The organism is Streptomyces sp. NPDC110618 (genome assembly GCF_055657065.1).
Map to the genome: position 1 here is coordinate 347,337 of NZ_JBVKBN010000002.1, position 56,740 is coordinate 404,076.

General features: G+C 71.7%; 46 protein-coding genes (1 of these 46 running past the window's edge). 18 read left to right on the forward strand and 28 right to left on the reverse strand.

The window, feature by feature from the left end; genetic code table 11:
* The 3 genes from ACZ7L7_RS04630 to ACZ7L7_RS04640 all read right to left on the reverse strand — a co-directional run.
* Nucleotides 1–439, reverse strand: a 439-nt coding sequence (locus ACZ7L7_RS04630) for a chaplin (RefSeq protein ID WP_471429129.1), incomplete at its 3' end; no start/stop codon positions are given.
* A gap of 230 nt (nucleotides 440–669) precedes the next feature.
* On the reverse strand, nucleotides 670–897 hold the full coding sequence (locus ACZ7L7_RS04635; RefSeq protein WP_285510995.1) for a chaplin: 228 nt from the start codon (nucleotides 895–897) through the stop codon (nucleotides 670–672).
* A gap of 288 nt (nucleotides 898–1,185) precedes the next feature.
* Nucleotides 1,186–1,602 (reverse strand): rodlin, encoded by a 417-nt coding sequence (locus tag ACZ7L7_RS04640; protein WP_285510994.1) that lies wholly within the window; start codon nucleotides 1,600–1,602, stop codon nucleotides 1,186–1,188.
* Between the two features lie 299 nt (nucleotides 1,603–1,901).
* On the opposite strand from ACZ7L7_RS04640, the gene ACZ7L7_RS04645 reads away from it, so the two are divergent.
* Together ACZ7L7_RS04645 and ACZ7L7_RS04650 are read left to right on the forward strand one after the other, a co-directional pair.
* Entirely contained in the window at nucleotides 1,902–2,303 is a 402-nt protein-coding gene (locus tag ACZ7L7_RS04645) for a rodlin (protein WP_285510993.1), read from the forward strand.
* A 220-nt stretch (nucleotides 2,304–2,523) separates the two neighbouring features.
* A complete protein-coding gene (locus ACZ7L7_RS04650) occupies nucleotides 2,524–2,934 on the forward strand; it encodes a rodlin (protein WP_093724400.1) in 411 nt (136 codons plus the stop codon).
* A gap of 66 nt (nucleotides 2,935–3,000) precedes the next feature.
* On the opposite strand, the gene ACZ7L7_RS04655 is transcribed toward ACZ7L7_RS04650, so the two are convergent.
* The 4 genes from ACZ7L7_RS04655 to ACZ7L7_RS04670 form a co-directional block, all read right to left on the reverse strand.
* Nucleotides 3,001–4,920, reverse strand: coding sequence for an AMP-dependent synthetase/ligase (locus ACZ7L7_RS04655; RefSeq protein ID WP_453606012.1), 1,920 nt, complete (start codon nucleotides 4,918–4,920; stop codon nucleotides 3,001–3,003).
* Nucleotides 4,921–5,064: 144 nt separating this feature from the next.
* The gene (locus ACZ7L7_RS04660) at nucleotides 5,065–6,591 is read right to left on the reverse strand and encodes a vWA domain-containing protein (protein WP_472074751.1); all 1,527 of its coding nucleotides are present in this window, start codon (nucleotides 6,589–6,591) and stop codon (nucleotides 5,065–5,067) included.
* 147 nt (nucleotides 6,592–6,738) lie between these two features.
* On the reverse strand, nucleotides 6,739–7,593 hold the full coding sequence (locus tag ACZ7L7_RS04665) for an ABC transporter permease (protein WP_453606016.1): 855 nt from the start codon (nucleotides 7,591–7,593) through the stop codon (nucleotides 6,739–6,741).
* Nucleotides 7,590–10,223 carry an alpha/beta fold hydrolase gene (locus ACZ7L7_RS04670; RefSeq protein ID WP_472074753.1) on the reverse strand — a complete coding sequence of 878 codons (2,634 nt, stop codon included), beginning with the start codon at nucleotides 10,221–10,223 and terminating at the stop codon, nucleotides 7,590–7,592. Before ACZ7L7_RS04670 ends, ACZ7L7_RS04665 begins: the two co-directional genes overlap by 4 nt.
* A gap of 222 nt (nucleotides 10,224–10,445) precedes the next feature.
* Between ACZ7L7_RS04670 and ACZ7L7_RS04675 the strand changes: the two genes are divergently transcribed.
* On the forward strand, nucleotides 10,446–11,834 hold the full coding sequence (locus tag ACZ7L7_RS04675) for a condensation domain-containing protein (protein WP_285510988.1): 1,389 nt from the start codon (nucleotides 10,446–10,448) through the stop codon (nucleotides 11,832–11,834).
* Here the strand turns inward: ACZ7L7_RS04675 and ACZ7L7_RS04680 are convergent.
* Complete coding sequence (locus ACZ7L7_RS04680; protein ID WP_285510987.1) at nucleotides 11,825–13,219, reverse strand: APC family permease; 1,395 nt, start codon at nucleotides 13,217–13,219, stop codon at nucleotides 11,825–11,827. The genes ACZ7L7_RS04675 and ACZ7L7_RS04680 overlap by 10 nt on opposite strands.
* Before the next feature lie 296 nt (nucleotides 13,220–13,515).
* Here ACZ7L7_RS04680 and ACZ7L7_RS04685 point away from each other — a divergent pair, with 296 nt between their 5' ends.
* On the forward strand, nucleotides 13,516–14,364 hold the full coding sequence (locus ACZ7L7_RS04685) for an SCO4651 family lipoprotein (RefSeq protein WP_472074755.1): 849 nt from the start codon (nucleotides 13,516–13,518) through the stop codon (nucleotides 14,362–14,364).
* A gap of 54 nt (nucleotides 14,365–14,418) precedes the next feature.
* Here the strand turns inward: ACZ7L7_RS04685 and mmsA are convergent, their stop codons facing one another.
* The 5 genes from mmsA to iolC are packed head-to-tail and all read right to left on the reverse strand — an operon-like array spanning nucleotide 14,419 to nucleotide 20,515.
* A complete protein-coding gene (mmsA, locus tag ACZ7L7_RS04690; protein WP_472074757.1) occupies nucleotides 14,419–15,921 on the reverse strand; it encodes a CoA-acylating methylmalonate-semialdehyde dehydrogenase in 1,503 nt (500 codons plus the stop codon).
* A 14-nt stretch (nucleotides 15,922–15,935) separates the two neighbouring features.
* Entirely contained in the window at nucleotides 15,936–17,813 is a 1,878-nt protein-coding gene (iolD, locus tag ACZ7L7_RS04695; RefSeq protein WP_472074759.1) for a 3D-(3,5/4)-trihydroxycyclohexane-1,2-dione acylhydrolase (decyclizing), read from the reverse strand.
* Nucleotides 17,810–18,622, reverse strand: a complete 813-nt coding sequence (iolB, locus tag ACZ7L7_RS04700; protein WP_285510966.1) for a 5-deoxy-glucuronate isomerase — start codon at nucleotides 18,620–18,622, stop codon at nucleotides 17,810–17,812. Before iolB ends, iolD begins: the two co-directional genes overlap by 4 nt.
* A gap of 7 nt (nucleotides 18,623–18,629) precedes the next feature.
* Nucleotides 18,630–19,511, reverse strand: coding sequence for a Cgl0159 family (beta/alpha)8-fold protein (locus tag ACZ7L7_RS04705; protein WP_453606024.1), 882 nt, complete (start codon nucleotides 19,509–19,511; stop codon nucleotides 18,630–18,632).
* A complete protein-coding gene (gene iolC, locus ACZ7L7_RS04710) occupies nucleotides 19,508–20,515 on the reverse strand; it encodes a 5-dehydro-2-deoxygluconokinase (RefSeq protein WP_472074761.1) in 1,008 nt (335 codons plus the stop codon). Before iolC ends, ACZ7L7_RS04705 begins: the two co-directional genes overlap by 4 nt.
* A 293-nt stretch (nucleotides 20,516–20,808) precedes the next feature.
* On the opposite strand from iolC, the gene ACZ7L7_RS04715 reads away from it, so the two are divergent.
* Entirely contained in the window at nucleotides 20,809–21,009 is a 201-nt protein-coding gene (locus ACZ7L7_RS04715) for a helix-turn-helix transcriptional regulator (protein ID WP_285431600.1), read from the forward strand.
* Between the two features lie 19 nt (nucleotides 21,010–21,028).
* Here ACZ7L7_RS04715 and ACZ7L7_RS04720 read toward each other — a convergent pair whose 3' ends face one another.
* The gene (locus ACZ7L7_RS04720) at nucleotides 21,029–22,072 is read right to left on the reverse strand and encodes a zinc-dependent alcohol dehydrogenase family protein (RefSeq protein WP_472074763.1); all 1,044 of its coding nucleotides are present in this window, start codon (nucleotides 22,070–22,072) and stop codon (nucleotides 21,029–21,031) included.
* Between the two features lie 42 nt (nucleotides 22,073–22,114).
* Complete coding sequence (locus ACZ7L7_RS04725) at nucleotides 22,115–23,314, reverse strand: cation:proton antiporter (protein ID WP_472074765.1); 1,200 nt, start codon at nucleotides 23,312–23,314, stop codon at nucleotides 22,115–22,117.
* A 98-nt stretch (nucleotides 23,315–23,412) separates the two neighbouring features.
* Between ACZ7L7_RS04725 and ACZ7L7_RS04730 the strand changes: the two genes are divergently transcribed.
* Nucleotides 23,413–23,628: a heavy-metal-associated domain-containing protein gene (locus ACZ7L7_RS04730; RefSeq protein WP_093725196.1), complete on the forward strand. Its 216-nt coding sequence runs from the start codon at nucleotides 23,413–23,415 to the stop codon at nucleotides 23,626–23,628.
* Between the two features lie 35 nt (nucleotides 23,629–23,663).
* Nucleotides 23,664–25,904 (forward strand): heavy metal translocating P-type ATPase, encoded by a 2,241-nt coding sequence (locus ACZ7L7_RS04735; protein ID WP_471591470.1) that lies wholly within the window; start codon nucleotides 23,664–23,666, stop codon nucleotides 25,902–25,904.
* A 711-nt stretch (nucleotides 25,905–26,615) separates the two neighbouring features.
* Here ACZ7L7_RS04735 and ACZ7L7_RS04740 read toward each other — a convergent pair.
* From ACZ7L7_RS04740 to ACZ7L7_RS04750, 3 genes are all read right to left on the reverse strand, one after another.
* Nucleotides 26,616–27,905: a citrate synthase gene (locus tag ACZ7L7_RS04740; protein WP_285510960.1), complete on the reverse strand. Its 1,290-nt coding sequence runs from the start codon at nucleotides 27,903–27,905 to the stop codon at nucleotides 26,616–26,618.
* A 286-nt stretch (nucleotides 27,906–28,191) separates the two neighbouring features.
* Complete coding sequence (recD2, locus tag ACZ7L7_RS04745) at nucleotides 28,192–30,423, reverse strand: SF1B family DNA helicase RecD2 (protein ID WP_285510959.1); 2,232 nt, start codon at nucleotides 30,421–30,423, stop codon at nucleotides 28,192–28,194.
* Between the two features lie 42 nt (nucleotides 30,424–30,465).
* Nucleotides 30,466–30,831, reverse strand: a complete 366-nt coding sequence (locus ACZ7L7_RS04750; RefSeq protein WP_285510958.1) for a cupin domain-containing protein — start codon at nucleotides 30,829–30,831, stop codon at nucleotides 30,466–30,468.
* 160 nt (nucleotides 30,832–30,991) lie between these two features.
* Here ACZ7L7_RS04750 and ACZ7L7_RS04755 point away from each other — a divergent pair, with 160 nt between their 5' ends.
* Nucleotides 30,992–31,894, forward strand: a complete 903-nt coding sequence (locus ACZ7L7_RS04755) for a ribokinase (protein ID WP_285510957.1) — start codon at nucleotides 30,992–30,994, stop codon at nucleotides 31,892–31,894.
* Between the two features lie 273 nt (nucleotides 31,895–32,167).
* Nucleotides 32,168–33,211, forward strand: a complete 1,044-nt coding sequence (locus ACZ7L7_RS04760; RefSeq protein ID WP_285511294.1) for an ArsR/SmtB family transcription factor — start codon at nucleotides 32,168–32,170, stop codon at nucleotides 33,209–33,211.
* Between the two features lie 207 nt (nucleotides 33,212–33,418).
* Here the strand turns inward: ACZ7L7_RS04760 and ACZ7L7_RS04765 are convergent, their stop codons facing one another.
* The 3 genes from ACZ7L7_RS04765 to ACZ7L7_RS04775 are packed head-to-tail and all read right to left on the reverse strand — an operon-like array spanning nucleotide 33,419 to nucleotide 36,548.
* Nucleotides 33,419–34,216 (reverse strand): sugar phosphate isomerase/epimerase family protein, encoded by a 798-nt coding sequence (locus ACZ7L7_RS04765; RefSeq protein WP_285511293.1) that lies wholly within the window; start codon nucleotides 34,214–34,216, stop codon nucleotides 33,419–33,421.
* 32 nt (nucleotides 34,217–34,248) lie between these two features.
* Nucleotides 34,249–35,400 carry a dihydrodipicolinate synthase family protein gene (locus ACZ7L7_RS04770; RefSeq protein WP_472074768.1) on the reverse strand — a complete coding sequence of 384 codons (1,152 nt, stop codon included), beginning with the start codon at nucleotides 35,398–35,400 and terminating at the stop codon, nucleotides 34,249–34,251.
* Complete coding sequence (locus ACZ7L7_RS04775) at nucleotides 35,397–36,548, reverse strand: Gfo/Idh/MocA family protein (protein ID WP_472074770.1); 1,152 nt, start codon at nucleotides 36,546–36,548, stop codon at nucleotides 35,397–35,399. The genes ACZ7L7_RS04770 and ACZ7L7_RS04775 overlap by 4 nt, the downstream gene beginning before the upstream one ends.
* 253 nt (nucleotides 36,549–36,801) lie before the next feature.
* Here ACZ7L7_RS04775 and ACZ7L7_RS04780 point away from each other — a divergent pair, with 253 nt between their 5' ends.
* From ACZ7L7_RS04780 to ACZ7L7_RS04800, 5 genes are all read left to right on the forward strand, one after another.
* Nucleotides 36,802–37,848, forward strand: a complete 1,047-nt coding sequence (locus ACZ7L7_RS04780) for a LacI family DNA-binding transcriptional regulator (protein ID WP_285510954.1) — start codon at nucleotides 36,802–36,804, stop codon at nucleotides 37,846–37,848.
* A 108-nt stretch (nucleotides 37,849–37,956) separates the two neighbouring features.
* Entirely contained in the window at nucleotides 37,957–38,565 is a 609-nt protein-coding gene (locus tag ACZ7L7_RS04785; RefSeq protein WP_471429106.1) for a dihydrofolate reductase family protein, read from the forward strand.
* Nucleotides 38,566–38,847: 282 nt separating this feature from the next.
* Complete coding sequence (locus ACZ7L7_RS04790) at nucleotides 38,848–39,780, forward strand: bifunctional helix-turn-helix transcriptional regulator/GNAT family N-acetyltransferase (RefSeq protein WP_471591474.1); 933 nt, start codon at nucleotides 38,848–38,850, stop codon at nucleotides 39,778–39,780.
* Nucleotides 39,781–39,810: 30 nt separating this feature from the next.
* Nucleotides 39,811–40,611, forward strand: coding sequence for a sugar phosphate isomerase/epimerase family protein (locus ACZ7L7_RS04795; RefSeq protein ID WP_285510951.1), 801 nt, complete (start codon nucleotides 39,811–39,813; stop codon nucleotides 40,609–40,611).
* A gap of 92 nt (nucleotides 40,612–40,703) precedes the next feature.
* A complete protein-coding gene (locus tag ACZ7L7_RS04800) occupies nucleotides 40,704–41,936 on the forward strand; it encodes an MFS transporter (RefSeq protein ID WP_285510950.1) in 1,233 nt (410 codons plus the stop codon).
* A 7-nt stretch (nucleotides 41,937–41,943) separates the two neighbouring features.
* Here ACZ7L7_RS04800 and aroA read toward each other — a convergent pair whose 3' ends face one another.
* Complete coding sequence (gene aroA, locus ACZ7L7_RS04805; RefSeq protein ID WP_472074773.1) at nucleotides 41,944–43,176, reverse strand: 3-phosphoshikimate 1-carboxyvinyltransferase; 1,233 nt, start codon at nucleotides 43,174–43,176, stop codon at nucleotides 41,944–41,946.
* A 644-nt stretch (nucleotides 43,177–43,820) separates the two neighbouring features.
* Nucleotides 43,821–45,158 (reverse strand): aminotransferase-like domain-containing protein, encoded by a 1,338-nt coding sequence (locus ACZ7L7_RS04810; protein WP_453606756.1) that lies wholly within the window; start codon nucleotides 45,156–45,158, stop codon nucleotides 43,821–43,823.
* Nucleotides 45,159–45,350: 192 nt separating this feature from the next.
* Between ACZ7L7_RS04810 and ACZ7L7_RS04815 the strand changes: the two genes are divergently transcribed.
* From ACZ7L7_RS04815 to ACZ7L7_RS04825, 3 genes are all read left to right on the forward strand, one after another.
* Nucleotides 45,351–45,998 carry a LysE family translocator gene (locus ACZ7L7_RS04815; RefSeq protein ID WP_453606753.1) on the forward strand — a complete coding sequence of 216 codons (648 nt, stop codon included), beginning with the start codon at nucleotides 45,351–45,353 and terminating at the stop codon, nucleotides 45,996–45,998.
* Nucleotides 45,999–46,379: 381 nt separating this feature from the next.
* The gene (locus tag ACZ7L7_RS04820) at nucleotides 46,380–48,170 is read left to right on the forward strand and encodes a glycoside hydrolase family 3 protein (RefSeq protein WP_471429098.1); all 1,791 of its coding nucleotides are present in this window, start codon (nucleotides 46,380–46,382) and stop codon (nucleotides 48,168–48,170) included.
* Between the two features lie 117 nt (nucleotides 48,171–48,287).
* Nucleotides 48,288–48,896, forward strand: a complete 609-nt coding sequence (locus tag ACZ7L7_RS04825; RefSeq protein ID WP_471429096.1) for a hypothetical protein — start codon at nucleotides 48,288–48,290, stop codon at nucleotides 48,894–48,896.
* A gap of 30 nt (nucleotides 48,897–48,926) precedes the next feature.
* On the opposite strand, the gene ACZ7L7_RS04830 is transcribed toward ACZ7L7_RS04825, so the two are convergent.
* The 3 genes from ACZ7L7_RS04830 to ACZ7L7_RS04840 form a co-directional block, all read right to left on the reverse strand.
* Nucleotides 48,927–50,348, reverse strand: a complete 1,422-nt coding sequence (locus tag ACZ7L7_RS04830) for a S28 family serine protease (RefSeq protein WP_285510944.1) — start codon at nucleotides 50,346–50,348, stop codon at nucleotides 48,927–48,929.
* 152 nt (nucleotides 50,349–50,500) lie between these two features.
* Nucleotides 50,501–50,875, reverse strand: coding sequence for a hypothetical protein (locus ACZ7L7_RS04835; protein ID WP_472074776.1), 375 nt, complete (start codon nucleotides 50,873–50,875; stop codon nucleotides 50,501–50,503).
* A gap of 96 nt (nucleotides 50,876–50,971) precedes the next feature.
* Entirely contained in the window at nucleotides 50,972–54,682 is a 3,711-nt protein-coding gene (locus ACZ7L7_RS04840; RefSeq protein ID WP_472074778.1) for an ABC transporter ATP-binding protein, read from the reverse strand.
* Nucleotides 54,683–54,837: 155 nt separating this feature from the next.
* Here ACZ7L7_RS04840 and ACZ7L7_RS04845 point away from each other — a divergent pair, with 155 nt between their 5' ends.
* Entirely contained in the window at nucleotides 54,838–55,410 is a 573-nt protein-coding gene (locus ACZ7L7_RS04845; protein WP_472074780.1) for a hypothetical protein, read from the forward strand.
* Nucleotides 55,411–55,445: 35 nt separating this feature from the next.
* Here the strand turns inward: ACZ7L7_RS04845 and ACZ7L7_RS04850 are convergent, their stop codons facing one another.
* Complete coding sequence (locus ACZ7L7_RS04850; RefSeq protein ID WP_472074782.1) at nucleotides 55,446–56,450, reverse strand: esterase-like activity of phytase family protein; 1,005 nt, start codon at nucleotides 56,448–56,450, stop codon at nucleotides 55,446–55,448.
* A 48-nt stretch (nucleotides 56,451–56,498) separates the two neighbouring features.
* Nucleotides 56,499–56,740: the 3' portion of a serine hydrolase gene (locus tag ACZ7L7_RS04855; protein ID WP_285510939.1), read on the reverse strand. 598 nt of this gene lie beyond the right edge of the window; only the last 242 of its 840 coding nucleotides appear in the window; the start codon falls outside the window, past its right edge; its stop codon occupies nucleotides 56,499–56,501.

The window sequence follows — 56,740 nt, forward strand, 5'->3', positions numbered from 1 at the left end:
GCTTCGTCGTCGGCGGCTTCGTCGTCGGCGGCTTCGTCGTCGGCGGCTTCGTCGTCGGCGGCTTCGTCGTCGGCGGCTTCGTCGTCGGCGGCTTCGTCGTCGGCGGCTTCGTGGTGGGCGGCCTGGTCGTCGGAGGCGTGTCTCCGTAACCGCCCTCGTCGTCATCGCCGTAGCCGGGACCGTCGTGGCCGTACCCGCCGTGGCCGTACCCGGAGTCGCCATATCCGCCGTGGCCGTACCCGGAGTCGCCGTACCCGCCGTGGCCGTAGCCCGAGTCGCCGTCGCCGTCGCCGTACCCGCCGTGGTGGCGGTACGCCTTCGCGCCCTTGGCGCAGTCGTTGCCGAAGGAGGGGTTGAGCGCGGAGGCCGCGTCGACGGTGTTGCCGCAGACGTTGACCGGGACCTCGACCGGCGCCGAGATCTTGTTGCCGGCCAGCACACCGGGCGATTCCTTGGCGTTCCCCTCCGCGCTCGTGTCGGCCAGCGCGGAACTGCCACACAGGGACAGAATGCTTGTCGCGGCAGCGGCCGCGACCATTCCCTTACCCAGGGTCTGTCGCAATCTCGTTGTCTTCCTGCTCGAAGAATTGGGAAAGCCGGCCTCGGAACGCGGAGAAGGTGTCCAAGGCCGGCCCTGACACAAGCCGAGCGGCTGGTGCGTGTGCGTCGTCAGTCGTTGACGCAGATGTTGCCGAACGAGGGGTTCAGCAGGGCGATGACGTTCACGGTGTTGCCGCAGACGTTCACCGGGATGTGGATCGGGACCTGGACGACGTTGCCCGACAGAACACCCGGGGAGTGCTCGGCGACAGCGCCCGCGCCCGAGTCGGCGATCGCCGGCGTGGCCATGCCCATGGCCAGGATGGCGCCCGCGACGACAGCAGCGCTCTTCTTCATGAACTATCCCTTCTCTGCGGTCATGCCCTGTTGACGGCCGAGGGCCGAGCGAGCGCAACGGGAACGGCTCGCACCATGACCGGCAGGCTGTAGAACGAGTGATAGACAGACGAAGAAACTACGGAACGCGAGTCGCCGGTCAATTCACTCTTTCGCCTTCACGGAATTGACACGGAAGAACCACACGCGCCCCTCACGCACGTTTTTGTAATCGGGCACGGCGAAACCGTCCGACGATCCCTGGGGAAAGGGGATCGGCGGACGGTTCTGCCTGACCGGCGAAATACGTCAGCCGTTCTGCACGCCGTTTCCGGACAGCGCGGAGATGTCGCTGAGGATGTGCGACAGCGGCTCGTCACCCTTGGCCTGCGTCGAGTTGTCGGCGCACTGCTGGTTCTGGGCGGCGGACAGGACCGGCACGTCCTGGGCGACACCGACGGCGGCGATGAGGCCGACGATGCCCTGGAGGTTCGCCTTCACCGGGACACCGGCACAGAGCTTGTTGGCTGTGCCCTGGACCAGGGTGGCCTGCGGGCTCATGTCGCCCTTGGTCACCTGGTTGCCGAACTCGGAGGTGGCGCCGTTGCCGCTGGCGGAGGTGGTGCCGTGGTCATCACCGATGGCAAGCGCCTGGGGGGCGGCCGCGGCCGACGCTCCGACGACGGACGCGGTGACCGCGGCAGCGGCCATTGCCTTCTTCAGCATGTCGCAATTTTCCTTTCTGAGGCAGGAAGCGCCGTGGGTCCGGACACACCCTGAGGCAAGACGCGTTGTTCCTGCCCTCGCATCAACCCGGCCCGCGGGGATTGGTTTCGGCCCTTCACCCGATCGGGCCGTTCGGGCTTGCGGAATTAACGGAACGGTGGATCGGCGGCAGAGTTCCGTACCCGCCGCGCATTTCCCCGCGTGTGGGCCATCGGAGTGAATGTCAGCAACCAAGCGGTCCGCCAGCAGTTGACCAGAGCGCTCCGGTGGACGGGGTTTCTTCAGAAGGGAACTAGCAAGTGATCAAGAAGGTTCTGGCTTCCGCCGCGGTCGCCGCCTCCGTCGTCGGGGCCGCCTCGCCGGCCATGGCCATCGGCAACGACAACGGCACCACCTCCGCCAGCGGCAACGGCGCGATGCAGTCGTACGGCAACTCCGCCACCTACGGCAACATGAGCCCGCAGATGGCGCTCATCCAGGGCTCGCTCAACAAGCCCTGCATCGGTCTGCCCGCGAAGGCCAACCTCCAGGGCATCCTCGGCGTCGCCGCCGTCGGCGTTCTGCAGGACGTGCCGATCCTGTCGGCCCCGCAGAACCAGCAGTGCGTCGAGAACTCCACCCAGGCCAAGGGCGACGAGCCGCTGTCGCACATCCTGGACGACATCTCCGTCCTGGCCGGCAACGGCGCCGGCAACGACTGATCCGACCGGCACGACGGCGGGCCACCGGGTTTCCCGGTGGCCCGCCGGGCTGTTTCCGGGGCGGGTGGCGACAAGGGGCGCGCACTCGGTCGCCCAGGGCGCGCGCCGTGCGGAATGCGCGCTGGGCCAATCGGGGCAAAGCCCGCAACCCCGGCGGGGGTCGAGGCGTTGACGATCATGCAGCTCCTCCCCCGGAGTCCGCTTTTCGAAGGGAACGAACATGAAGAAGCTGTGGGCAACCGCGGCTGTCGCCGCCTCCGCCGCCGGTCTCGCCGCGGCCACCGCGGCCCCGGCGCTCGCCATCGGCAACGACAACGGCACCACGTCCGCCAGCGGCAACGGCGCCAAGCAGGAGTTCGGCAACTCGGCCACGTTCGGCGACATGAGCCCGCAGCTCTCGCTGGTCCAGGGTTCGCTGAACAAGCCCTGCATCGGCCTGCCTGCGAAGCTCAACGCGCAGGGCCTGGTCGGTCTCGCGGCCGTCGGCGTTCTCCAGGACGTGCCGATCCTGTCGGCCCCGCAGAACCAGCAGTGCGTCGAGAACTCCACCCAGGCCAAGGGCGACGAGCCGCTGTCGCACATCCTGGACGACATCTCGGCCCTGTCGGGCAACGGCGCGGGCAACAGCTGATCCTCCCCGCACCACGGCGGGCCACCGGGTTTCCCGGTGGCCCGCTTCTTCGTGTCCCGGCCCGCCTCAGCGGCGGTAGAGGGCCTCGATCTCCTCCTCGTAGGCCCGGATCACCGTGTGCCGTTTGACCTTCAGGGACGGGGTCAGCATGCCGTTCTCCTCGGTGAACTCGCCCGCGACCAGGGCGAAGGCGCGGATCGACTCGGCGCGGGAGACGGCCTGGTTGGCGTAGTCGACGGCCTTCTGGACGGCGGCGCGGATGTCCGCGTCGCGCACCAGCTCCGCCATGGGGGTGTCGGCGGGCAGCTTGCGGACCGCAAGCCAGTGGGCGATCGCCTCGGGGTCCAGGGTGATCAGCGCGGCGACGAAGGGGCGGTTGTCGCCGACGACCACGCACTGCCCGATCGGTGCCCGGCTGCGCAGCCGGTCCTCCAGGACGGCCGGGGAGACGTTCTTGCCGCCGGAGGTGACGATGAGGTCCTTCTTGCGGCCGGTGATGGTGAGGTACCCCTCCTCGTCGAGGGAGCCCCGGTCGCCGGTGGCGAACCACTCGTCGCGCAGGACGGCGTGGGAGGCGGCCGGGTTGTTCCAGTACGCGGAGAAGACGATGCCGCCCTTGACCAGGACCTCGCCGTCGTCGGCGATGCGGACGGCGGTGCCGGGGACCGGGGGGCCGACCGTGCCGGGGCGGGGCCTGAGCGGGGGCGCGATGGTGGCGGCGGCGGTGGTCTCGGTGAGGCCGTAGCCCTCGTAGACGACGATTCCGGCGGCGTAGAAGAACAGGTTGAGGTCGCGGTCCAGGGGGGAGCCGCCGCTGATGGCGTAGCGCAGGCGGCCGCCGAGTTCCTTGCGGACGCGGCGGTAGACCAGCAGGTCGTACAGGGCCCAGGCGGCGTACAGGCCGAGGCCGGGGCCCTTGCCGGTGCCGAGGAAGCGGCTGAGGTGGGCCTCGCCGAAGCGGACGGCGATGCGGTCGGCGCGGTCGAAGGAGGCGGCGCGGCCGATCCTCTCGGCGGTGGCGCGGCCGGTGTCGTGGATCTTCTCGAAGAGGTACGGCACGCCGACCAGGAAGGTCGGGCGGAACTCCTTGAGCGCCGGGCGGAGTTCGTCGGGTTTCACGCTCGGACAGTGGCCGATCTCGATGCGGGCCATCAGACAGGAGATCTGCAGGCTGCGGCCGAGGATGTGGGCGAGCGGGAGGAAGAGGAGGGTGGACGGGGTCTGGCGGGTGACCTCGCGGAAGACCGGCAGCAGGAGTTCGACCGTGTTGGCGGACTCGGCGTGCAGGTTGGCGTGGGTGAGCACACAGCCCTTGGGGCGGCCGGTGGTGCCGGAGGTGTAGCAGACGGTGGCGATGCTGTCGCCGGTCAGGGCGGTGCGGCGCTTGGTGACCTCCTCGTCCGGGATGTCCCGGCCGAGGGCGGTGAGGTGGGTGACGGCGCCCGCGTCCAGTTCCCAGACGCGCGGCGGGGTGGGGTGGGCGGCGGTGCCGGTGGTGACCGTGGTGGTGTTGTCGGCGGTCTCGGTGACCACCTGGGTGGCGCCGGAGTCGCGGACGATCCACTCCACCTGGTCCGGTGAGGAGGTGGGGTAGATCGGCACGGACTGGCCGCCCGCGGCCCAGATCGCGAAGTCCAGCAGGGTCCACTCGGGGCGGGTGCGGGACATCACCGCGACCCGGCCGCCGGGTTCCAGGCCGGCCGCGATCAGGCCCTTGGCGAGGGCGGTGACCTCGCGGGCGAACGCGGCGGCGGTGACGGCCCGCCAGGTGCCGTGCTCCCTGCGGCGCAGCACCACCGCCTCCGGGGCCTCCACGGCGTTGGTGAAGGGGATGTCGGCGGTGGTACCGGCGGGGTGGCGCGGGGCGAGCGGCGGGACACGGGCCTCGCGGACCGTGCCGCCGTCGTCCCTGGTGATCTCGACCCGGGTGCGGGTCAGCAGATCGGTGCGGTGCTTCGCGCGCTTCAGATCCTTGCGTACGCCCATGACGGCTCCCGGTCGCGGCGGTGCGGCTCGGACTTGCGTGAGCTGTGCCTACTCCAACTGTGGTCGTCCCCACTGTTCTTACTTCGGAGTAAACTTACTCACGCGTAGCCCGAGGTCAATGGGCGCGACGTGAAGGGCCCGTGGTCACATGATCTCGTCGGCCCGCCGGATCGCCGTCTCCAGTTCCGCCACCTTCCGGTCACCCGTGCGCTCCGCCAAGTCGTCCGCGCGCCCGGCGAGTTCGCCCAGGCCGGGGGCGCCCGGCAGGGACTCCCACTCGTCGGCGCCCCGGCGCAGCCGGTCCGCGAAGTAGGCGGCCACCGCGGTCACCTGGAAGCGCGGCGAGGCGCTCCAGACGCCGTCGGCCAGGGTGCCCGACTCCAGGTCGGCCGACTCCTCGTGCGGGGTGCGGGAGCGGGGGTCGAGCCAGCGGACGGTGGCGGTGGCGAGGTGGCCGCGGGCATCCGGGGCGGTACGGACGGCGTACAGGGCGGTCACCGTGTGGCCGGGGCCGGTCTCGCCGCCGTCGACCGAGTCGTCGCGGAAGTCCTCGTCGGCCACCCGCCGGTTGTCGTAGCCGATCAGCCGGAACTCCTCGACGTTCTCCGGGTCGAAGGACACCTGGGCCTTGGCGTCGCGGGCCGTCAGGTCGATGTTGCGCGGGAGTTGCTCGCTGAAGACCTCGTGGGCCTCCTCCTTCTCCGAGACATAGACGGTGTGGCCGTCACCCCGGTCGGCGAGGCGTTCCATCAGGGCGTCGCCGTAGTCGCTGCCGACGCCCACGCCGAACAGGGTGATGCCCCACTTCTTCCGGGCGCGCTCGACGGACTCAAGGATCGATTCGGCGTCCGTGTCACCGGTGTTGGCGAGGGCGTCGGAGATGAGGACCACTCGGTTGGTGGCGCGCTTCTTCAGGCCGTCGACCGCCACGGCGTAGCCCTCCCGCACGCCCGCGCCGAGGTTGGTGGAGTAGGTCGGCTCCATGCTGTCGATCGCCTCGTGGATGCGGTCGCGGTTGCCGCCCACCTCGGTCATCGGCAGCACGGTCTCGGCCTCGTCGCTGAAGGTGACGAGGGCGACCGAGTCGTTGTCGCGCAGCCGGTCCGTCATGACGCCGAGGGATTCCTGGGCCAGGTCCAGGCGGCCCTGCTCGCTCATCGAGCCGGAGATGTCGATGACGAACGTCAGTGCCGCGGGCGGGCGTTCCTCCTTGCTCGCCTCCCGGGTGGCGAGGCCCACCCGCAGCAGCGACCAGTCCTCGCGGTCGGTGCGGGCGCCGTCCACGGTCACCGAGAAGCCGTCGCCGTCGGGGCGTTCGTAGTCCTGGCGGAAGCTGTTGACGAACTCCTCGGGACGGATCGACCAGGGGTCCGGGAGGTCGCCGTCGGCGAGGGTGCGGCGGGCGTAGCCGTAGGAGGCGGTGTCGACGTCGAGGGCGAAGGTGGACAGGTGGTCGGGTTCCGGGGCGATCTCGCGGGAGGAGTCCTCGGCGCCCTCGGAGTTCCCGGAGTCCTCACCGCCGTACTGGCCGCTGTCGGGAGCGGGTTGGCCGTCGTAATGCCGGTCCGAGGACTTCTCCCCGGACTGGTCGGCCGTTCCGCTGCAGCCGGTGAGCAGCAGGCCCGCCAGCGTGAGTGCGAGGGTCGCGCCCCGCCACCGTCGTCGCTCCATCGTCCGTTCCCCCTTGGTCCGTTGACGTCGACTTCTGTGACTGTGACGGGCCAAGGGTGCGGAACGTGCGCTACGAAGCGTTGCGGGTGGGTCTCGAAGTGGGCACGACGGGGGTCCGTCGAGACCGGTGGGTGATCCTCCGTTGACCTACGACACCACGTCCTTGCGCGCGAAACCGCGGAAGGCCAGCGCGAACAGGACGACGGCGTACGTTACCGAGAGGGCGGCGCCCTGGATCATGCCGGACCACTCGGGGGTGGGCTGTACGGCGTCCGCCCAGGCGAACTGCCAGTGCGCGGGCAGGAAGTCACGCCAGTCGCCGAGGGCGGTCACGGCGTCCAGGACGTTGCCGACGATGGTCAGGCCCACCGCGCCGCCGACCGCGCCGAGCGGAGCGTCGGTCTTCGTCGACAGCCAGAACGCGAGCCCGGCGGTGACCAGTTGGGAGACGAAGACGTACGCCACCACGACCACCAACCGCTGGGCGGCCGTGCCCGGGGCCAGCGAACCGCCCGTGGGAATCTCCAGCGGACCCCAGCCGTAGGCCGCCGTGCCGACGGCGAGGGCGACCACCGGCAGCAGGATCATCGCGGCGAGGCTCATGCCGAGCCCGACCACCAGCTTCGACCACAGCAGCCGGGCCCTCGGCACGGGAGCGGCGAGCAGATAGCGCAGCGAGGACCAGCCGGCCTCCGCCGCCACCGTGTCCCCGCAGAACAGGGCGACCGGGATGACCAGCAGGAAGCCCGCGGAGACGAACAGGCTGACGGCGGCGAAGTTGGCGCCGGAGGCGGTGGCCGTGTCCATCAGAGTGATGCGGTTGTCGCCGCCCTCCGGCTCGCCGCCGATCGCGAAGGCGATCAGCAGCACGAAGGGCAGGGCGGCCAGGATCGCGCCCATCACCAGCGTGCGGCGGCGCTTGAGCTGGCGGACCAGCTCGACGCGCACCGGCAGGGTGCGGCCCGCCCGGTAACCGGAGGCGACCTCGGTGAGCGTGCTCATGCGGAACCTCCGATCAGGGTGAGGAAGGCGTCCTCCAGGCGGCGGTGCGGGCCGACGGACCGCACCGGCACGTCCAGCCGGACGAGTTCGGCGACCAGCTTCTCCGCGCTGCCGTCGGCGCCGAGGCGGACGAGGAGCCCGTCGTCGGTGCGGACCGCCGAGGCGACGCCGGGCAGGGCGGCCACCTTCTCGGCGGCCGGCTCCTCCACGGGCGTGGCGGTGCCGACCAGGAGGGTGTCGCCGGAGCCGACGATCTCGTCGACCGGACCCGCCTGGACCAATTGCCCGCGGTCCATGACCACGAGGTGGGTGCAGGTCTGCTCGACCTCCGCCAGCAGATGGCTGGAGACGATGACCGTGCGTCCGGCGGCGGCGTACCGGATCATCACCTCGCGCATCTCGCGGATCTGCGGCGGGTCCAGGCCGTTGGTCGGCTCGTCGAGGATCAGCAGGTCCGGCAGGCCGAGCATGGCCTGGGCGATGGCCAGGCGCTGGCGCATGCCCTGGGAGTAGGTGCGCACCGCGCGGGCCAGCGCGTCGCCGAGCCCGGCGATCTCCAGCGCCTCGTCCAGGTGGGCGTCCTCGGCGGGGCGGCCGGTGGCGGCCCAGTACAGCTCCAGGTTCTCCCGGCCGGACAGGTGCGGCAGGAATCCGGCGCCCTCGACGAAGGCGCCGACGCGGGAGAGGACCGGGGCGCCGAGGCGGATGGCGTGGCCGAAGACGCGGATCTCGCCGTCGTCCGGGCGGATCAGGCCCATCAGCATGCGCAGGGTGGTGGTCTTGCCCGCGCCGTTCGGGCCGAGCAGTCCGAGGACCTGGCCCTGTTCCACACGGAAGGTCAGCTCGCGCACGCTGTAGCGGTCGCCGCCCGCGTACTTCTTGCTCAAGCCGGTGATCTGCAGCGGGACTTCGGCCAGCTCCGGGGCGGGGGCGGGGGCGGTGGTGCGGCGCCGGGCGGTCAGCAGCAGGGCCGCGGCGATCAGGACGCCTGCCACCGGAAGCCACCACACCCATGCCGGGAGCGGGGCGGCGGCGGTGCTCACGCCGGGGGCGGTGGGCACGGACAGGCCGCTCTGCAGGGAGACGGTGTACGTGGCGGGGGCGGCCGGGGAGGCGTAGCCGAGGTCCGTGGAGGACAGGACCAGGCGCAGCCGGTGGCCCTTGTCGATCTCGTGGTCGACGGCGGGGAGCGTGATCGTCACGTCCTTGCCGGACTCGGCGTCCGTCACCCGCAGCGGGGTGACCAGCTGGGCGGGCAGCACCTGCTGGGTGCCGTCCGCGCTGACGTCGTACACCTTGGCGAAGAGGACGGCGTCCTTGCTGGTGGACTCCACGTGGACGGTGACCGTCGGGGAGCCGGTGACGCGCAGGTCGTCCTTGACGGGGGCGGAGTCGAAGCGGGCGTACTGGCCGGGGAAGTCGAGGGAGACGCCCACGCCGAGGGAGGAGAGCTGGGCGAGGCCCCCGCCGCCCAGGCCGGGCAGGGCGGAGACGGCGGGCGGGTTGGCGCCGGGCGGGTTGGCCAGGCGCTGCTCGCGGCCGGTCAGGGCGACGGTGCGCCGTCCGCTCTCCAGGCCCGGGTACGTGTCGGCGCTCGCGCCGCGCAACTGGGCCTGCCCGTCGGTGGAGTCGACACCGCCGGTGCGCGAGACGCGGAAGGCGGGGCCGGTGTCGACGGAGGTGTCCTTCTTCAGGTACCGGTCGAACCAGGACCCCACGCGGGCCCGGACCCGGTCGGTCTCCGCGTCGCCGCCGTCGTGGCCGCCCGCGATCCAGTCGACGGCGACGGGGGCGCCGTTGGCCGCGATCGCCTTCGCCGCCCGGTCCGCCTGGCCGAGCGGGAAGAGGGAGTCGGAGCGGCCCTGCACCAGCAGCGTGGGGACCTTGATGTTCCCGGCGACGGCGGACGGCGAGCGCTCCTCCAGCAGTGCGCGGGCGGCGGCGTCCGGGGTGCCGGACTCGGCGACCCGCTCGTACATCCGGCACAGGCTCGCCTCGAACCGCTCGCAGCCGCCCGCGGAGTTGACGAAGATGCCCGCCCACAGCTTCTTGAAGACGCCGTTCGGGAACAGGGCGTCCGCCAAGTTCCAGTACGTGATCGCGGGGGCGATGGCGTCGACGCGGTCGTCGTACCCGGCGCCGAGCAGGCTGATCGCGCCGCCGTAGGAGGCGCCCGCCATGCCGATACGCGGGTCTCCGGGCTTGTCGAGCAGCACCTCGGGGCGGCGCGCGAGCCAGTCGATCAGCTTGCTTACGTCGGCGACCTCGGTCTTCGGGCCGTTCAGGCCGACCTTGCCGGTGGATTGGCCGTGGCCGCGGGCCGACCAGGTGAGCACCGCGTATCCGTCGGCGACCAGCTCCTCGGCCTGCTCGCGGACGTCGTCCTTGCTGCCGCCGAAGCCGTGGCCGAGCAGGACGGCCGGGCGGGGCCCGTCGGCGTCGGTGGTGAAGTACGAGGTGTCCAGGCGTACGCCGTTCACCGCCATCACCCGGTCCGCGCGGCGCACCGCGGGCCCGTCGTCGGAGGCGACGGCCGTCCACGTACCGGCGCCGGCGAGCACGAGAACGGCGGCCCCGGCGGCCAGCAGACGCCGGGGCCGCCGCAGCGGCCCGCGCAGTCGAAGATCCATGCTTCAACCGTACGGGGTGAACCTGTCGGCAAGTTGTCGACCGAAGGCCGAACCCGCCCACCTCCCAGGGGTGTACGCGGACCCCCGCGCATACCGCACCCGTCGTACGAGGACCGCTGTTCGAGGCGCCACCCGATCCACTGAAACCGGGCGGAACCACACACCCCGCTTCCGGTGGCGGCGGAGGATGCAAGATCCCCCCACTGTGAACGGAGACGCCCTGTGCGCATCACCGACATCCAGCGCTGCGAGGTCCGGCCGGGCCGGCTCGTCGAGTGGACGCTCAGTCCGGCGACCGTCGCCAGAGCCGCGCTGCTGCCGGAGGACACCCGGCCGCCGGCGTACATCCAGGAGTCCCACATCAGGACCGCCCGGACCGTGCGCGAGGGTGGACTCTTCGTACCGACCTGGCTGGGCGCCGCGTTCGACGTGCCGGGCCCGGTCGACCTGGACGCGCTGCAGTCGGCGCTGCGCGAGTGGACGGTGCGGCACGAAACGCTGCGCAGCGGCTTCCGGACGGACGGCGAAGCGCTGCGCCGGTTCACCCTCGACCCCGGGGAGGTGGCGCTGCACCAGGAGGTGGTCGGCGACTTCACGGACCCGGCGGAGCTGGTGCGCCACCTCCAGAACCGTTTCGACGTGGCGGCGGACGCCCTGTCCTGGCCGAATCTGATCTATACGGCGGTCGTCCGGGCGGACGGGGCGAGCGTGTACATGGCCTTCGACCACACCAATGTCGACGCCTACTCCATCCACCGCATCCCGGCCGAGATCCACGAGCTGTACGCGGCGGCCGTGGCGGGCCGGGCGCTTCAGCGGCCCCCGGTGAGCAGTTACATCGACTTCTGCGAGATCGAGCGGGCGGACGCGGACCGGATCGACGAGGGTCACGAGATCGTGGCGCGCTGGCGGGAGTTCATCCGCCGCTGCGACGGCACCCTGCCCGCCTTCCCGGTCGACCTCGGGCTCGACGCGGGCGGTCCGCTGCCCGAGCAGAAGCTGATGGGCGAGCCGCTGGTGGACGCGGAGTCGGCCGCCGCGTTCGAGGCGTACTGCAGGCCGTACGGCGGCAGTCTGGTCGGGCTGCTCGCGGCCACGGCGCTGATCGTGCGGGAGATCGGCGGGCAGTCCGTCTACCGCACGGTGGTGCCGTTCCACACCCGGGTCCGCTCGCGCTGGTCGGAGTCGGTGGGCTGGTACGTCGGGGGCGCGCCGATCGAGGTGCCGCTGGACCCGGCGCCGGATCTGCCGACGGCACTGCGGCTGGTGCGGGCGCAGTTGCAGGCGGCGCGGCCGCTCGCCCGGATGCCGCTGGCGCGGGTGCTGAAGCTGCTGGGCGCCGACTTCCGGCCCACCTCGCCCGACCTGTACTCGATCGTGTCGTACGTCGACGCCCGGCCGCTCCCGGGTTCCGGGGACTGGACCGGGCAGTCGGCGTACGCGCTGATCCGGGTGTCGTACGGGGATCAGGTCTGTGTGTGGGTGAACCGGCTGCCGGAGGGGCTGTGGTTCGCCTGCCGGTACCCGGACACGGATGTCGCGCACAAGAACCTGCGGCTGTACGCCGAGCGGCTGCGGGACATCGTGGTCGGGGTCGGGGCCTATGCCTGAGCGTCCTCGGGGAGGGTGACCAGCCAGCGGGTGGTGCGGCGGGGGCGCAGGTACAGGGCCCAGTACAGGGTGGCGACCAGGGTGATGCCGCCGGTCCACAGCAGGTACTCGGTCTCCTGCTGGGTCAGGATGTAGGCCAGTACGACGATCAGCAGCACGGGCGTCGCGGGCCACAGGGGCATGCGCCACGCGGGCGTGTTGCGGTGGCCGCCGCGCCGGGACAGCAGGGCGGCGACCGCGACCAGCAGGTACATGCCGGTCACCGAGACCCCGGTGACGCCGTACAGGGTGTCCAGGTTGACGAAGCAGAGGGCGGCGCCGGGGACGCCGACCGCCAGCGTGGCGACCCACGGGGAGCCGAAGCGGCCGAGCCTGGCGAGGGCGGTGTTGACCGGCCGGGGCCAGGCCTGGTCGCGGGCGGAGGCGAACAGGACGCGTGAGTTCTGGATGACCATGACGATGCCCGCGTTGATGATCGCGAGGGCCACGCACAGGCTGACGAAGGTGCCGACCGCGGAGTTGGACCAGGCGGTGACCATGGAGCCGATGTCGCCGCCGGTCAGCTCCGCGAGGTCGGAGGCGCCGAGGGTGATGCCGACGACCGGGACCAGGATGATCACCGCGGAGATGCCGAGGGTGGCCAGCACGGTACGGGCGACGTTCCTGCGCGGGTTCTCCAGTTCCTCGGAGAGGTAGACCGCGGTGGAGAAGCCCTGGGTGATGAACAGGGCGATGGCGAGCCCGGAGACGATCAGCATGGCGGTCACGGTGTCCGGGCCGCCGTCGGCGCCCGCGACCTGGAGGGAGACGAGGCTGTCCGGGCCGCGCTCGGCGTGGGCGAAGCCGAGGACGGCGACCACGGCGGCCGCGATCACCTCAAGGACCAGGAAGATGCCGGTGATCCAGGCGTTGGCGCGCAGGTCGAGCAGGCCGGCGAGGGTGGCGAGCAGCATGACGCCGGCGCCGGTCATCGCGGGGTCGAGGTGGACGATCGGGGCGAGGTAGCCGGCCGTGCCCATCGCGATGACGGGCGGAACGATCATCACGACCAGGAGGGAGAGGACGAATACCAGCCACCCCGCGAGCCGGCCCGCCAGCGTGGTCACCATCGCGTACTCGCCGCCCGCGCTGGGGACGAGCGTGCCCAGTTCCGAGTAGCAGAAAGCCACCGCGACACAGAGCAGGGAACCGATCGCGATGGTCAGGGCGGTGGCGGTGCCGAGCGAGCCGAACAGGTCCGGGACCACAACAAAGAGGGTGGAGGCCGGGGTCACGCACGAGAGCGTGAGCAGGGTGCCGCCGACGACACCGATGGAGCGCTTCAGCTCCGGCGCATGGGCCGGGACGTCTTCGACGACGGGGGACTTCTGAAGCGTGTCGGTCATGCGGCGGTTCCGATCGGCTCGGGCGGAGGTGGCACTGTGACAGCAGTGGTTCGGAATGGAAACACCGACGAAAACAACACGTCAATGGTTGTTTGACTACGAAATCCGTAGCAAAGCAGGCCTCTTGGTGGCGTAAACAGCAGAACAGGTCGGCCGTTTCGGCGCTCGGCGGTGTGCGGGAACCGCAATCCGGCGGTCGAAAAAATTGCCGGGGTCCGGCATACGGACGTGTCAGTGGGGGCCGCTAGAGTCCGTTCATCACACAGACAAGACACAGTGAACGGGTGGGGACAGACATGAAGCTGAGGCACACCACGGCCTGGGTGGGGCTCGCGGCGGCGGCACTGGTGGCCACGACCGCGTGCGGCTCGGACGCGGCCAAGAAGACCACGGAGAAGGCGGCCGAGGTCAGCGGCGCGGACAAGATCATGGCCGCCCTGGCGCGCGCCACCGACCGCACCGAGAAGCTGGGTTCGGCCGAGGTGACCATGTCGACCGACCTGGGCACCGGCACCCCGATAGCCATGGAGGGCACCTACTCCTGGGGCGACGGCATGGCCTACGACATCCAGATGGACACCAAGGCCGCCCAGATGGAGGCCCTCCAGGACGACCCCACCATCCACTGTCTGCTGGTGGACGGCGTCTACTACTACGACGTCGACCCGCAGGCGTCCGGCCCGATCGCGGGCAAGGAGTGGATCAAGATCGACTCCTCGGCCGTGTTCGGCGAGAGCGGCAGCCAGGCGTACAAGAACAGCGGCAGCGGCGCCGGCAACCCGACGGCCTCGCTGAAGGGCCTGAAGTACGCCAGCGACGTCGAGGACCTCGGCAGCGAGAGCGTGAACGGCCAGCAGGCCACCCACTACCGCGCCGTCCTGGACCAGAACGACATGGGCCAGTTCAAGGACGCCTACAGCGGCGAGGACAGTCTGCTGGGCGACATGACCGGTGGCGCCACCACGATGACCATGGACATCTGGGTCAACGACAAGGACCTGCCGGTGAGGCTGAAGCAGGTCATGGGCACCATGAAGGTCACCATGGACTTCGACAAGTTCGGGGCCACCAAGGACATCACCACCCCGCCGGCCGCGCAGACCGCGGACCTGACCGAGGCGGTCAAGGAGCAGAACGGCCAGTGACACGGCCGGGGCCCGGACACCTCCGCGGTGTCCGGGCCCTTTCGCGTGCTGCGCTCAGTGGTTGCGCGGGAAGCCCAGGTCCACGCCCGCGGGGGCGTCGGCCGGGTCGGGCCAGCGGGTGGTCACGACCTTGCCGCGGGTGTAGAAGTGTGTCCCGTCGTTGCCGTAGATGTGGTGGTCGCCGAAGAGGGAGTCCTTCCAGCCGCCGAAGGAGTGGTAGCCGACGGGGACCGGGATCGGCACGTTGACGCCGACCATGCCGGCCTCGACCTCCAGCTGGAAGCGGCGGGCGGCGCCGCCGTCCCGCGTGAAGATCGCGGTGCCGTTGCCGAACGGCGAGTTGTTGATGAGGGCCAGGCCCTCCTCGTAGGTGTCCACGCGCAGCACGCACAGCACCGGGCCGAAGATCTCGTCCTGGTAGGCCTTGGCGCTGGTGGGCACCTTGTCCAGCAGCGAGATACCGATCCAGTGGCCGTCCTCGAAGCCGTCCACGGTGTAGCCGGTGCCGTCCAGGACGACCTCGCAGCCCTCGGCCGCCGCGTTCTCCACGTACGAGGCGACCTTGTCGCGGTGGACCTTGGTGATCAGCGGGCCCATCTCGGAGGTCGGGTCGTTGCCGGGACCGATCTTGATCTTCTCGGCGCGCTCGCGGATCTTCTCCACCAGCTCGTCGCCGATCGCGCCCACCGCCACGACCGCGGAGATCGCCATGCAGCGCTCGCCCGCCGAGCCGTAGGCGGCGGACACGGCCGCGTCGGCGGCGGCGTCCAGGTCGGCGTCCGGGAGGACCAGCATGTGGTTCTTGGCGCCGCCGAGCGCCTGGACGCGCTTGCCGTTCGCGGAGGCGGTGGTGTGGATGTAGCGGGCGATCGGGGTCGAGCCGACGAAGGAGACGGCCTTGACGTCCGGGTGCTCCAGCAGCCGGTCCACGGCCACCTTGTCGCCGTGCACGACGTTGAAGACACCGTCGGGCAGGCCCGCCTCGGCGAGCAGCTCGGCGATCTTGATCGAGGCCGAGGGGTCCTTCTCGGACGGCTTCAGCACGAAGGTGTTGCCGCACGCGATGGCGATCGGGAACATCCACATCGGGACCATCGCCGGGAAGTTGAACGGCGTGATGCCGGCGACGACGCCGAGCGGCTGCCGGATCGAGGAGACATCGACGCGGCTGGCGACCTGGGTGGACAGCTCGCCCTTGAGCTGCACGTTGATCCCGCAGGCCAGGTCGACGATCTCCAGGCCGCGGGCGACCTCGCCGAGGGCGTCGGAGTGCACCTTGCCGTGCTCTGCGGTGATCAGCTCCGCGATGGCGTCCCGGTTGGCGTCCAGCAGGGCCCGGAACTTGAACAGGATCGTGGTGCGCTGGGCCAGCGAGGACTGGCCCCAGGTCACGAACGCTTCCTTGGCGGCGGCCACGGCGGCGTCGACCTCGTCGACGGAGGCGAACGCGACCTTGGTGGTGACGGCGCCGGTGGCCGGGTCGGTGACCGGGCCGTAGTTACCCGACGCGCCTTCGACGGTCTTGCCGCCGATCCAGTGGTTGACGATCTTCGTCATGCCCAGTTACTCCTTCACAGATGGCGGCGTCGAGCAGACACGTGCCGTTCGTACAGCTCACGGGCCTTGACCGCGGAAGGCCTGGTCGCGGTCTCGGCCACAGGAACATCCCACCAGGCTTGCGCCTCGGGCGCGCCCGACACTGTGTCTGCCGTTTCGGTCTCCACGTAGACACATGTGGGAGTGTCCGCGGCCCGCGCCTCGGCGAGTGCCTCGCGCAGGTCGTGGACGGTCTTGGCGCGCAGGACGCGCATGCCGAGGCTGGCCGCGTTGGCGGCGAGATCGACGGGGAGCGGGGCCCCGGTGTAGGTGCCGTCACCGGCCGGGAAGCGGTAGGCGGTGCCGAACCGCTCCCCGCCCACGGACTCCGACAGACCGCCGATGGACGCGTACCCGTGGTTCTGCACGAGCAGCATCTTGATGGCGATCCCCTCCTGCACGGCGGTGACGATCTCGGTCGGCATCATCAGATAGGTGCCGTCGCCGACCAGCGCCCAGACGTTGCGCTCGGGCGCGGCCAGCTTCACGCCGATCGCGGCCGGGATCTCGTAGCCCATGCAGGAGTAGCCGTACTCCAGGTGGTACTGGTCGGCCGAGCGGGCGCGCCAGAGCTTGTGCAGGTCGCCGGGGAGCGAACCGGCGGCGTTGATGATCACGTCCGTCTCGTCGACGATCGCGTCCAGTGCGCCGATGACCTGCGGCTGCGTCGGCCGTACATCGGGCTCGGGGGCCTCGAAGCAGGCGTCGACGCGGTGCTCCCACAGCTCCTTGTCGGCGGCGTACTCGGCGGCATAGGCGTCGGGGACGCGGTGACCGTGCATCTGGAGCGCCTCGGTCAGCTCCTGCAGTCCGCTGCGGGCGTCCGCGATCAGCGGCAGTCCGGCGAGCTTGTGCCCGTCGAAGGGGGCGATGTTGAGGTTCAGGAAGCGGACCCCGGGCTCCTGGAAGAGGGTGCCGGAGGCGGTGGTGAAGTCGGTGTACCGGGTGCCGACGCCGATCACCAGGTCCGCGGTGCGGGCCAGCTCGTCGGCGGTGGCGGTGCCGGTGTGGCCGACGCCGCCCACGTCCTGCGGGTGGTCGTACCGGAGCGAGCCCTTGCCTGCCTGAGTGGAGGCGACCGGGATGCCGGTGACGGCGGCGAACTCGGCGAGGGCCTCCTCGGCGCGGCTGTGGTGGACGCCGCCGCCCGCGATGAGGAGGGGGCGCTGTGCCGCGCGGATGGCGTTGACGGCCTCGGCGAGCTCCGTCGGGTCGGCGCCGGGGCGGCGGACCGTCCAGACGCGCTCGGCGAAGAACTCCTCCGGCCAGTCGTACGCCTCCGCCTGCACGTCCTGTGGCAGGGCGAGGGTGACGGCGCCGGTCTCCACGGGGTCGGTGAGCACCCGTACGGCCTGGAGGGCGGCCGGGATCAGGGCCTCGGGGCGGGTGATCCGGTCGAAGTACTTCGACACCGGGCGCAGACAGTCGTTGACGCTGATGTCGCCGGCGTGCGGCACTTCGAGCTGCTGGAGCACCGGGTCGGCGGGGCGGGTGGCGAAGATGTCGCCGGGCAGCAGCAGGACCGGCAGATGGTTGATGGTGGCCAGGGCGGCGCCGGTGACCAGGTTGGTGGCGCCGGGGCCGATGGAGGTGGTCACGGCGTGCGTGGACAGCCGGTTGGACTGGCGGGCGTAGCCGACGGCCGCGTGCACCATGGACTGCTCGTTGCGGCCCTGGTGGTACGGCATGACGTCGGCGTGCTCGACCAGCGCCTGGCCGAGTCCGGCGACGTTGCCGTGGCCGAAGATGCCCCAGGTCGCGCCGATCAGCCGGTGCCGTACGCCGTCGCGTTCGGTGTACTGCGCGGCGAGGAAGCGGACGAGCGCCTGCGCCACGGTCAGCCTGATCGTCATCGGTAGCCCTCCGTGTGGTCCGGGTGGAAGCAGATCCGCCATTCCCGGGTCTCCCCCGGGCCCGCCATCACGTTCAGGTAGTACATGTCGTGGCCGGGCTGGGCGATCGACGGGCCGTGCCAGCCGTCGGGTACGAGGACGGCGTCACCCGAGCGGACCTCGGCGAGCACGTCGGCGCCGCCCTCGCGGGACGGGGAGACGCGCTGGTAGCCGAAGCCGTGCGGGCCGTCGATCTCGAAGTAGTAGATCTCCTCCAGCTCCGCCTCCTCGCCCGGCCGGTGCTCGTCGTGCTTGTGCGGCGGGTACGAGGACCAGTTGCCGCCGGGGGTGATGACCTCGACGGCGATGAGCCGGTCGCACTCGAAGGCGTCGGCGGAGGCGAAGTTGCGCACGTGCCGCAGCCGGTTGCCGCTGCCTCGCTCCTCCGTGGGAACCTCCGGCGCGGGGCCGTAGCGGGCGGGGAGTCGTCGCTCGCACCTTGCTCCTGCCAAAGCAAAGCGGCCACCCGCGCCGGAGGCGATCTGTGCCTGGGTGTCCCGGGGGACGTACGCGAAGTCGGTGACCGACGCGAAGACGCTCTCCCGGCCCAGGAGTTGGAACTCCTGTTGTGCTGCACGCACGGTACAACCGCCGTTCAACGGCAGCACGATCCATTCGCTGTCCCCGGTGGCGAAGCTGTGGCTGCCGCCCGGTTCCAGTTCGACGATCCGCAGACTTGAGTACGTCCACCCGGCACGCTTCGGTTCGATGGCGAGGACGTGTTCGGCGTCGGCGGTGCTGCCCCTCGGCACGTACAACTCGTTGTTCATGCGGCCCTCACAGCAGTCCTACGGCGGTGTCCACGGCGGCGGCCACATCGCCGTCCGCCGGGTACAGCAGCGAACGGCCGACCACCAGGCCGCAGACGGTGGGCAGTTGGAGGGCGCCGCGCCACTTCTCGTAGGCGGCGTCCTGGTCGTCCCCGACGTCGCCGCCGAGGAGCACGGCGGGCAGGGTCGAGGTCTCCATCACCTGGGCCATGTCGTCCGGGTTGTCGGTGACCGGGACCTTGAGCCAGGTGTAGGCCGAACTGCCGCCCAGGCCGGAGGCGATGGCGATGGAGCGGGTGACGGCCTCGGCGGAGAGGTCGTTGCGCAGCTTGCCGTCGGGCGCGCGGCGGCTGATGAACGGCTCGACGAAGACGGGCAGTTGGCGGGCGGCCATGTCGTCGACGGCGTGCGCGGTGGACTCCAGGGTGTTCAGGGAGCCCGGGTCGTCGTAGTCGATGCGCAGCAGCAGTTTTCCGGCGTCGAAGCCGAGGCGCTGGATGTCCTCGGGGCGGTGGCCGGTGAAGCGGTCGTCGAGTTCGAAGCTGGCGCCCTGCAGGCCGCCACGGTTCATCGAGCCCATGACGACCCGGTCGTCGAGGGCGCCGAGCAGCAGCAGGTCGTCGAGGATGTCGGCGGTGGCGAGGACGCCGTCCACGCCGGGGCGGGACAGGGCCAGGCACAGCCGTTCGAGGAGGTCGGCGCGGTTGGCCATGGCGAACTTGCGGTCGCCGACGCCGAGCGCGCCGCGGGCGGGGTGGTCGGCGGCGACGATCATCAGCCGGCCGGTGTCCCCGAGCAGGGGGCGGCGCTTGCGGCGGGCGGCCGCCTCGGCGACGGCCTCGGGGTGGCGGGTGCGGGTGCGGATCAGCTCCGCGATGTCCACGGTCACTTTGCGGCCTCGCCATCGGCCTGCCGGGCGGCCTGGGAGTTGAGGGGCGTATCGGTCAGTACGGCGCCCGCCGTCAGTGCCGCCGTCACCTCCTCCTGCGTCGGCATGGCCGAGGAGCATTCCAGGCGGGAGGCGACGATGGCGCCGGCGGCGTTGGACTGGCGCATGACCGTCTCCAGGTCCCAGCCGTGCAGCAGGCCGTGGCACAGGGAGCCGCCGAAGGCGTCACCGGCGCCGAGGCCGTTGAGGACGGTCACCGGCAGCGGTGGGACCTCGGCCTGCTCGCCCTCGCGGTTGACCGCCAGGACGCCCTTGGGGCCCTGCTTGACCACGGCCAGCTCGACCCCGGCGTCCAGCAGGGCGCGGGCCGCGGCGTGCGGTTCGCGGACTCCGGTGGCGACCTCCACCTCGTCGAGGTTGCCGACGGCGACGGTGGTGTGCCTGAGGGCCTCGCGGTAGAAGGGGCGGGCCTGGTCGGGGTCGGACCAGAACATCGGGCGCCAGTCCAGGTCGAAGACCGTGATGCCGGACTTGGCGCGGTGGGCGAGGGCGGCGAGGGTGGCCGTGCGGCTCGGTTCCTCGCTCAGGCCGGTGCCGGTCATCCAGAAGATACGGGCCTCGCGGACGGCGTCGAGGTCGAGCTCGTGGGCGTCGATCTCCAGGTCCGGCGCCTTGGGGCGGCGGTAGAAGTACAGCGGGAAGTCGTCCGGCGGGAACACCTCGCAGAAGGTGACCGGCGTGGGCAGCCCGGGCACCGGGGTGACCCAGCGGTCGTCGACGCCGAAGTCCCGCAGCGCCTCGTGCAGGTAGGTACCGAACGGGTCGTCCCCGGTGCGGGTGATGACGGCGGTGTTCCGGCCCAGACGGGCGGCGGCGACCGCGACATTGGCCGCCGATCCGCCGAGGAACTTGCCGAAGGAGGTGACCTGCGGCAGGGGGACGCCGGTCTGCAACGGATAGAGGTCCACTCCGATCCGCCCCATGGTGATCAGGTCGTACGCCATCGCGTTCCCTTCGTATCGGCTCTCCCCGGCTTTGTAGTCCCGCGCCGGGAGCCCTGTCAATATTTTGTCCAGACATTCGGACGAGAACGGCCGATCCGCGCCCCTCACGCTTCCCTCGTGCTCCCCGTGCGCCTCCATGCGTCACCTCTGTCACAAAAGCCCCCCTTGTGTCACACATGTCGCGCATACGCGGGTAGGGCGTCACACGTCGTGCACAACCCCTTCCTCTCGGTCACCGGGTCTCGTTGCACGGGGCACAGGGTGGGTGATCGTCCGCCCCCGTGGAGGTGCACATGACCGACCGACGGCTCTGGTCCTACAAGGAGATCGCGGCACACATCCGGGTGCAGCCCGACACCGTCCGCTCCTACCGCAAGCACGGGCTGCTGCCCCCGCCGGACCACGTCGAGAGCGGTAAGCCGTTCTGGTACGCCGAGACCGTTCGCGCGTGGGTCGCGTCCCGGCCGGGGAACCGGGGGCGGACCAGGGACTGAGACCGCGGCGCCCCGGACCTCAGCTCCAGGGCGCGATGACCGTCACTCCGGAACCCCGTGCCGCGCCCATCGCGGCCAGCGCGGCCGGGGCCCGGTCGAGGGGGATGGTGGCGGTGACCAGGAGATCGGGGCGCAGCACCCCGGAGCGGACCAGTTCCAGCATCGGCGGGTAGCTGTGCGCGGCCATGCCGTGGCTGCCGATGATCTCCAGCTCCCAGCCGATGGCGCGGGCCATCGGGACCGCGGTGGTGCCGTCGGCGGAGGGCAGCAGGCCCACCTGGACATGCCGGCCCCGGCGCCGCAGGCCGTTGACGGAGGCGGCGCAGGTGGCGGGGGCGCCGAGGGCGTCCAGCGACAGGTGCGCGCCGCCGCCGGTCAGCTCCCGTACCGCCTCGGCGGTGTCCTGCGCGCCGGAAGCGTCCAGGCAGTGCGCGGCGCCGAACTTCCGTGCCAGGTCCAGCGCCTCGGGCGACACGTCGACGGCGACGACCCGGGCACCGCAGGCCGCCGCGATCATCACGGCGGACAGGCCGACCCCACCGCAGCCGTGCACGGCCACCCACTCCCCCGCGGCGACCCGGCCCTGCCGCACCACCGCGCGAAAGGCGGTGGCGAACCGGCAGCCGAGCGAGGCGGCGGTGGCGAAATCCATGTCGTCCGGTACGCCGACCAGGTTCACGTCGGCGTGGTCCAGGGCCACGTACTGGGCGAAGGAGCCCCAGTGGGTGAAGCCGGGCTGGGTCTGCCGCTCGCACACCTGCTGGTCCCCCGCCGCGCAGGACGGGCAGCTACCGCAGGCGCACACGAACGGCACGGTGACCCGGTCGCCGGGCCGCCACCCGGTCACCCCGGCCCCCACCGCCTCGACCACCCCGGCCAGCTCGTGTCCGGGCACGTGCGGGAGCGTGATGTCCGGATCGTGCCCCTGCCACCCGTGCCAGTCGCTCCGGCACAGCCCGGTGGCCTCCACCCGCACCACGACTCCGTGCCCGGCGGGCCGGGGATCGGCCACGTCACGCACCTCGGGTGTTTCGCCGTACCGCTCGAAGACCACGGCTCGCATGGGGGCTCCTTTCCTCCGGGGTGCAGGCTAGGCGCTCCGCGCTCACCAGGTCTCCGGTTCCTTCGACGTCCGCCACTGCGGCGGGCGGGCGCCGCGCAGGCGGAGGGCGCTGAGGGGGAACAGCAGGACCGAGAGCATGGCCGCGCCCACCAGGGCCGCCGCCTCGGAGGTGGGCAGGGTGCCCGCGTCGGTGCCGATGGTGGTGATGGCGACGACCAGGGGGAGGGCGGTGGAGGCGAACAGGGTCAGGGCGTTGCGGTCGCCGCGGTCGAGGTCGCGCGGTGCGAGGGCGTACACGGGCGCCCCTCGGACCACCAGGAACAGGCCCAGGAACACCGGCAGGAGCAGCAGCGCGCGGCCGCCGGAGAGGAGGGCGGCCAGGTCGAACTCGATGCCGGTGACGACGTAGAAGACCGGGACCAGGAAGCCGAAGCCCATGGCTTCGACCTTCCGCATCACCCATTCCGCGCTGCGCGGCGCCGAGCCGTGCAGGACCAGGCGGGTGATCACCCCGGCGGCGAAGGCGCCGAGGAGGGTGTCCAGGCCCAGTTCCTCGGCGAGTCCGAGCATCAGGGCGAGGAGCAGCACCACGAGGCGTACGGCGAACTGGCCGCTGGTGTGCAGGGTGGTCTCGACGACCCGGGTGAACCACGCCGAGCGCGGGCGCGTCGCCCACCACACCACCAGCGCCGTCAGCAGTGCGAACGCACCGAGCACGAGGGTCGAGCGGCCCGGCGAACGACCGCTCAGCAGCAGGGTGATCGCGATGATCGGCCCGAACTCGCCGAGCGCGCCGAAGGACATCATCACCGCGCCGAACCGGGTGCGCAGTTGGCCCGCGTCGCGCAGGACGGGCAGGACGGTGCCCAGGGCGGTGCTGGTCAGCGCCGTACCGAGGTAGACGCCCCGGTCGAAGCCGGAGATCAGGGTCGCGAGGCCCAGGCCCACGGCCAGTGCGATCAGCCAGGCCACCGACGAGCGGCGCAGGGTGTCGCCGCATACCTTGTCGAACTCGATCTCGTACCCGGCCAGGAAGATCAGCATGGCCAGGCCCAGGTGGGCGAGGGTGTCGACGGTCTCGCCCTTGCCCGCCCAGCCGAGCACGTCGGGGCCCACCAGGATGCCCAGCGTGATCTCGAAGATGACCAGCGGGACCGGGAGCCACCGGCCCACCGCGTGCGCGAGCAGCGGTGCCACCGCCGCGATGGACATGATCAGGACCAGCGTCCCGGTCTGCGACATGAACCCTCCTTGGAGTAGTACCCCATAGGGGTATACCGTGGAGAGCGGGGTCCCCCGTGGACCCCGTGAGCCCCACATGCCACGACGAGGAGTGCAACATGAGCGTGAGCGCCGTCTACAAGGTCAGCGGGATGAGCTGCGGACACTGCGAGGGCGCCGTCTCCGGCGAGATCTCCGAGCTGCCCGGGGTCAGTTCCGTGAAGGCCGTCGCCTCCACCGGCGAGGTGACCGTGATCTCGGCCGAGGCGCTGCGCGAGGAGGACGTACGGGCCGCCGTGGACGAGGCCGGCTTCGAACTCGTCGGCGTCGCCTGAGACCGTCGCCCGAGACCTACGGAAAGCCCCCGGTCATGGCCACCACCTCCACCCCCACCGCCCCGATAGCTCCCGTCTCCGAGGTCGAGCTGATCATCGGCGGGATGACCTGCGCCTCCTGCGCGGCCCGCGTCGAGAAGAAGCTCAACCGGATGGAGGGGGTCACCGCCAGCGTCAACTACGCCACCGAGAAGGCGCGGATCAGTTATCCGGCGGGGGTCGAGGTGGCGGACCTGATCGCCACGGTCGTGAAGACGGGGTACACGGCCGAGGAACCCCCGCCGCCCGAGCCCGAACCGGCCGACGAGGCGGCGCACGAGCGGGACCCCGAGACCGACGCCTACCGGCAGCGCTTCACGGTCTCCGCGCTGCTCGCCGCGCCCGTCGTGCTGCTCTCCATGGTTCCCGCGCTCCAGTTCGACAACTGGCAGTGGCTGGCGCTCACCCTCGCCGCGCCGGTCGTCGTCTGGGGCGGACTGCCCTTCCACCGCGCCGCCTGGACCAACGCCCGGCACGGCGCGGCGACCATGGACACCCTGGTCTCGGTCGGCACGCTGGCCGCGTTCGGCTGGTCGCTGTGGGCGCTGTTCTTCGGCGACGCGGGCATGCCGGGGATGCGGGAGAGCTTCCGGCTGACCGTCGGCGGCATGGACGGCGCCTCGTCGATCTACCTCGAAGTGGCCTCCGGCGTCGTCGCCTTCATCCTGCTCGGCCGCTATCTGGAGGCGCGGGCCAAGCGGCGCGCGGGAGCGGCCCTCAGGGCGCTGATGGAGCTGGGCGCGAAGGACGTGGCCGTCCTGCGGAACGGGCGCGAGGAGCGCATTCCGGTGGCGCGGCTCGCCGTCGGGGACCGGTTCGTGGTGCGGCCCGGCGAGAAGATCGCCACCGACGGCACGGTCGTCGAGGGCGTCTCGGCCGTGGACGCCTCCATGCTGACCGGCGAGTCGGTGCCGGTGGACGTGGCGGCCGGGGACACCGTCACCGGGGCCACCGTGAACGCCGGCGGACGCCTGGTCGTCGAGGCCACCCGGGTCGGCGCCGACACCCAGCTCGCCCGGATGGCGCGGCTGGTGGAACAGGCTCAGAGCGGCAAGGCCGAGGTGCAGCGGCTCGCCGACCGGATCTCCGCGGTGTTCGTACCGGTCGTGCTGGTGCTCGCGGTCGCCACCTTCGGCGGCTGGCTGGGCGCGACCGGCGACACCGTGGACGCGTTCACCGCGGCCGTCGCCGTCCTGATCATCGCCTGCCCCTGCGCCCTGGGCCTGGCCACCCCGACCGCGCTCATGGTCGGCACCGGGCGCGGCGCCCAGCTCGGCATCCTGATCAAGGGCCCCGAGGTGCTGGAGTCCACGCGTCGCGTCGACACGATCGTCCTCGACAAGACCGGCACCGTCACCACGGGCCGGATGACCCTGCACGAGGTGTACACCGCCGAGGGCACCGACGAGCGGCAGGCGCTGCGCCTCGCGGGGGCCCTGGAGCACGCCTCCGAGCACCCCGTGGCCCGCGCGGTCGCCCTGGGCGCCGAGGAGCGCGTCGGGGAGCTGCCGAAGGCCGAGCACTTCGAGAACGTGCCGGGGCGGGGCGTACGCGGCCTTGTGGAGGGCCACGAGGTGGCCGTGGGGCGCCTGTTCCCCGAAATGCCCCAGGAGCTGGCCAGGGCCCGCGAGAAGGCCGAGAGCGACGGACGTACGGCCGTCGTCGTCGGCTGGGACGGCACGGCACGGGCCGTGCTGGCGGTCGCCGACACCGTCAAGGAGACCAGCGCCGAGGCCGTACGCGAGCTGCGCGCGCTGGGGCTGACGCCCGTGCTGCTCACCGGGGACAACCGGGCGGTCGCCGAGGCGGTGGCCCGCGAGGTCGGGATCGAGCAGGTGATCGCCGAGGTGCTGCCCGAGGAGAAGGTCGAGGCGGTACGGCGGCTGCGCGCCGAGGGCCGCACGGTCGCCATGGTCGGCGACGGCGTCAACGACGCGGCGGCGCTCGCCACGGCCGATCTGGGACTGGCGATGGGCACGGGCACGGACGCGGCGATCGAGGCCGGGGATCTGACGCTTGTCCGCGGGGATCTGCGGGTGGCGGCCGACGCGATCCGGCTGTCCCGGCGCACCCTTGCCACGATCAAGGGAAACCTTGTATGGGCGTTCGGATACAACGTGGCCGCGCTGCCGCTGGCCGCGGCGGGGCTGCTGAACCCGATGATCGCCGGTGCCGCGATGGCGTTCTCCTCGGTGTTCGTGGTCTCGAACAGCCTGCGCCTGCGAACGTTCCGCTGAAGACCGCGCAAGTTACCGGCAGTTAACCGGTACGGAGGGCGGGGGTCCTCTGGAGTCCGGCGCGAGCCTCACATAAGCTCTTCACAAGGCTCGCGCATCATCCTTACGCTTGGGTCTCGTTCGGTTGATCGGGGCTCTTGCGCATCTAACGGACATATGCAAGAGACGCAGATCACAGTGATGTGAACGTAACCATCGAAGGGGTTCGAAGGTCTAAGTTGGCGATGTCAGGGAGCGTCTTGGGGGGCGCGAACTGGCATCTGGGGATGTCTTGGGGGACTTCCTCAGAGATGCGTTGCCGGGGCACGCACACCGGGGAGCTTTGAGCGGCCCTCCCGAGCGTGCGTTGTCCCGGCAGACCGCACACGAGCAACACAGCGACACATGGAGTAGTACGAGTTCTTTTGCTCGTTCTGCTCAACGCACCACCGAAAAACAGCGATTCAGGCGCTGTCCTCACAGACGCCCGGCCGGATCCCGTGGGGGGAATCCGCACCGGGACATGGGAAGGCGCCCTGGTCGTCGGCCCGTGGGGGGACCGGCGCCAGGGCGCCTTTCGCTTGCTGAAATCGCCAGTACTGATGAGCACCGGGGGCATTTCCCACCCAGGGGCGCGGGGAACTGCGCGACCGGCCAGAGCCGGCCGGCAGCCGCCCACGCTCCTCAAGTGGCAGGCCCCGACGCGAATCCGGCGCCCCCCACCGGCAGGTGCTAGCGCTCCTCGACCGGGACGAAGTCGCGCTGGACCACGCCCGTGTAGATCTGGCGGGGGCGGCCGATGCGGGAGCCCGGCTCCTTGATCATCTCGTGCCACTGGGCGATCCAGCCCGGCAGGCGGCCGAGGGCGAAGAGGACCGTGAACATCTCGGTCGGGAAGCCCATCGCGCGGTAGATCAGACCCGTGTAGAAGTCCACGTTCGGGTAGAGGTTGCGCGAGACGAAGTAGTCGTCGGAGAGCGCGTGCTCCTCCAGCTTCAGGGCGATGTCCAGCAGTTCGTCGGACTTGCCCAGCGCGGAGAGGACATCGTGCGCCGCCGCCTTGATGATCTTGGCGCGCGGGTCGAAGGACTTGTACACCCGGTGGCCGAAGCCCATCAGGCGGACGCCGTCCTCCTTGTTCTTCACCTTGTTGATGAAGGAGTCGACATCGCCGCCGTTGGCCTGGATGCCCTCCAGCATCTCCAGCACGGACTGGTTGGCGCCGCCGTGCAGCGGGCCCCAGAGCGCGGAGATACCGGCCGAGATCGAGGCGAACATGTTCGCCTGCGAGGAGCCGACGAGGCGGACCGTCGAGGTGGAGCAGTTCTGCTCGTGGTCGGCGTGCAGGATCAGCAGCTTGTCCAGCGCGGAGACGACGACCGGGTCGAGGTCGAACTCCTGCGCCGGCACCGAGAAGGTCATCCGCAGGAAGTTCTCGACGTAGCCGAGGTCGTTGCGCGGGTAGACGAACGGGTGGCCGACCGACTTCTTGTAGGCGTAGGCCGCGATCGTCGGAAGCTTGGCGAGCAGGCGGATGGTGGAGAGGTTGCGCTGCTGCTCGTCGAACGGGTTGTGGCTGTCCTGGTAGAACGTCGACAGGGCGGAGACCACCGAGGACAGCATCGCCATCGGGTGGGCGTCGCGCGGGAAGCCCCGGTAGAAGTTCTTGACGTCCTCGTGCAGCAGGGTGTGCTGCGTGATCTCGTTCTTGAAGGTGCTGAGCTCGTCGACCGTGGGCAGCTCGCCGTTGATCAGCAGGTAGGCGACCTCCAGGAAGGTGGAGCGCTCGGCCAGCTGCTCGATCGGGTAGCCGCGGTACCGGAGGATGCCCTGCTCGCCGTCGAGGTAGGTGATGGCGGATTTATACGCGGCCGTGTTGCCGTAGCCGCTGTCCAGGGTCACCAGACCGGTCTGGGCGCGGAGCTTCCCGATGTCGAAGCCCTTGTCACCGACGGTGCTGTCGATCACCGGGTAGGTGTACTCGCCGTCGCCGTACCGCAGTACTACAGAGTTGTCGCTCACGTCATCCCTCACCGACGTTGTGCCTCTTCTTCGAGGTGCCCTGACTGTCTCTACCATCCCCCATTTGGCGCAGGAGAGTGCACTCGGGGTCGACCATTGGGCTTATTGACGGCACTCAGTGCCGCCAACCTGCTCATCCTGCCCCCTCCGCCCCGGTAACCGGAAGGGCTCTGTGACCTTTGCGACTCGTTTGATCGATCAAATTTCACTCACCCCTCCCATTCGGGGGCTGAGAGCAACCCTTCGGGGGCTGAGAGCATCCCTTCGGGGGCTGAGAGCCTGCCACTCAGCCCTCCAGCGCGCGTGGTGCGAGCCTGAAGTCCAGCGCCGTGCAACGCCGCCCGGCGGAGACCGTGCGCACCGCCTGGCCGATCGCCTTGCGTGAGCCGACCAGCACGACCAGCCGTTTCGCCCGGGTGACCGCCGTGTAGAGGAGATTGCGCTGGAGCATCATCCACGCGCCCGTGGTGACCGGGATCACCACCGCCGGGTACTCGCTGCCCTGTGAGCGGTGGATGGTCACCGCGTAGGCGTGCGCCAGCTCGTCCAGTTCGTCGAACTCGTACGGCACCTCCTCGTCCTCGTCCGTCAGCACCGTCAGGCGCTGCTCGACCGGGTCGAGCGAGGTGACCACACCGACGGTGCCGTTGAAGACGCCGTTTGCCCCTTTTTCGTAATTGTTGCGAATCTGGGTGACCTTGTCCCCTACGCGGAAGACCCGGCCGCCGAACCGCTTCTCGGGCAGGTCGGGGCGGCCCGGGGTGATGGCCTGCTGGAGCAGGCCGTTGAGGGTTCCGGCGCCGGCCGGTCCGCGGTGCATGGGTGCGAGCACCTGGACGTCCCGGCGCGGGTCGAGGCCGAACTTCGCCGGGATGCGGCGGGCGGCGACGTCCACGGTGAGCCGGCCGGCCTCCTCGGTGTCGTCCTCGACGAAGAGGAAGAAGTCCTTCATGCCGTCGGTGACGGGGTGCTGACCGGCGTTGATCCGGTGCGCGTTGGTGACCACGCCGGACTGCTGGGCCTGGCGGAAGACCCGGGTGAGGCGGACCGCCGGGACCGGGCTGTTGTCGGCGAGCAGGTCGCGCAGGACCTCGCCCGCGCCGACGCTGGGCAGCTGGTCGACGTCCCCGACGAACAGCAGGTGGGCGCCCGGCGGGACCGCCTTGACCAGCTTGTTCGCCAGCAGCAGGTCCAGCATGGAGGCCTCGTCGACCACCACCAGGTCGGCGTCGAGCGGGCGGTCCCGGTCGTAGGCGGCGTCCCCGCCGGGCTTCAGCTCCAGCAGGCGGTGCACGGTGGACGCCTCGGCGCCGGTCAGCTCGGCCAGGCGTTTGGCGGCGCGGCCGGTGGGTGCGGCCAGCAGCACCTTGGCCTTCTTGGCGCGGGCCAGCTCCACCACGGAGCGGACCGTGAAGGACTTGCCGCAGCCCGGCCCGCCGGTCAGCACGGCGACCTTCTCGGTCAGCGCCAGCTTGACCGCCGCCTCCTGCTCGGGCGCGAGGTCGGCGCCGGTACGGTCCTTCAGCCAGGCCAGCGCCTTGTCCCAGGCCACGTCCTGGAAGCCGGGCATGCGGTCCTCGTCGGTGCGCAGTAGGCGCAGGAGCTGGCCGGAGAGGGAGAGTTCGGCGCGGTGGAAGGGGACCAGGTAGACGGCGGTGACCGGCTCGCCGTGCTCCCCGGGGACCTTCTCCCGTACGACGCCGGGGTCGCCGCTCTCCTCGTCCGGTTCGGACAGCTCGGCGAGGCACTCGATGACCAGGCCGGTGTCGACCTGGAGCAGCTTCACCGCGTCGGCGATCAGACGCTCCTCGGGGAGGTAGCAGTGGCCCTGGTCGCTCGCCTGGGAGAGCGCGTACTGCAGGCCCGCCTTGACCCTTTCCGGGCTGTCGTGCGGGATGCCGACGGACTGGGCGATGCGGTCGGCGGTGAGGAAGCCGATGCCCCAGACGTCGGCGGCGAGCCGGTAGGGCTGGTTCTTCACCACGGAGATGGAGGCGTCGCCGTACTTCTTGTAGATGCGCACCGCGATGGAGGTGGAGACCTCGACGCTCTGCAGGAAGAGCATCACCTCCTTGATCGCCTTCTGTTCCTCCCACGCGTCGGCGATCTTCTTGGTCCGCTTGGGGCCGAGCCCCGGGACCTCGATGAGCCGCTTGGGCTCCTCCTCGATGATCCTGAGGGTGTCCAGGCCGAAGTGCTGCGTGATGCGGTCGGCGAAGACCGGCCCGATGCCCTTGACCAGCCCGGAGCCGAGATAGCGGCGGATGCCCTGCACGGTGGCCGGGAGGACGGTGGTGTAGTTCTCGACGGTGAACTGCCGCCCGTACTGCGGATGCGAGCCCCACCGCCCCTCCATCCGCAGCGACTCCCCCACCTGGGCGCCGAGCAGCGCGCCGACGACCGTGAGGAGGTCGCCGCCACCGCGTCCGGTGTCGACACGGGCGACCGTGTAGCCGTTCTCCTCATTGGCGTACGTGATGCGTTCCAGCACGCCTTCGATCACCGCCGGATTGGACATGATCCGACGGTACCGCCCGGGTACGACAGCGGGCCCCGGCCCTCAACCGGCCTGCGCCCTCACATGGTCGATGACCTTCGCGAACTCCTCGGTCGGGGAGAACTCCACGAACTCGCAGTCCTCCAGGGCGACCGGGACGTGCCCGGGGCCCCAGTAATAGGCCTCGCCCTCCTCGTAGACCCGCTCGCCGTCCGCGAAGACCATGCGCAGCCGGCCCTTCTGCAGATAGCCCCAGTGCGGGCACTGGCAGGCGTCGCCGGGCAGGCCCTTGAGCGCGGGGCCGAGGTCGGTGCCCTGGGGCAGGCGGACGAAGCCGACGGACATGCCGCCGCCGATCGGTTCGATACGCAGTTCCACTCCGTCGCCCTCCATGGCGACCGGTGCGCCGTCCCTGGTCACTGCGGTCATGGCTCTCACTTCCCGGAGCGTCCCCGAGCCGTCTGTACTTCCAGCCTGGTCCCCTCCGGCGCGGAGCGCGACCACGGGAGGGGGTCGGATGCGGCAGGCTGTACGCGGGTGGGACGCCGTGGACAGGGATCTCGAATCGACGCGAGCGGGGAGTGAACTCATGGACGACTACGACCTTCTGGTCGTGGGATCCGCCAATGCCGACCTGGTGATCGGTGTGGAGCGGCGGCCCGGTGCCGGGGAGACGGTGCTGGGCTCCGATCTCGCCGTGCACCCGGGCGGCAAGGGCGCGAACCAGGCGGTCGCGGCGGCCCGGCTGGGTGCCCGTACCGCGCTGCTGGCCCGGGTCGGCGACGACGCCTACGGGCGGCTGCTGCTGGACTCGCAGCGGCGGGCCGGGGTGGACACGGTGGGCGTGCTGGTGGGCGGGGCGCCGACCGGGGTCGCACTGATCACCGTGGACCCGTCCGGGGACAACAGCATCGTGGTCTCGCCGGGCGCCAACGCCCGGCTCGCTCCGCGGGACGTACGGGCCGCCGCGAGCCTGTTCCAGGCGTCCCGGGTGGTCTCCGCGCAGTTGGAGATCCCGTTGGAGACGGTCGTGGAGGTGGTGCGGAACCTGGCGGACGGCAGCCGGTTCGTGCTGAACCCGTCGCCGCCGCGCCCGCTGCCCTCGGAGGTGCTGGCCGCCTGCGATCCGCTGATCGTCAACGAGCACGAGGCGAAGGTCGTCCTCGGCGACGCGGCGGTCGGGGGCCGGCCCGAGGACTGGGCGGGAATCCTGCTGGCGAAGGGGCCGCGCTCGGTGGTCGTGACGCTCGGCGCGGAGGGCGCGCTGGTGGCGTCCGCCGAGGGCGTGACCCGTGTCCCGCCGGTGAAGGTGTCGGCCGTGGACACCACGGGCGCCGGCGACGCCTTCACCGCGGCCCTGGCCTACCGGCTCGGCTCGGGTGACTCTCTGACCGAGGCGGCCGGATACGCGGCGCGGGTGGGCGCGGCGGCGGTCACGAAGGAGGGGGCGCAGGGGTCGTTCCCGACGGCGGCGGAGGTCGAGGCGCTGTAGGGGCCCGGACATGCTTCGAGGGGCCCGGTCCGTCGACCGGGCCCCTCGACTTCTCCCCCTCCGTGTCAGAACCCCCCGCGATCCCCCCAGATCCCCCTCCAAGAAGTTCTGACGCCAAGTACGACCCGCGACCCCCGTGGAGGGTTGCACGGTTCCGGGGAGATTTTTTTCGCAGGCATACCTCCTGGACAGCCGTGCCGAAACCGGGGTTCCGGCGCTAAGCTCACCGCCAATATTTGGGCCGTGGCCAGAATCCAGTGGGGGGTAGTGGTCATGGAGGCGGAACTGGTGTGGCCGGGTGGGGACCCGGCCGGACTTCGGTTCGCGGTGTCTCCGTTGTGGGAGGTGGCGACGAGCTTTCGGCTGCTCTCGGCCGGGCTCGCGCACGCGGTGCACCGTCCCTGGATGGAGCAGGTGCGTCCACGGGTGACGGCGGCTGGGCTGGACCGCGACCGGCTCGCGGAGCTGGTGCCCTGCGACGGGTACGTGCCCGACTTCCTCAATCCGGCGCCGGCCGGGCCGGCGCCGACGCTCACCGAGGAGCTGGCCGTGCTCCGGGCGGTACCGGCCGAGCGGGTGCGGCGGGACCTGGTGCGGCTGGAGCGGGAGCAGGGGCTCTCGCTGGGGCCCCGGCTGCGGGCCCTGTACGACGATCCCGAGGCGCAGTTGCCGAAGCTGGCCGAGGAGATCGAGACGTACTGGCAGCTCGCGCTCGCCCCGTACTGGGCGCGCATCCGGGCCGTGCTCGACGCCGATGTGATGCACCGGGCCCGGCAGCTCGCCGAGCACGGCACCGCGTATCTGCTGAACGACCTGCACTCCCTGGAGCGCTGGGAGGCCCCCACGCTGCGGCTGCGGCAGCGCGGCCGGGGGCCCCGGCCGGGGGCCGAACTGGTGCTGGTGCCGTCCGTGTTCGCCGGGCCCGGTCTGTTCACCCGGGTGTCGCCGCCGGACCCGCCGCAGCTCGCCTACCCGGCGCGCGGCACCGCCGGGCTGTGGCGGCCCCGGCCGGTGCCCGCCGCCGACGCCCTGGCGGTCGTCCTCGGGCGTTCGCGGACCCGGCTGCTGACCGAGCTGGACATCCCCGCCGCCACCACCGACCTGGCCCGGCGGACGGGGCTGTCCCCGGCCACCGTGTCCCAGTCACTGACCGCGCTGCGCGACGCCGGCCTGGTCAGCGCGCACCGCACCGGCCGCTGGGTGCTCTACGCCCGCACGGCGGCGTGCGAGGCCCTGCTCACGTCCCGTGTCTCGGAGGGCACCGGGACCTCCCCCGAGGCCCGCCCGGGCCGCCCCGAACCCACGGCGCCGGTGTAGCGCGCGGCCGAAGGGGGCGTACCCGCGCCACGGCCGCCGACGCACAGCTCACGTCACGTGGTGCCAGAAGGCACCCGGGCCTCCCCCGGAGCACGCCCCGGCCACCCCGAACCCACGGCGCCCGTGCAGCACGCGGCCGAAGCGGGCGTATCCGCGCGCCGGGGCCGAGAGGTGCGTACCCGCACCGCGCGGCGGCCGGCGCGCTGCTCACATCGCGTGGGTCAGGAAGCGGCGGGCCGTCTCCTGGAGCACCTCCCGGCCGTCGCGGGCCCACAGGCCGTCGTTGAAGAGCTCCACCTCGATGGCGCCGGTGTAGCCGGCGGCCTCGACGTAGCCGCGCCACTCGCGCATGTCGATGGCGCCGTCGCCGATCTGGCCGCGGCCGTTGAGCACGCCCTCGGGCAGCGGGGTGGTCCAGTCGGCGAGCTGGAAGGTGTGGACGCGGCCGCCCTCGCCCGCGCGGGCGATCTGCGCGGGCGCGGTGTCGTCCCACCAGATGTGGTAGGTGTCCACGGTGACGCCGACCTGCTGGGCAGGGAAGCGTTCGGCGAGGTCCAGGGCCTGGGCGAGGGTGGAGACCACGCAGCGGTCCGAGGCGAACATGGGGTGCAGCGGCTCGATGGCCAGGCGCACCCCGTGGGACTCGGCGAACGGGCCGAGTTCACCGAGCGCGTCGGCGATCCGCTCCCGCGCGCCGTGCAGGTCCCGGGAGCCGGCCGGGAGGCCGCCGCAGACCAGGACCAGGGTGTCGGTGCCGAGCGTGGCCGCCTCTTCCACCGCCCGGCGGTTGTCGGCGAGGGCCGCTTCTCGCTCCTTCGGCCCGAGCGCGGTCAGGAAGCCGCCGCGGCACAGGGTGGTGACGGTCAGGCCCGCGTCCCGGACCAGTTTCGCCGTCGCCTCCAGTCCGTACTCCTGGACTGGCTCGCGCCACAGGCCGACGTTGCGGATGCCGAACTCGCCGCAGGCGTCGACCAGTTCGGGGAGTGACAGCTGCTTGACCGTCATCTGGTTGATGGAGAAGCGGGCGAGGTCGTCGGTCACTGGTCCACTCCGTACAGGGCGAGCAGGGTCTTCATCCGTTCCTCGGCGAGCTTGGGGTCCGGGAACAGGCCGAGGGCGTCGGCGAGTTCGTAGGCGCGGGCGAAGTGGGGCAGGGAGCGGGCCGACTGCAGGCCGCCGACCATCGTGAAGTGGGACTGGTGGCCCGCGAGCCAGGCCAGGAAGACCACTCCGGTCTTGTAGAAGCGGGTCGGGGTCTGGAAGAGGTGCCGGGACAGCTCGACCGTGGGGTCGAGCAGGGCGCGGAAGCCCTGGGTGTCGCCGGTGTCCAGGACCCGGACCGCCTCGGCGGCCAGCGGGCCGAGGGGGTCGAAGATGCCGAGCAGGGCGTGGCTGAAGCCCTGGTCGTCGCCCGCGATCAGCTCGGGGTAGTTGAAGTCGTCGCCCGTGTAGCAGCGCACCCCGTCGGGGAGCCTGCGGCGCAGGTCGATCTCGCGCTGGGCGTCCAGCAGGGAGACCTTGATGCCGTCGACCTTGTCGGGGTGGGCCGCGATGACCTCCAGGAAGGTCTCCGTGGCCGCGTCCAGGTCGGCGGAGCCCCAGTAGCCGTCGAGCGCCGGGTCGAACATGGGGCCGAGCCAGTGCAGGATGACCGGTTCGGCGGCCTGGCGCAGCAGGTGGCCGTAGACCTCCAGGTAGTCCTCGGGGCCGGTGGCGGCGGCGCACAGGGCGCGGGAGGCCATGAGGATGGCCTGTGCGCCGGACTCCTCGACCACGGCGAGCTGTTCCTCGTAGGCGGCGCGGACCTCGGCGAGGGTTCCGGCGGCGATCTGGTCGGTGCCGACGCCGCAGGCGATCCTGCCGCCGACCGCGCGCGCCTCGGCGGCGGAGCGGCGGATCAGTTCGGCGGCGCCCGCCCAGTCCAGGCCCATCCCGCGCTGCGCGGTGTCCATCGCCTCGGCGACGCCGAGCCCGTGGGACCACAGATGGCGCCGGAAGGCGAGGGTGGCGTCCCAGTCGACGGCGGCGGGCGAGTCGGGGCTGACGTCGGCGAACGGGTCGGCGACGACATGCGCGGCGGAGAAGACCGTACGGGAGGTGAAGGGGGAACCGGGGTGCAGGCCGAGGGGTTCGGGGCGGGGTTCGTACGTCCTGAACCCGCCCTCGGCGTCGGGGAGTCGGATCGTCACAGCGTGATCTCCGGTACGTCGATACGGCGGCCCTCGGCCGAGGACTTCAGGCCCAGTTCGGCGAGCTGGACGCCGCGGGCGCCGGCCAGCAGGTCCCAGTGGTAGGGGGCGTCGGCGTAGACGTGCCTGAGGAACAGCTCCCACTGGGCCTTGAAGCCGTTGTCGAACTCGGCGTTGTCGGGGACCTCCTGCCACTGGTCGCGAAAGACCTCGGTGGCCGGGATGTCGGGGTTCCAGACCGGCTTGGGGGTGGCCGAGCGGTGCTGGACTCGGCAGTTGCGCAGTCCGGCGACGGCGGAGCCCTCGGTGCCGTCGACCTGGAACTCGACCAGCTCGTCGCGGTTGACGCGCACCGCCCAGGAGGAGTTGATCTGGGCGATGGCCCCGCCCTCCAGCTCGAAGATGCCGTAGGCGGCGTCGTCGGCGGTGGCGTCGTAGGGCTTGCCGTTCTCGTCCCAGCGCTGCGGGATGTGGGTGGCGGCGAGCGCCTGGACCGACTTCACGCGGCCGAACAGCTCGTGGAGCACGTACTCCCAGTGCGGGAACATGTCGACGACGATGCCGCCGCCGTCCTCGGCGCGGTAGTTCCAGGAGGGGCGCTGGGCGCTCTGCCAGTCGCCCTCGAAGACCCAGTAGCCGAACTCGCCGCGCACCGACAGGATCCGGCCGAAGAAGCCGCCGTCGATCAGGCGCTTGAGCTTGAGCAGGCCCGGCAGAAAGAGCTTGTCCTGGACGACGCCGTGCTTGATGCCCTTCTCGGCGGCGAGGCGGGCCAGTTCCAGGGCGCCGTCGAGGCCGGTGGCGGTGGGCTTCTCGGTGTAGATGTGCTTGCCGGCGGCGATCACCTTCCTGATCGCCTCCTCGCGGGCGGAGGTGACCTGGGCGTCGAAGTAGATGTCGACGGCCGGGTCGGCGAGGACCGCGTCGAGGTCGGTGGAGACGTGCTCCAGGCCGTGCTGGTCGGCGAGCGCCCGGAGCGCGTGCTCGCGGCGGCCGACCAGGACCGGCTCCGGCCACAGCACGGTGCCGTCGCCGAGATCGAGTCCGCCCTGCTCGCGCAGGGCCAGGATGGAGCGCACCAGGTGCTGGCGGTAGCCCATGCGCCCGGTGACGCCGTTCATGGCGATACGCACCGTCTTGCGTGTCACGTCGGTCCCTTCGCAGAAGTCGTACGCGGTTGTGCGCGCCGCGTACGCCCCTATGGATAGGCGTGACAGCAAGCGCTTTCTATCTAGCAAGAAGCTAGCCTCTGAGCAGGGCCTGGGACAAGACCGTGATGAGGACGAGTTGTTCGAGGGGGCGAACAACCGGGGGGCCTGGCCGTAAAGTCACGGAACCGGGCCATGGGCGCCCGCGTGTACGACGACGTACGACTGACATGCTCGACCGGAGGACGACGAGATGACGGTGACCCTGGCGGACGTGGCGGCCCGCGCGCAGGTCTCGCCCGCGACGGTGTCGCGCGTACTGAACGGGAACTATCCCGTGGCCGCGTCCACCCGTGAGCGGGTGCTGCGCGCCGTGGACGAGCTGGACTACGTACTGAACGGACCGGCCAGCGCGCTGGCCGCGGCCACGTCCGATCTGGTCGGCATCCTCGTCAACGACATCGCCGACCCCTTCTTCGGGATCATGGCCAGCGCCATCCAGACCGAGATCGGCGGGCCCGGCGGACGGGCCGGGGGCGAGCGGCTGGCGGTCGTCTGCAACACCGGGGGCTCCCCGGAGCGGGAGCTGACCTATCTGACCCTCCTCCAGCGGCAGCGCGCGGCGGCCGTGGTGCTGACCGGCGGGGCCGTGGAGGACGAGCCGCACGCGGCGGCCGTGGCGGCGAAGCTGCGCAAGCTCAGCGAGGCGGGGACCCGGGTCGTACTGTGCGGGCGGCCGCCGGCGCCGGACACCGGGGCCATAGCGCTGACCTTCGAGAACCGCGGCGGCGGCAAGGAGCTCACCGAGCACCTGATCGGCCTCGGCCACCGCCGCCTCGGCTACATCGCCGGCCCCGAGGAGCGGACCACCACCCGGCACCGGCTCGAAGGACACCGGGCGGCGCTGGCGGCGCACGGCATCGAGGAGGACCCGCGCTGGACGGTCCACGGCCGCTACGACCGGCGCTCCGGTTACGAGGCCACGCTGGAACTCCTGCGCCGGGACCCGACGTTGACCGCGGTCGTCGCCGCGAACGACTCCGTCGCGCTCGGCGCGTGCGCGGCGCTGCGGGAGTCGGGGCTGCGCATCCCGGAGGACGTGTCGGTCGCCGGGTTCGACGACCTGCCGTTCAGCATCGACGCGGTGCCTGCCCTGACGACGGTACGGCTGCCGCTCGCGGAGGCGGGGGCGCGGGCCGGACGCATCGCGATGGGCCGCGAGGAGGCGCCGCCCGGGGGGATCGCGACGATCCGGGGGGAGCTGATGGTGCGGGGGTCGACGGGGGCGCCTCGGGGGTGACGCGTGCCGTCGGGAACGGCTTCCCGGCGCGCCGATGAGTTTTCGGGCCCGCCCCGGTCTTCACTACCGACACCACAACATCGGTAACCGGAGCGGGAGATCACCCCCATGCGCATTGTTGTCACCGAGTTCATCAGCCTCGACGGGGTCGTGCAGGCACCGGGCGGTCCGGAGGAGGACACCGACGGCGGCTTCGCGCACGGGGGTTGGTCGCACCCGTACTTCGACCCGGAGGTGCTCGGCGGGGCCTTCGACGCGGGGCTGCGGAACGCGCACGCGCTGCTCTTCGGCCGCCGTACGTTCCTGACCATGGCGGCGGCCTGGCCGGGGCGGGCCGGGGATCCCTTCGCCGACCGGATGAACTCGCTGAAGAAGTACGTCGTTTCCGGCACGCTGTCCGAGGCCGACCTGACCTGGAACAACTCCGAGTTGATCCCGGCGGAGGGCGCCCTGGACCGGATCCGCGAGCTGCGGGACACCGAGGGCGGCGACCTCGCCATGATGGGCAGCCCGACGCTCGTACGGGCCCTCATCGCGGCGGGCCTGGTCGACGAGTTGCAGCTCGTCGTGATGCCGGTGCTGCTGGGCGGGGGCAAGTCGATCTTCCCGGCCGACGGCGGCAAGCGCCCGCTGGAACTGGTCTCCACGACCACGGCCAAGACCGGGGCGCAGGTGTGCGTGTTCCGGCCGGCGGGCGGGGACGGGGCCGAGGGGTAGCCGGGCGGGCACGGCGGGCCGGATTCGGCGGTCGCGGTGGGCCGAGGGCGGTGCGGGCCGCACCCGCGGGTGCGGCCGCCCGCTGTGGCGAGGCCGCCTCCGCCTCACGGGTGCCGCTCGGCGGGGGCATGCGCCCGCCGGAGCCGGTCTGCGCCGTCCGGCGGCCCACGGCCGGGAACCGCACCGAGGGGTAGCCGGGTCCGCCCCGGGATGCCTAGGCTCGATCCACGGATATCTCTGACTGAGTCAGCAATCGGCGCATCGGGGAGTGGGGCGAGCGGCATGAGCGTGCAGGACGTCCGGGCCTTCAACCGGTTCTATACGAACGTCATCGGCGCCCTCGACTACAGCCGTCACCTCTACGCCCCGTACACCCTCACCGAGGCGCGGGTGCTGTACGAACTGGCGCACTCGGCGCGTACCGATGCCGCCGATCTGCGGACCGGGTTGTCGTTGGACTCGGGGTATCTGAGCCGGATCCTGGCGAGGTTCGAGCGGGACGGGCTGGTCGAGCGGGCGCCGTCCGCGGAGGATCCCCGGCGGCGGCGGATCACGCTCACCGCGCGTGGACGGGAGACCGCCGCGCTGCTCGGTGAGCGGTCGGACCAGGCCGTCGCCGGCCTGTTGGCGGGCGTTCCGGCCGACGAGCGGGAACGGCTCGGCGAGGCGATGCGGACCGTTCGCGAGGTCCTCTCCGACGGGCGGACCCCGCGCCGCGAGGACGTGCTGCTGCGCGAGCCGGAGGCCGGGGACCTGGGGTGGATCGTGCAGCGCAACGCCGCGCTGTACGCCGCCGAGTTCGGCTGGAACACCGACTACGAGGGCCTGGTCGCACGGATCGTCGCCGACTTCGCCGAGGACCACGACCCGCATCTGGAGCGGGTGTGGATCGCCGAGCTGGACGGCCGTCCGGTGGGGTGCGTGATGTGCGTACGGGACGAGGCCCCGGCCACCGCCCGGCTGCGGCTGCTGCTGGTGGAGCCGGACGCGCGCGGGCTCGGCATCGGCGACCGGCTGGTGACCGCCGTGATCGACTTCGCGCGCGGCGTCGGCTACCGCGACCTGGTGCTGTGGACCAACGACGTCCTCACCTCCGCCCGCCGCCTCTACCGGCGCCACGGCTTCGTCCTCGTCGCCGAGAAGCCGCACCGCTCCTTCGGCAAGGACCTCGTGGGCCAGGACTGGCGCCTGGACCTGACCGGCGCTCCCGGGTGAACTGCCGGGACAGCGCGTAGAGTCGCGGGCATGAAGCTGGCGTTCTCCACCCTCGGTGTCCCCGGCCTTCCCCTCGACGACGTGGTGCGGCTCGCGTCCGCGCACGGCTATCACGGGGTGGAGCTGCGCGCGCACCCCGAGGAGCCGGTGCATCCCGGGCTGGGCCCCGCCGAGCGGGCCGAGGCCGCCGCCCGGTTCCAGGACACCGGCGTCGAGGTGCTCGCCGTCGCCGGGTACGCGAAGGTCGCCGCGCCCGGCTCCGACGCGCCCGTCGTCGAGGAGGTCCGCAGGCTGATCGACCTGGCCCACGATCTGGGCGCCGGGTACGTGCGGGTCTTCCCCGGCGCCGGGGACTCCCAGAAGCCGGAGGACGCCGACGCCGTCGCCGCCCGCAGGCTCGGCACCGCCGCCGAGCACGCCGCCGACCGGGGCGTACGGATCCTGCTGGAGACGCACGACTCGCACCGCACCGGGGCCGACGCGATCCGGGTGCTGGGGCTGGTCGGGCACCGGCAGGTCGGCTCGCTGTGGGACGTGATGCACACCTGGCTGGGCGGCGAGCAGCCCAACGAGTCGTACGCCGCCCTCGCCCCCTACCTCGGCTATGTCCAGGTCAAGGACATCGCCTCGGCCGCCGACACCACCCCGCTCCCGCTCGGCGCCGGGGTGCTGCCGCTCGCCGAGTGCGTGGAGGTGCTTTCCCGGCACGGCTGGGACGGCTGGCTGTGCTGGGAGTACGAGAAGCGCTGGTACGAGACGGCGGCGCCGCTGCCGGACCTGCTGGGCGCGGGGCACGACCATCTGGCGCGGCTGCTGAACGAGTCGGCGTAGGGCGGGCATTAATTCGTTGGTCCGGGGTGGTGCGCGGGGGCTAGCGTCCCCGGCATGACCCCGTTCGCCGTGCCGCGTTCCGCCATGCCCTCATGAGCCTGGCCCGTACCTTCGTCGACGTACGGCCCCTGCGCACCTCCCCCGTCTTCCGGCGGCTGCTGATCGGCCGTACCGCCTCCGTGCTGGGCTCCTTCATGACCGTGGTGACGGTCATGTACCAGGTCTGGGACCTGACCCACAGCGCGGTGTGGAGCGGTGCGGTGGGGCTCGCGCAGGCGGTGCCGCTGGTGGTGGTCGGGCTGTTCGCCGGGGCCTGGGTGGACCGGGGCGACCGGCGGCGGATCTTCCTGGTCGCGACGGTCGGGCAGGCGGGGTGCTCGCTGTTGCTGGCGGTGCAGGGGTTCACCGGGGGCGTGCCGGTGCCGGTGATCCTCGCGCTGGTGGCCGCGGCGTCCTGCTTCGGCGCGGTGGGCGGCCCGGCGGCCGGGGTGTTCGTACCGCGCCTGCTGCCGAAGGACCAGGTGGCGGCGGGCCTGGCCCTCAACCAGGTCACCGGGCAGTCGATGATGCTGCTCGGCCCGGCGCTGGGCGGACTGTTCCTGGGCTGGTTCGGGATCGGCGTCTGCTATCTGATCGACTTCCTCAGCTTCGGCCTGTCCTTCTACGGCGCCTTCGGCCTGCCCGCGCTGCCGCCGGAGGGCGAGCCGTCGCGGCCCGGACTGCACGGGGTGTGGGACGGGCTGCGGTTCCTGGGCGGGCACCGGGTGGTGCGCGGGGCGCTCGTGACCGACCTCGCGGCGACCTTGCTGGCGATGCCGATGAGTCTGTTCCCACTGGTCAACGAGGAGCGCTTCGGCGGCAGTCCGCGCACGCTGGGCCTGTTCATGTCCGCCGTCGCGGTCGGCGGGGTCACCGCGACCGCCTTCTCCGGACGGCTGACCCGGCTGGCCCGGCCCGGCGCGGTGATGCTGTGCGGGGCCGGGGTCTGGGGCGCGGCGCTCGCCCTGTTCGGGATGACCACCAGCGCCTGGGCGGGGCTCGGGCTGCTGGTGGTGGCCGGGGCGGCGGACTCGGTCTCGGTGCTGTCGCGTACGACGATCGTGCAGACCCGTACCCCGGACGCGCTGCTCGGCCGGGTGACCGCCGCCGAGCAGATCGTCGGCCAGGCCGGACCGCATCTGGGCAACCTGCGCGGCGGCCTGGTGGCGGGCTGGACGTCGGGGGCGACCGCCCTGGTCACCGGGGGGCTGCTGTGCGTACTGGCGGTGGCCTACGTCGCCACCAGTACGCCGGAGCTGCGGAACGGGGCCGCGCGGCCGGACTGATCCGGGGTCACAGGCGGGCGCGCAGGGCCGCGAACTCCTCGTGGAAGCCCGGGAAGGTCTTGCGGACGCAGCCGGGGTCGTCGAAGGAGATGCCGGGGACACGCAGGCCGGTGACGGCGAAGGACATGACGATGCGGTGGTCGCCGTAGGTCTTGATCTCCGTGCCCGTGGGGGCCGCGCCGGGGTGGATCTCGATCCAGTCCGGGCCGGTCTCCACGCGGACGCCCATCGCGCGCAGGTTCTCCGCGCAGGCCTCCAGGCGGTCGCACTCCTTCACCCGGGTGTTGGCGACGTCCTCGATGCGGACGGGGCCGTCGGCGAAGGGGGCGAGGGCGGCGAGGGTGGGCATGGTGTCGGAGATGTCCCGCATGTTGACGGTCAGGCCGCGCAGGGTGCCGGTGCCGCGGACCGTGGTGCGGTCGGCGCCGATCTCCACGTCGGCGCCCATCCGGCGCAGTACGTCCACGAAGCCCAGGTCGCCCTGGAGGGCGCCCTCGCCCAGACCCGGCACGGTGACCTCGCCGCCGGTCAGGGCCGCGGCGGCGAAGAAGTAGCTGGAGGTGGAGGCGTCGGGCTCGATGGGGTAGGTGGTGGCCCGGTAGCCGCCCGGCGGGACCACGAAGTCCTTGCCCTGGCGGACCACCTCCACCCCGAACGCCCGCATCATCGCGATCGTGATCTCCACGTACGGCACCGAGACCAGGTCGGTGACGTGGACGCGCAGGCCCTTCTCGGTGAGCGGGCCGAGCAGCAGCAGCGCGGTCAGGTACTGCGAGGACTGACCGGCGTCCAGCGTCACCTCGCCGCCCGCGACGCCGGAGGCGTGCACGGTCAGCGGGTGGTGGCCCTCGCGGTCCTCGTGCCGCAGGTCCACGCCCAGCTCGCGCAGGGCGCGGGTGAGCGGCAGCAGCGGGCGGCGGCGCATCTGCTCGGAGGCGTCGAAACGGTACGTGCCGTGGCCCGCGGCGGCCAGGGTGGGCAGGAAGCGGGCGGTCGTCGCGCCGTCCCTGCAGTACACGTCCGCCTCGGCGACGGCGGGGCCCTGCGGCCGCCCGTCCACCTGCCAGCTGTCCGGTGTCCGCCCGACCCGGTACCCGAGCCGGGTCAGCCCCTCCGCGAATCCCTCGGTGTCGTCCGACCGCAGCGGCCGCACCAGGGTGGTGACTCCGTCGGCCGCCGCCGCCAGGAAGAGGGCGCGCGCGGTGATGGACTTGGAACCGGGAATGTCGACGACTGGCATACCCCCATGATCGCCCGCCCCACGCCGCCTCCGCCCGGAAGTCCACGAGATGGACGCGAATTGGACAGCCGGGTGTTACTGGGCGGGGGTGGAGTGTTCGGCCGGGGCCCGGGGGCGCTGTCTCGGCCTGGCGCCCGGGGCCTGTGCCGGCGGGCTGGCGTTCGGCGCCGGTGCCGGTGGGCTGAGTTCGGGGCTGGGGGCCTTCGGCCCTGGCGCCCGGGGCCTGTGCCGGTGGTCTGGCGTTCGGCGCCGGTGCCGGTGAGCTGAGTTCGGGGCTGGGGGCCTTCGGCCCTGGCGCCCGGGGCCTGTGCCGGTGGTCTGGCGTTCGGCGCCGGTCTCTTCGGCCCTGGCGTTCGGGGCTGGTGTGAGATCGGTCGATGGCGGTGCGGGATCAGGCCGTCGCCCTGTCGTCCGGGGTCGAGCGGGCCAGGGCCGCCAGGGTCCTCACGGTGGTCGACAGCGTCTCCGGTGGCTTGGCCGCCACGCCCGGACGGAGAGCGTTCGGGGCCGGCATGGGATCAGGCCGTCCCACGTCCTCCGGGGGAGAGCGGGCCAAAGCCGCCAGGGTCCTCACGGTGGTCGACAGCGTCTGCGGTGGCTTGGCCGCCAGGCCCGGACGGAGGGCGCCCCGAGCCAGCGGCGGATCAGTCCGTCGCCATGTCGTCCGGGGTCGAGCGGGCCAGGGCCGCCAGGGTTCTCAGGGCGGTCGACAGCGTCTCCGGGGTCGGGGTGGCCAGGCCCAGGCGGATGGCGTTCGGGGCGTGGGCGGGGTCCACGGTGAAGGCCGCGGCCGGGGGGACGCCGATGCCGTAGCGGGAGGCCGCCGCCACGAACGTGTCGGCCCGCCAGGGGCGGGGGAGCTGCCACCAGCACTGGTAGGAGCGGGGGTCCGTGCGCAGCTCGAAGCCCGACAGGCGGCGGGCCGCGATGTCCTGGCGGGCCGCCGCGTCCCGTTGCTTGGCGCGCACCAGGCGGCGTACCACGCCCTCGTCCTGCCAGCGGGTCGCCGCCTCCAGGTTGAAGTGCTGGGCGGTCCAGCCGCCCGAGCGCAGGGCGGCGGCCACGTCGCCGAGCAGGGGGGACGGAGTCACCACGTAGCCGAGCGAGAGGCCCGGCGCCAGGCGCTTGGAGAGGCTGTCCACCAGGACCGTCCGCTCGGGCAGCAGCGCCGCCAGCGGGGGCAGTTCGTCGCGCAGGAAGGCCCAGATCGTGTCCTCGACCAGGCGCAGGTCCAGGCGGCGCAGCAGCTCGGCCAGCCGCGTCCTCCTGCCCTCCGGCATCGTCAGCGACAGGGGGTTTTGCAGCACCGGCTGTGCGTACACCGCGTGCAGCGGGGCCGCGCGGTGGGCCTCCGCCAGGGCCTCGGGGACGATGCCCTCCTCGTCCATCGCCAGCGGGACCGGCGTGATGCCCAGGCGGCCCGCGATCGCCTTGGCCACGGGATAGGTGAACTCCTCCACCCCGAGCCGCCCGCCCGGCGGCACCAGCGCCGCGAACACCGCCGACAGGGCCTGGCGGCCGTTCCCCGCGAACAGCACCCGCGCCGGGTCCGGGCGCCAGCCGCCCCGGGTGAGCAGGTCGGCCGCCGCCTCACGTGCCGCCGGACCGCCCGCCGGGCCCACCGGGCGCAGTGCCTGCCCGAAGGCGTCGGTGCGCAGCAGGCCCTCCAGGGCCCCGGCGAGCAGCGCCGACTGCTCGGGTACGGACGGGTAGTTCAGCTCCAGGTCGATCCTGCTGCTCGCGGGCTCGCCCAGCGCGGGCGGGTCGGTCGCGGCCGTCGCCCGTACGAAGGTGCCCCGGCCCACCTCGCCGACCGTCAGTCCGCGTCGGCCCAGCTCCTGGTAGACGCGGGTGGCCGTGGAGTTGGCGATGCCGTAGCGGCGGGCGAAGGCGCGCTGCGGGGGGAGGCGGTCGCCCGGCTTGAGGGCACCCGACCTGATCTCCGCCGCCACCTCGTCGGCCACGCTCCGGAAGTCCCGCACCGATCCGTCCCCATCACAGTCGAACAATGCCAATCGCCCAGCCAACCACACCATTGCACCGAGTGCAATGATTTCATTGCATCGAGGCAATTCGGCGATCTAAGCTCAATGCACTCAGGCACTCAGGCACTCAGGCACTCAGGCACTCAGGCACTCAGGCACTCAGGCACTCAGGGACTGGAGAGTTTTGTCGTGGTCGATCCCAGTGGAGTCCTCGGTGTCTTCGTCATCGCCCTCGGCATGGTGCTCACCCCCGGGCCGAACATGCTCTACCTCGTCTCGCGCAGCATCACCCAGGGCCGCCGCGCCGGAGTGATCTCCCTCGGCGGGGTCGCCGTCGGGTTCCTCGTCTACCTCACCGCCGCCAACCTCGGCCTCTCCGTCGTCTTCTACGCCGTCCCCGAGCTGTACGTCGCCGTCAAGCTGGCCGGTGCCGGCTACCTCGGCTGGCTGGCGTGGTGCGCCCTGCGGCCGGGCGGGGTCTCGGTGTTCGCGCCGAAGGACGTGCCGCACGACTCGCCGCGGCGGCTGTTCACGATGGGGCTGGTGACCAATCTGCTCAACCCGAAGATCGCCATCATGTACCTGTCCCTGATCCCGCAGTTCATCGACCCGCAGGCCGGTCATGTGCTGGTCCAGGGGCTGCTGCTGGGCTCGGTGCAGATCGCGGTCGCCGTGACCGTCAACCTCTCCATCGTGCTGGCCGCCGGGACCATCGCGGTCTTCCTCGCCCGCCGCCCCGGCTGGCTGCGGGTCCAGCGCTATGTCATGGGCACCGTGCTCGGCGGGCTCGCCGTCTCCCTGGCCGTCGACACCTCGGGCCCGGCGAAGGCGAGCTGACAGCGCCTCACCCGTCCCGTGCGGCACGGGCGTACCAACTTGCGGAAAACCGGGCGCGGGCGGGAACCCTGCCCCGCGCCCACTCGTCCAATCCGCGAGCTGTCGGAGAGTCACCACGGCGCGGTGTCGGCCTCGCTGCTGGCTGCGAACGCTGACCCACCCTCTCCGCCGCGCCGCGGCCGACAGCCTCTCCGCCATCGGCGCGCCCCCCTCCAAAGCGCCGATGGCGGACCCTCACCTGCGGGCCGCACCCGGCCCTCATTCCCGGGTTCACCGCCGCGCTCGCGTTACTGTGCACTCTCTTGACTGGCAGAAACTTCCCGGTTATTGGTGACTCCTCGGAAGTTTCTTTCACCGGACCACCTCCGGAAGGAGTGCACGTTGCCCTCCAGACGCACCGTCCTCGCCGCCACGGCGGGAGTCGCCGCCACCCTCGCGGTGGGCGGCACCGCCCACGCGGACGACAGGAAGCTCCGGTCCCTCATCTCCCGTATGACGCTTCAGGAGAAGGTCGGCCAGCTCTTCGTGATGCGGGTCTACGGCCACTCCGCCACCGCTCCCGACCAGGCCGACATCGACGCCAACCTCAAGGAGATCGGCGTCCGTACGGCGGCCGAACTGCTCGCCAAGTACCGCGTTGGCGGCATCATCTACTTCGCCTGGGCCCACAACACCCGTGACCCGCACCAGATCGCCGACCTCTCCAACGGCATCCAGAAGGCGTCCCTGGACCTGCCGCGCGGCCTGCCCGTGCTGATCTCCACCGACCAGGAGCACGGCATAGTCGCGCGCGTGGGCGAGCCCGCCACCCTGTTCCCCGGCGCGATGGCCATCGGCGCCGGCGGTTCGGCCGACGACGCCCGCACCCTCGGCCGGATCGCCGGCAAGGAGCTGCGCGCGCTGGGCATCCGGCAGAACTACTCCCCCGTCGCCGACGTGAACGTCAACCCGGCCAACCCGGTCATCGGCGTGCGTTCCTTCGGCTCGGAACCGGCCGCGGTGTCCCGTTTGGTCGCCGCCGAGGTCAAGGGCTACGAGCACGCCTCGGTCGCGGCGACCGCCAAGCACTTCCCCGGGCACGGCGACACCGAGGTGGACAGCCACTACGGCTTCCCGGTCATCAACCACACCCGCGCCCAGTGGGAGGAGCTGGACGCGCCCCCGTTCCGGGCGGCGGTCAAGGCGGGCATCGACTCGATCATGACCGCGCACATCATGGTCCCGGCGCTCGACGACTCCGGCGACCCGGCCACCCTCTCCCACCCGATCCTCACCGGCATCCTGCGCGAGGAACTGGGCTACGACGGGGTCGTGGTCACCGACTCGCTCGGCATGGAGGGCGTGCGCACCAAGTACGGCGACGACCGGGTGCCGGTGCTGGCCCTGAAGGCGGGCGTGGACCAGCTCCTCAACCCGCCGAACCTGGACGTCGCCTGGAACGCCGTACTGAAGGCGGTGCGCGACGGCGAGCTGACCGAGGCGCGCCTGGACCGGTCGATCCTGCGGATCCTGCGGCTGAAGGCGCGGCTCGGCCTGTTCACCAGCCCGTACGTCACCCACCGGGGTGTGGACCGCACGGTCGGCATCGGCGCCCACCTCAGGGCCGCCGACCGGATCGCCGAGCGCACCACGACCCTGCTGGTGAACGAGGGCGGCCTGCTGCCGCTCTCCCCCGCCGGGACGCGGAAGCTCCTGGTGGTCGGCGCCGATCCGGCCTCCCCGTCGGGCACCACCGGCCCGCCGACCTCGGTCCTCGCGGGCGCTCTCACCGAACTCGGCTTCACCGCCACCGCGCTGTCCACCGGCACGGCACCCTCCGCCGCGGTCATCGCCCGCGCGGTGGCCGCCGCGCAGGAGGCGGACGCGGTGGTGGTGGGGACGTACAACGTGACGGCGACCAGCAGCCAGAAGACCCTGGTCAGCGAACTCCTCGCGACCGGGAGGCCGGTGGTGGCGGTGGCGGTCCGCAACCCGTACGACGTCGCCCATCTGCCCGCGGTGAAGGGGTACCTGGCCGCGTACTCGTGGACGGATGTCGAACTGCGGGCGGCGGCCCGGGTGATCGCCGGTGCGGTGCGGCCGCGCGGGAAGCTGCCGGTGCCGGTGCAGCGGGCCGACGATCCGGGCCGGGTGCTCTATCCGGTAGGGCACGGGCTGTCGTATCCGGCGTAGTCCCGGTACGCCACCGCATGGGCGCACCACCCCTGTTCGTCGCATTGCGCCCCGTATGTCTGGCGTGTGCCCGCCCGCGCGGGCCACGCTGGACGCGGGGGAAGTGGGGGGAATGCGATGCGTGGGAGACATGCCGTGGGGGCGGCCCTGCTGGCGGCGGTGCTGCTGGCGGGCTGCCAGTCGGAGGAACCGGTGGCCCAGAACACCTCGTCGGCGCCCGTCGAGCGCCGGCCCCAGGGGTACGGCTCGGTGTTCCTGGCCGTGGACGAGTGCAGTTCCTTCGGGACCACCAGCTTCACCGAGGTGCCCTGCGACGGGGAGCGTGCGGCGGCCCGGGTGGTCGCCCGGCACGACGGCACCGTGGAGGACGGCCCGCCCTGTCCCGGCACCACCGACTTCGTGCTGCACATCTCCGAGCAGAGCCCGTCCGACGAGGACGGCGACGGGGCGGTGCCCCAGGGCTACGCCTGCATGCGCAATCTGGAGCCACCGCATCCCGGCGACCCGGGCGAGGGCGGCGGGCCCCGCACGATCGTCGGGGACTGCGTGTACTCCACCGGCGGCGGGCGGCAGGTGAGGGAGACGTCCTGCGACGGCAAGTCGGAGAAGAAGCCTCAGTACAAGGTGGTCAAGGCGGTCGGCAAGCGGTCCCAGTGCCCGGCCTCGACGGCCCTGTACGTCCAGCTCGGCGGGGAGCGTCCGGTGGGCTGTGCCCGGCCGGTGTGACCGGCCGGGCACAGACCTACCGGGGTCGTACTACGGACGCAGCGTCCGCTCCACGCCCCGCTTGTCGAGCTTCGCGTCGAACTTCGCCAGCGGCTTCGCCTTGGCCGGGTTCGACTGGACCGAGGAGGGTGCGACGCCGGCCCACTGGAGGATCTTCGCCGTGGCGAGGGCCTTCTCGGACTCCACCAGACCGTCCACGCGCGCGCCGTGGTTGGCGCCGGGCGCGGTGAAGACGTACGAGTCGCGCGCGCCCTTGCCGAGGCGGAACGGCTCCGCGCCCCACGGGTCGTTCTCGCCGTACACGAAGAGCATGTGGCGGGCGTTGTGGCGGACCCAGGAGTCGACGTCACGCATGGCGTGCGGGTCGAAGCGCATCGGGATCGAGCGCGGCACGAAGTTGCGCGGCGGCAGGTAGCCGTAGCGGATGTAGCGCTTCTCGATGTGCGGGAAGACGATCGTCGGCGCGCCGAGCTGGGTGCCCGCCTGGTAGTAGTACGGCGTGTACGGCTCCAGGCCCTGGTCGGTGTAGAAGCTGAAGCCCGCGATGGTGTCGATGGAGTTCCAGATCTCCTCGTCCGTCGCGTTCTTCGCGTCCGCCGGGATGGTGGCGCAGTCGGAGAGCAGGCTGTACTGCCAGAAGCCCCAGACGTAGTCGAGGACGGTCGCCTCGTACGCCTTGTCCAGGCTGCCGATGGTGTCGAAGGTGTAGCCGTTCTCGGCGGCGAAGGCGGCGTAGCGCTGCTCCAGCGGCTCACGGCGGACCAGCGCCTCGCGCTGCACGCCGTTCAGCCGGTCGCGGCACTCCTTGGTGCCGACCTTCGCGAAGAACTTGTCGTAGGCGGAGTCCTCCTTGTTCACCACGTCGTTGGGGGCGACGTAGGCGACGACGCCGTCCATGTCGCGCGGGTAGAAGCGCTCGTAGTAGGTGGCGGTCATGCCGCCCTTGGAACCGCCGGTGGAGATCCACTTCTTGGCGTAGATCGGCTTCAGCGCCTTGAAGATGCGGTGCTGGTCGCTGGCCGCCTGCCAGATGTCCAGCTTCGACCAGTCGGCCGGGGCCGGGCGCGACGGGGTGAAGAAGCGGTACTCCATGGAGATCTGGTTGCCGTCCACGATCTGCGTCGGCTCGCGCCGGCTCGGGCTCGTGGAGACGTTGTAGCCGCCGGTGTAGAACACCGTCGGCCGGCTGACGTCCTTGTGCAGCACGGTGATCCGCTGCTGGAACGTGCCCTTGGACGGGTGGCGGTGGTCGACCGGCTGGGTGTAGTTCAGGACGAAGAAGCGGTAGCCGGGGTACGGCTTCTCCTCGACCAGGCTCATACCGCGAATCGCGAGCAGCCGGTCCTTGATGTCGGTGGTGGCCTCCGGCTGGGCGGCGGTGGCCGTCCCCGCCGTGCTCAATGTGCCTATGAGCACCGTGAGCGCCAGCAGCCATCTGAGCGCCTTGCGCATGCACCCTCCCCTGTGAGTCAGATGTGCGCCCGGAAGCTATCGGAGCAACTGACGACCACACCAGAGGAGTTACCGACAAAACCTTCTGTGACAGGGGCTCAGAAGTGTGGTCGGGTAAAGGGTTTGGGAGGCGTGGACGTGTGGTGGCGGGCTCAGCACAGGATCCAGCCCGACGCTCCCTTGCCGCCGCCGACCCGGCCGGTCACCTTCACACAGCGCTGACCGGCGTACACCGACACCGTGCGGGTCTTGCGCCGGTGCTTGCCGGAGTACGGCACCGGACGGTGGCCGCGCGCCTGCACGCTGACCGACATCGTGCGCTTGGGGCCGGGGTTCCTGGCGAGGGTGAAGGCGCACACCGTGCCGCCGCTGCGGTACACCTGCACGGACCCGGTGGAGAACGGCACCGTGCGGACCTTGCGGCCGGGACACGACGTACCGGCGGCGTGCGCGTCGGCCGGCGCCGCGAGTGCCAGCAGTCCGGACGCGGTCAGCAGGGCGAGCCCCATCCCCAGCCGTCGGCGCATCGCACCACTGTCCACGTGTCGTCCTCCCCGTACCCCGGCGATGAGCGTACTGATGTACGGACGCACGGCGGACATCGGACGGTTGCGCGCGAGGCGTCAGACCGACTCGACTCCGACCGGTTCGCCCAGGAAGGTCCGCCACAGCTCGGCGTACCGGCCGCCGCGGGCGAGCAGTTCGTCGTGGGTGCCGTCCTCGGCGACCCGGCCGTGGTCCATGACCACGACCCGGTCGGCGCGCGCGGCGGTGGTCAGCCGGTGCGCGACCACCAGCGTCGTACGGCGTCCCGCCAGCCGGTCGGTGGCCTGGTTGACCTGCGCCTCGGTGGCCAGGTCCAGGGCCGCCGTCGCCTCGTCCAGCAACAGGACGTCCGGGTCGACCAGCTCGGCGCGGGCCAGCGCGATGAGCTGGCGCTGTCCGGCCGAGAGGTTGCGTCCGCGCTCGGCGACCTCGTGCAGATAGCCGCCCTCCAGGGTGGCGATCATCTCGTGGGCGCCCACCGCGCGGGCCGCCGCCTCCACCTCGGCGTCCGTCGCCTCGGGGCGGCCGTAGGCGATGGCGTCGCGGACGGTGCCCTGGAAGAGGTACGCCTCCTGCGGGACGACGCCCAGGCGGTGCCGGTAGGCCGTCATGTCAAGGGCGCGCAGATCGGTGCCGTCGACGGTGACCCGGCCGGAGGTCGGGTCGTAGAACCGGGCGACCAGCTTGACCAGGGTGGACTTGCCCGCGCCGGTCTCGCCGACGAAGGCGACGGTCTGCCCGGCCGGGATGTGCAGGTCGATGCCGGTCAGCGCCTCCTCGTCGGCGCCGTAGGCGAAGTGCACGTCCTCGAAGGCGATCTCGCCGCGCAGGGAGAGCACGTCGAGCGGTTCGTCCGCGCTCTTGGTGGATGTCGGCTCCCGCAGCAGTTCCTGGATGCGGCCCAGCGACACGGTGGCCTGCTGGTAGCCGTCGAAGACCTGGGAGAGCTGCTGGACCGGGGCGAAGAACAGGTCGATGTAGAGCAGGTACGCCACCAGCGCGCCGGTCGTCAGCGTCGCCGCGTCGATCCGGCCCGCGCCTACCACCAGCACCGCCGCGACGGCCGCCGACGACAGGAACTGCACGAAGGGGAAGTACACCGAGATCAGCCACTGGCCGCGGATGCGGGCCTGCCGGTAGCTGTCGCTGCGCTCGGCGAACCGGGCGCCGCCGTCGCGCTCGCGCCGGAAGGCCTGCACGATCCGCAGTCCGGCGACCGACTCCTGGAGGTCGGCGTTGACCACCGACACCCGCTCGCGGGCCAGTTCGTACGCCTTCACGCTGGCCCGGCGGAAAAAGAAGGTGGCGATGATCAGCGGGGGCAGGGTGGCGAAGACGACCAGGGCGAGCTGGAGGTCGATCACCAGCAGGGCACCCATGATGCCGAAGAAGGTGACGACCGAGACGAACGCGGTGACCAGGCCGGTCTGCAGGAACGTCGACAGGGCGTCGACGTCGGTGGTCATCCGGGTCATGATCCGGCCGGTCAGCTCGCGCTCGTAGTAGTCCAGGCCGAGCCGCTGGAGCTGGGCGAAGATCTTCAGCCTGAGCGCGTACAGCACCCGCTCGCCGGTGCGCCCGGTCATCAGGGTCTCGCCGATCTGTGCGGCCCACTGCACGGTCACCGCGAGCAGCGCCAGCAGGGAGGCGGCCCAGACCGCGCCGAGGGCGAGTTCGGAGACCCCGCTGTCGATGCCGTGCCGGATCAGCACCGGCAGCAGCAGTCCGGTGCCCGCGTCGACGGCGACCAGGCCGAGGCTGGCCAGCAGGGGCAGGCCGAAGCCGCGCAGCAGGCGGCGCAGGCCGTAGGAGTCCTCCGGGGTGACCGCGCGGGCCTCGTCGACCTTGGGTGTGTCGGCGGCCGGGGGCAGCGCCTCGACCTGGGCGAGGAGTTCGGGGGTGGCGGGGGTGCCGTCCATGGCGGTGTCGCGCGGGGTGCGCTCGCCCGCCCACAGACGGGGCGTGATACCGCGCTCGGCGTCGAACTCGGCGTCCAGTTCGGCCCGTACGGAGGTGTCCTCCTCCTCGGGACACGCGGCCGGGGTGTGGCCCGGGGAGACGCCGCCGAGTTCGTCGGGGTCGGTGAGCAGCCTGCGGTAGAGGGCGGAGCGCCGCTGCAGCTCCTCGTGGGTGCCGAGGTCGGCGAGCCGGCCGCCGTCGAGGACGGCGATGCGGTCGGCGAGGTTCAGGGTGGAGCGGCGGTGGGCGATGAGGAGTGTGGTGCGGCCCTCCATGACCTGGGCGAGGGCCTGGTGGATCTCGTGCTCCACGCGCGCGTCGACGGCGGAGGTGGCGTCGTCCAGGACCAGCAGGCGCGGGTCGGTGAGGATGGCGCGGGCCAGGGCGATGCGCTGGCGCTGGCCGCCGGAGAGGGTCAGGCCGTGCTCGCCGACCTTGGTGTCGTAGCCCTCGGGCAGCTCGGCGATGAAGCGGTCGGCCTGGGCGGCGCGGGCGGCCTGCTCGATCTGTTCCTGGGTGGCGTCGGGGCGGCCGTAGGCGATGTTGTTGCGGACCGTGTCGGAGAAGAGGAAGGAGTCCTCGGGGACCAGGCCGATCGCGGCGCGCAGCGAGTCCACAGTGAGTTCGCGCACGTCGTGGCCGCCGACGAGGACGGCGCCGTGGGTGACGTCGTAGAAGCGGGGCAGCAGCAGGGACACCGTCGACTTGCCGGAGCCGGAGGAGCCGACGACGGCGAGGGTCTCGCCGGGGCGGATCTCGAAGCTGAGGCCGTCCAGGACGGGGGTGCCGTCGGAGTAGGCGAAGGAGACGTCGTCGAACTCGACGGTGGCCGGGGCGTCGGCGGGCAGCTCCTTGGTGCCGTCCTTCAGGGAGGGCTCGGTGTCGATCAGCTCCAGGACGCGCTCGGTGCCCGCGCGGGCCTGCTGCCCGACGGTGAGGACCATGGCGAGCATCCGCACCGGGCCGACGAGCTGGGCGAGGTAGGTGGAGAAGGCGACGAAGGTGCCGAGGGTGATGTGCCCGCGCACCGCGAGCCAGCCGCCGAGGGCCAGCATGGCGACCTGGCCGAGCGCGGGGACCGCCTGCAGGGCCGGGGTGTACCTGGCGTTGAACCGGATGGTGCGCAGCCGCCCGGCGAACAGCCGCCTGCTGACGTCCCTGAGCTTGCCGGTCTCCTGCTCCTCCTGCCCGAAGCCCTTGACCACGCGCACGCCGCTGACGGCGCCGTCGACGACGCCCGCGACGGCGGCGGCCTGCGCCTGCGCGTACCAGGTGGACGGGTGCAGCTTGGCGCGGCTGCGGCGGGCGATCCACCACAGGGCGGGCGCGACGGCCAGGGCGACGGCGGTCAGCGGCAGGGACAGCCAGGCCATGACGACGAGGGAGATCGCGAACAGGGCGAAGTTCCCGATGGTCATCGGGAGCATGAACAGCAGGCCCTGGATCAGCTGGAGGTCGCTGGTGGCGCGGCCGACGACCTGCCCGGTGGACAGCTCGTCCTGACGCCGCCCGTCGAGCCGGGTGATCGTGTCGTACATCGCCGTGCGCAGGTCGTGCTGCACGTCCAGGGCGAGCCGGCCGCCGTAGTAGCGGCGGATGTAGGTGAGCACGTACACGGCGACCGCGGAGGCGATCAGCAGGCCCGCCCACAGGGCCATGCCGCGGGTCCTGTCGCCGATCACGTCGTCGATGATCACCTTGGTGATCAGCGGTACCAGTGCCATGACGGCCATGCCCGCGAGGGAGGAGCCGAGGGCGAGGACCACGTCCTTCGGGTAGCGCCAGGCGTACCCCCACAGTCTCCGCGCCCAACCCTGCCGCGCTGCCACGTCCGGCCCTCCCTTGTGATCGTCCACGAAGGGGCAACGTGCCGGGGATCCGATTTCATCCCCGGGGTCACTCCTGTGAGTGAGCACGATCGCTCAGCCCGTCTGAGTATCCGGCCGCTGCCCCCGCACCCTGCCGCCGGGCTTTGATCACCGGTATGAGGAAGAACATCGTGCTCACCGCAGTCGGCGCCGTCCTGACCGGGCTGATCGCTGTGGTGGCCTGGGGGTACCAGCGGATAGCGGGCGGCCCGGTGGGCACGAACGAGGAGTTCCGCGCGCATGTGCGCCGGACCACGTGGACGGGCGACGCGGTGTACCTGGCCCTGACCCCGGGACCGCGGGGCGCGCCCTACCCGGTCCAGGAGGGCAGCTCCTCCTGCGTCGACGACTTCGGCTTCGACGAGGGCGACGTCACCCGGGACCGGCCGATCTACACCTGGGACCTGAGCTACGAGCGCGACGAGGACTTCCGCGCCGCGCTGAAGGCGCTCGGCGCCGCCTGGCGGGCGGAGGGACGCGAGGTGGAGAAGACCGGGACCGGCATCACGGCCACCCTCGACGACGGCATCCGGGTCACCGTCCAGCGCAACTGGTACACCGACGATCCCGAGCTGCGCGCGGAGGGCAGGTGCACGCGCTACAGGGACACCTACGACGACTCCTACGACTACATGTATGACAAGAACGGCGACGGCACGCTCGACGAGGACGAGCGGCCGGGGTACTGACCGGGACCGGGCTTCGCCGGACCCGCACCCCCTCGCTAGACCCGCACCCGGAGCCAGTACAACCGTGTCGTCTGGCTCGGGTTCTGGTTGTCGTCGCTGGCGAGCAGGAGCTTCAGGGTGCCGCTTCGGGTGCGGCCGGTGATCGTCATGGCCTCGATGTTGTCGAGCAGGGGGTTCGGCTGCGGCTGTTTCGCGGTCGCGCCGAGGTCGGGGCAGTCCGCGATGTCGGCGAGGAGGGTCTTGCGGATCAGCCGTACGCCGGGCTGCCCGGTGAGGTACGGGACGGCGGAGGTGTCGGTGGCGCGGCGTGGGTCGGCCAGGTAGAGGCGGACGGTGTTGCCGACGCCGGAGGTGAAGCCGCGTTCCAGGACCAGGAGGCGGCCGTCGGGGAGTGACTGGACCTCCGGGACGCCGAGGCCGGTGTCGGTGCGGTAGGCGTACTGGGCGGAGAGCGCGTACGTGCCCTTGTGGCGGCGCCAGGTCTGGAAGCGGACGATGCCGTCGGTGTCGCCGGTGAGGGCGTACTCCATGGCGGCCAGGAGGCCGCCGCGGTGGCGGGTCAGGCCCTCGAAGGTGCCGTTGGCGGTGCCCCGGCCCGCCGGGGCGACCCGGAGGGCGTCGGGGACCGGGAGCCGTCCGAGCAGGCGGCCCGCAAAGTCGTAGTGGCGGACCGCCGGTTCGCCCTCGGTGCTGATCAGGCGGGTGCCGTCGGGCTCGACGGCCAGGCCCTCGGAGTCGAGGGCGGCGCCGTACTCGTCGGCCAGGGGGACGACCGAACTCGGGGCCTGCGTGCGTGCGTTCAGGGTGAAGAGGGCCGAGCGGTCGGAGACCGCGGCGAGCGAGCCGTCCCGGTCCACGGCCAGCCCGGAGAAGTTGCCGACGAACGTGCCCTGGTACGTCGTCTTGTCGAGCGCGTCGGAGAAGCGGTCGATGGAGACGTGCGGTGAACAGGCGTGGTGCTGCGGGGCGTTGGCGGCGGTCAGGCCTGCTGCCGCCGCCAGGGCGACGGCGGCGGCGGTGAGTCCTCGTCTCGGGCGCATGCCCGTCACCGTAGGGCGGGCAGGTGACGGGCGGGAGACCGCAGGGCGTCAACTCGCGTCGAGATCGCGGTGGATGACCTTGGCGACGCCCTGAATGGTGGTGATGCCGTAGTTCATCGTGCTGTTGCCGTGGGTCAGCACGGTCATCACGTAGTCGTGCCCGCCGCCCTTGAAGGTGCCGACGCTGTGCACCCGCCAGCCGTTGGTGGCGCGCTGCAGCCAGCCGTTCTTGACGTGCACGAGGACGTCGGAGGGAGCGCCGTAGGGGGTGCCCCAGCGCTGGGAGGAGA

Excerpts from the sequence above, each read along its gene's own strand:
- ACZ7L7_RS04635 (WP_285510995.1), bottom strand. The coding sequence starts at position 897 with ATGAAGAAGAGCGCTGCTGTCGTCGCGGGCGCCATCCTGGCCATGGGC.
- ACZ7L7_RS04640 (WP_285510994.1), bottom strand. The coding sequence starts at position 1,602 with ATGCTGAAGAAGGCAATGGCCGCTGCCGCGGTCACCGCGTCCGTCGTC.
- ACZ7L7_RS04650 (WP_093724400.1), top strand. The coding sequence starts at position 2,524 with ATGAAGAAGCTGTGGGCAACCGCGGCTGTCGCCGCCTCCGCCGCCGGT.
- ACZ7L7_RS04655 (WP_453606012.1), bottom strand. The coding sequence starts at position 4,920 with ATGGGCGTACGCAAGGATCTGAAGCGCGCGAAGCACCGCACCGATCTG.
- ACZ7L7_RS04660 (WP_472074751.1), bottom strand. The coding sequence starts at position 6,591 with ATGGAGCGACGACGGTGGCGGGGCGCGACCCTCGCACTCACGCTGGCG.
- ACZ7L7_RS04665 (WP_453606016.1), bottom strand. The coding sequence starts at position 7,593 with ATGAGCACGCTCACCGAGGTCGCCTCCGGTTACCGGGCGGGCCGCACC.
- ACZ7L7_RS04670 (WP_472074753.1), bottom strand. The coding sequence starts at position 10,223 with ATGGATCTTCGACTGCGCGGGCCGCTGCGGCGGCCCCGGCGTCTGCTG.
- ACZ7L7_RS04680 (WP_285510987.1), bottom strand. The coding sequence starts at position 13,219 with ATGACCGACACGCTTCAGAAGTCCCCCGTCGTCGAAGACGTCCCGGCC.
- ACZ7L7_RS04685 (WP_472074755.1), top strand. The coding sequence starts at position 13,516 with ATGAAGCTGAGGCACACCACGGCCTGGGTGGGGCTCGCGGCGGCGGCA.
- mmsA (WP_472074757.1), bottom strand. The coding sequence starts at position 15,921 with ATGACGAAGATCGTCAACCACTGGATCGGCGGCAAGACCGTCGAAGGC.
- iolD (WP_472074759.1), bottom strand. The coding sequence starts at position 17,813 with ATGACGATCAGGCTGACCGTGGCGCAGGCGCTCGTCCGCTTCCTCGCC.
- iolB (WP_285510966.1), bottom strand. The coding sequence starts at position 18,622 with ATGAACAACGAGTTGTACGTGCCGAGGGGCAGCACCGCCGACGCCGAA.
- iolC (WP_472074761.1), bottom strand. The coding sequence starts at position 20,515 with ATGGCGTACGACCTGATCACCATGGGGCGGATCGGAGTGGACCTCTAT.
- ACZ7L7_RS04715 (WP_285431600.1), top strand. The coding sequence starts at position 20,809 with ATGACCGACCGACGGCTCTGGTCCTACAAGGAGATCGCGGCACACATC.
- ACZ7L7_RS04720 (WP_472074763.1), bottom strand. The coding sequence starts at position 22,072 with ATGCGAGCCGTGGTCTTCGAGCGGTACGGCGAAACACCCGAGGTGCGT.
- ACZ7L7_RS04725 (WP_472074765.1), bottom strand. The coding sequence starts at position 23,314 with ATGTCGCAGACCGGGACGCTGGTCCTGATCATGTCCATCGCGGCGGTG.
- ACZ7L7_RS04730 (WP_093725196.1), top strand. The coding sequence starts at position 23,413 with ATGAGCGTGAGCGCCGTCTACAAGGTCAGCGGGATGAGCTGCGGACAC.
- ACZ7L7_RS04735 (WP_471591470.1), top strand. The coding sequence starts at position 23,664 with ATGGCCACCACCTCCACCCCCACCGCCCCGATAGCTCCCGTCTCCGAG.
- recD2 (WP_285510959.1), bottom strand. The coding sequence starts at position 30,423 with ATGTCCAATCCGGCGGTGATCGAAGGCGTGCTGGAACGCATCACGTAC.
- ACZ7L7_RS04750 (WP_285510958.1), bottom strand. The coding sequence starts at position 30,831 with ATGACCGCAGTGACCAGGGACGGCGCACCGGTCGCCATGGAGGGCGAC.
- ACZ7L7_RS04755 (WP_285510957.1), top strand. The coding sequence starts at position 30,992 with ATGGACGACTACGACCTTCTGGTCGTGGGATCCGCCAATGCCGACCTG.
- ACZ7L7_RS04760 (WP_285511294.1), top strand. The coding sequence starts at position 32,168 with ATGGAGGCGGAACTGGTGTGGCCGGGTGGGGACCCGGCCGGACTTCGG.
- ACZ7L7_RS04765 (WP_285511293.1), bottom strand. The coding sequence starts at position 34,216 with ATGACGGTCAAGCAGCTGTCACTCCCCGAACTGGTCGACGCCTGCGGC.
- ACZ7L7_RS04780 (WP_285510954.1), top strand. The coding sequence starts at position 36,802 with ATGACGGTGACCCTGGCGGACGTGGCGGCCCGCGCGCAGGTCTCGCCC.
- ACZ7L7_RS04785 (WP_471429106.1), top strand. The coding sequence starts at position 37,957 with ATGCGCATTGTTGTCACCGAGTTCATCAGCCTCGACGGGGTCGTGCAG.
- ACZ7L7_RS04790 (WP_471591474.1), top strand. The coding sequence starts at position 38,848 with ATGAGCGTGCAGGACGTCCGGGCCTTCAACCGGTTCTATACGAACGTC.
- ACZ7L7_RS04795 (WP_285510951.1), top strand. The coding sequence starts at position 39,811 with ATGAAGCTGGCGTTCTCCACCCTCGGTGTCCCCGGCCTTCCCCTCGAC.
- ACZ7L7_RS04800 (WP_285510950.1), top strand. The coding sequence starts at position 40,704 with ATGAGCCTGGCCCGTACCTTCGTCGACGTACGGCCCCTGCGCACCTCC.
- aroA (WP_472074773.1), bottom strand. The coding sequence starts at position 43,176 with ATGCCAGTCGTCGACATTCCCGGTTCCAAGTCCATCACCGCGCGCGCC.
- ACZ7L7_RS04825 (WP_471429096.1), top strand. The coding sequence starts at position 48,288 with ATGCGTGGGAGACATGCCGTGGGGGCGGCCCTGCTGGCGGCGGTGCTG.
- ACZ7L7_RS04830 (WP_285510944.1), bottom strand. The coding sequence starts at position 50,348 with ATGCGCAAGGCGCTCAGATGGCTGCTGGCGCTCACGGTGCTCATAGGC.
- ACZ7L7_RS04835 (WP_472074776.1), bottom strand. The coding sequence starts at position 50,875 with ATGCGCCGACGGCTGGGGATGGGGCTCGCCCTGCTGACCGCGTCCGGA.
- ACZ7L7_RS04845 (WP_472074780.1), top strand. The coding sequence starts at position 54,838 with ATGAGGAAGAACATCGTGCTCACCGCAGTCGGCGCCGTCCTGACCGGG.
- ACZ7L7_RS04850 (WP_472074782.1), bottom strand. The coding sequence starts at position 56,450 with ATGCGCCCGAGACGAGGACTCACCGCCGCCGCCGTCGCCCTGGCGGCG.